The organism is Amycolatopsis sp. NPDC051061 (assembly GCF_040682935.1).
Lineage (GTDB): Bacteria > Actinomycetota > Actinomycetes > Mycobacteriales > Pseudonocardiaceae > Amycolatopsis.
Window position 1 is genome coordinate 167,451 of record NZ_JBFBBZ010000004.1, and the last position, 55,439, is coordinate 222,889.

The following is a 55,439-nucleotide window of genomic DNA, read 5'->3' on the forward strand; positions in this document are numbered from 1 at the left end:
CAGTGCCGGATGCCGAAACGGTCTGAGGGCACCTACCACGGGACCTTGCTACCCGGAGACGGCCGGGCGCAAACGCTTCCGACGGAGGAAGTTCACTCCACCCAGCGGCCGACGACCGAGATCAGCCAGAAGCCGATCAGGGTGGCGAGGCCGAACAGCAGCACCCAGTTGACCAGCGGACGCCGCTCGGACACCCCACGGGCCCGCCAGAGCGCGTAACCCGCGACGACGAAGAGCGGCAGCGGGATGAGCGGCAACGGCGACAGCCGGGCCACCACGGCCACGACGCACGTGCCGGCGCACACGGCCAGAACGCCCATCAGCACCCGGTTCAGCCACGGGTACCGGTCGAGCACGGACGCGATGACGCGTTCGCTCAGCTCGCGGAACCCGAGGACCGGCCCGGCGGGCACCGGCGCCGGTTCGGGTGGCGGCGGTGCCTGCACGCCACCGGCGGGGGCGGCGCCCCCGCCGGTAACCGGCATAGAGTCAGCAGTCATTCAGCTTTCCTGTCGGGTCTCCGGGCCGGGTGGCCCGGAGACGCCCGGCCTCAGGCCGACTTCTCGCCGCGCTCGCTGCGCGTGCGCCGCGTCGGCTGCCGGGCGACGATCGTCGGGTTCACGTTCTCCCGCACGGTCTGCTCGGTGATCACGACCTTCGCCACGTCGTCGCGGCTCGGGATGTCGTACATGACCGGCTGCAGCACTTCTTCCATGATGGCGCGCAGCCCGCGGGCACCGGTCCCGCGCAGGACCGCCTGGTCGGCGATCGCTTCGAGCGCGGTCTTGGTGAACTCGAGCTCGACGTTGTCCATCTCGAAGAGCTTCTTGTACTGCTTCACCAGGGCGTTGCGCGGCTGGGTGAGGATGCTGACCAGCGATTCCTTGTCCAGGTGGTTGACCGTCGCCACGACCGGGAGCCGGCCGATGAACTCCGGGATCAGCCCGAACTTGATCAGGTCCTCGGGCATGGTGTCGGAGAAGATGTCGCTCTCCTCGATCTCGGACTTCGTGCGGATCTCCGCGCCGAAGCCGAGGCCACGCTTGCCGACCCGCTCGTTGATGATCTTCTCCAGCCCGGCGAACGCGCCGGCCACGATGAACAGCACGTTCGTCGTGTCGATCTGGATGAACTCCTGGTGCGGGTGCTTGCGGCCGCCCTGCGGCGGGACCGAAGCGGTGGTGCCCTCGAGGATCTTCAGCAGCGCCTGCTGGACACCCTCGCCGGAGACGTCCCGCGTGATCGACGGGTTTTCGCTCTTCCGGGCGATCTTGTCGACCTCGTCGATGTAGATGATCCCGGTCTCGGCCCGCTTGACGTCGTAGTCCGCCGCCTGGATGAGCTTGAGCAGGATGTTCTCGACGTCCTCGCCGACGTACCCGGCCTCGGTCAGCGCCGTGGCGTCCGCGATCGCGAACGGCACGTTGAGCAGCTTCGCCAGGGTCTGCGCGAGGTAGGTCTTGCCGCACCCGGTGGGGCCGAGCATCAGGATGTTCGACTTGGCGAGCTCGACCGACTCCTCCTTGGAGTCCTTCGGCCCGGCCTTGTCGTCCGCCTGGATCCGCTTGTAGTGGTTGTAGACCGCCACCGCCAGCGTCCGCTTGGCATCTTCCTGACCGATGATGTACTGCTCGAGGAACTCGTGGATGTCGGCGGGCTTGGGCAGCTCGTCGAGCTTGACGTCGCCGGCCTCGGCCAGCTCCTCCTCGATGATCTCATTGCAGAGGTCGATGCACTCATCGCAGATGTAGACCCCGGGGCCGGCAATGAGCTTCTTCACCTGCTTCTGGCTCTTCCCGCAGAAAGAACACTTCAGCAGGTCTCCGCCGTCACCGATCCGTGCCATGGCCTGTGACCTCGTCCCCTCCGGCGCGGGTTGCCGCGCCTGACGTGTGTTGCGACGGTGCGACCCCCGGTCACTCACGACCGAGCGGAGCCTCACACATTGCCACTGACGGTACCCGTCCGATGCCGTGGGCGGGAACACCCACAGGCGCCGGGAGCACGTCAGAGGACGACCCTAAACCAGAGCGCCGGTGTATGTCGTCTTCTCGACACACACCGGCCTGGCGGATCTAGAGAGCCGACGCCTTACGGTACGGCAGCACCTCGTCGATGATGCCGTACGACTTGGCCTCGTCGGCGGTCAGGATCTTGTCCCGCTCGATGTCCTTGCGGATCTGGTCCGGGTCCTTGCCCGTGTGCTTGCCCAGGATGACCTCCATCTGGCGCCGCACCCGCTGGATCTCGTTCGCCTGGATCTCCAGGTCGGAGACCTGGCCGTAGGTGCCCTCGGTGGCGGGCTGGTGGATCAGCACCCGCGAGTTCGGGAGCGCGTACCGCTTGCCGGGGGTACCGGCCGACAGCAGCACCGCGGCCGCGGAGGCGGCCTGGCCCAGGCAGTACGTCTGGATGTCCGGGCGGACGAACTGCATGGTGTCGTAGATCGCCATCAGCGAGGTGAACGAGCCACCCGGCGAGTTGATGTAGATCAGGATGTCGCGGTCCGGGTCCTCGTGCTCGAGGTGCAGCAGCTGGGCCATCACGTCGTTGGCCGACGCGTCGTCCACCTGCACGCCGAGGAAGATGACGCGCTCCTCGTACAGCTTGTTGTACGGGTTCGACTCCTTGACGCCGTAGCTGGTGCGCTCGACGTACGACGGGAGGATGTACCGCGACTGGGGAGTGTTCGGAGCCCGGAAGTCACCCGGGAGCCTGAAGTTGCTCATGATCGAGTCTCCTGTGTGCTTCGCGCTCAGTTCGAGCCGGGACGGGCGATGTCGCGGGTGAGGACGTGGTCCACGAACCCGTAGTCCTTCGCCTCCTGGGCGGTGAACCAGCGGTCGCGGTCGCCGTCCGCGATGATCTGCTCGACCGTCTGCCCGGTCTGGTCGGCCGTGATCTTGGCCAGTTCCTGCTTCCACTTGTTGAACAGGTCGGCCTGGATCGCGATGTCCGACGCCGTGCCACCGACACCGGCGGACGGCTGGTGCATGAGGATCCGCGCGTGCGGCAGCGAGTAGCGCTTGCCCGGCGTGCCGGAGGAGAGCAGGAACTGCCCCATCGAGGCCGCCATGCCCATCGCGTACGTCGCGACGTCCGGGCGGATCAGCTGCATGGTGTCGTAGATGGCGAACCCGGCGGTGACCGAGCCGCCCGGCGAGTTGATGTAGAAGCGGATGTCGGACTCGGCGTCGTCGGCGTCGAGCAGCAACAGCTGCGCGGTGATCCGGTTGGCGATCTCGTCGTTGACCTCGGAACCGAGGACGACGATGCGCTCCTGGAGCAACCGCTCGAACACCGAGTCGGTGAGGGTGAGCCCTGCGGTGCCGGTCCGCGCCTCGGGCATGTGCTGCGTCACGTCTGCCTGCCTTTTCGCCGGCGGCGGCCCGGTACTGACGGCCGCCGCTGTCGTTTCAGATGCTTGAGATCTTGTATCCGACCCTAACGAACTTGGGCGGTGCAGAATGCCTGACACCGCCCAAGTTCGCTCACAGCTTCACTCCGCCGGAGTCTTCGCCGCCTCGTCGGTGACCTGCGTCTCCTGGGTTGCCTCGTCGCCGGCCGGCTCGTCGCTGCCGAACAGCTCCGAGAGGTCGACCTCGGCGCCCGAGCCGTCGGTGACGACCGCCTTCCGGACCACGGAGGCGAGCGCCTTGCCGCGGCGGACGTCGGCGTAGATCGCGGTCAGCTGGCCGGACTGCTGGGCCCGCTGGACGTACTCGTCCGGGCTGATCCCGAAGCGCTGGGCCTGGTAGATGATCCGCTCGGTGAGCTCGCCGTCGTTGACCGAAACCTCTTCCTTGTCGGCGATGGTGTCCAGCAGCAGCTGCGTGCGGACGGCCTTCTCCGACTCGGTGCGGGTCTCGGCGTCGAACTCCTCCAGCGTGCGGCCGTCGGCCTCGAGCGCCTGCGCGAACTGGGCCTCGTCGTGGTCGAACGGGTGGATCGCGTCGTGCTTGCGGTTCTCGATCTCGGAGTCGAGGACCTTCTCCGGGATCGGCACCTCGGTGCGCTCCAGGAGCTCCTCGAGCACCTTGTCGCGGGCCTGGACGCCCTGCTGCATCTTCTTGACGCGGCCGAGGCGCTCGCGGAGGTCGCCCTTGAGTTCCTCGATCGTGTCGAACTCGCTCGCCATCTGGGCGAACTCGTCGTCGGCCTCGGGCAGCTCGCGCTGCTTGACCGACTGGACGGTCACGGTCACCTCGGCGTCCCGGCCGGCGTGGTCGCCGGCGACGAGCTGGGTGGTGAACGTCTTGGTTTCGCCGGCGTTCGCGCCGCGGATGGCCTCGTCGATGCCGTCCACGAGCTGGCCGGAGCCGATCTCGTAGGACAGCCCGGTGGTGGCGGCCTCCTCGACGGCCTCGCCGTCGACGGTCGCGGCCAGGTCGATCGAGACGAAGTCGCCGGTCTCGGCCGGGCGCTCGACGCCGGTCAACGTGCCGAAGCGGGCGCGCAGCTCGTCGAGCTGCTCGTCGACCTCCGCGTCGGTCAGCTCGACGTCGTCGACGGTGATCGCGAAGCCTTCGAGCTCCGGGAGCTCGATCTCGGGGCGCACGTCGACCTCGGCGGTGAACTCGAGGACGTCGCGGTCTTCGAGCTTGGTCACGTCGAACTCGGGGTTCCCGAGCGTGCGGACCTCGTTCTCGCGAACGGCCTCGATGTACTTCGCCGGGATGGCCTCGTTGACGACCTCGTCGAGCACCGGGCCGCGCCCGATCCGGCTTTCCAGGACGCGAGCGGGCGCCTTGCCGGGCCGGAAGCCCGGGATGCGCACCTGCTGGGCGATCTTGCGGTAGGCGCGGTCGAAGTTCGGCTTGAGCTCGTCGAACGGCACCTCGACATTGATCTTGACTCGCGTCGGGCTGAGCTGCTCGACGGTGCTCTTCAAGGTCTTCTCCTCGAGCGGTAACGATTGTTTGGACAATCCTGCGGAAATGGCGCCGGTCACCTGCAGACCGGGACGTCCGAGTCTAGGCCAGTGGCCCGCGCCGCCGGGGCCGGGGCCACCTGCGACGTCAGGAGCCGAGCATCCGGCCGATCACCCAGCGCATCTGGCCGCTCGCGTGCTCGGCCGAGCCGCTGGGCTGCACCAGGTGGGACAGCAGCAGCCGCATGAACGCCTCGACCGCCACCGCCCACTCCGACGGCGTCAGCGAGACCTCCGGGTAGCTGCGCGCGAACACCGCCGCCACGGCCTCGACCGCCCGGCCGAGCACCGCCTCGGGCCGGGAGGTCAGCAGCGGGAGGAAGTCGTCGCGGCCGCCCTGGGGCCCGCCGAGCGCGATCTCCAGCAGCGGGTTGGCGTGGGCGGCTTCGAGGCTGTGCCGGAACGCCGCGGTGACGCCGTCCACCGGACGGCCCGGGTGGGCGGCGACGTCCGCGGTGACCCGCTCGACGAAGCGGTCGGTCTCGCACAGCATCAGGGCCTCGGCGAGTTCCGCCTTGGAGCCCAGTTCGTTGTAGACGGTTTGCCTGCTCACGCCGACCTGCGCGGCCAGTTTGCCCATCGTCACGGCGGCCCAGCCGTCGGCGCGGATGACGTCGGCCGCCGCGGCCAGCAGCTTCTCCCGGGTGCGCGCCGGGACCGGGTGGGTGACGGCCTTCACACCGAAAGCTTACCCATGGGTTCGGTTCCGCTGGCCGACACCTTTTTTCGAAGCCTGCTACAACGTTTACAAACCCGGAGGAGTTGTCTACGGTGACTCCCGCCTGACCAGGAGCTTCTCGACCGAGGAGACCGCTCGATGTCCGTCGCCGTCACCGAGCCGCACGGTTCCGCCACAGTGGCGGCGCCCGCGACCGGGCCGGCCACCGCCCGCGCGGTGCCCTCGCCCCGGATCGCGCTGCCCGCCGTCTCGGTGCCGGCCCTGCTGCTGTTCGCCGGCGGTGCCGCGCTGTGGGGCACCGCCACCTGGCTGCTGCTCGCCGGGCTCGTGCCGGCGGTCGTGACCGTGGTGCTGAACACCGTCGTCACCTTTGCGATGTACACGGTGGTGCACGAGTCGGCGCACCACTCCGCCGGAAAACTGACGTGGGTCAACGAGGTGCTCGGCCGGCTGGCCGTCCCGTTCGTCGCGGCGTACTCGGCGTTCCCGTCGCTGCGGTACGTCCACGGTGAACACCACCGCCACACCAACGGACCGGCCCGGGAGGACCCGGACGCCTGGACGTCGCGGGGCCCGCGCTGGCAGCTGCCGCTGCGCTGGCTGACCCTGGACGTGGCCTACGCGCGCTGCTACTTCGCCCGGCTGCGGGGCCGGCCCCCGCAGGAGCTGGCCGAGGCGCTGGTGGTGCTGTCCGCGGCCCTCTCGGCCGGGGTCGCGCTGGTCGCGACCGGCCACGGCGCCGAGCTGCTGCTGGTGTACCTGCTGCCGCAGCGGCTGGGAGTGGGCCTGCTCGCCTGGTCGTTCGGCTGGCTGCCGCACCACGGCCTGCCCGCCGCCTGCACGCGCGGCCGGTTCGGCACCACCCGCGTGCGCATCGGCCTCGAGCGGCTGCTGACCCCCGTGCTGATGGCGCAGAACCTGCACCTGGTGCACCACCTGCACCCGGCGGTCCCGTTCCACCGGTACCGGCGGGTGTGGCTCGAGAACCGCGAGGCCTACCTGGCTCACGACGTCCCGATCAGCACCGCCTGGGGCCGGGACCTGACCGCGGAGGAGTACCGCGTGGCGGTGGGACTGGACGCCGAACCCGACGTCGCCGTGCCCGCGCCGGCCGCGCCCCCGCTCGGGCCGAGCCGGTTCCACCGGCTCCGGGTGCGCGAGATCAGCCCGCTGACCGCGGACGCCGTCGCGATCACCTTCTACGTCCCGCCGCAGCTCGCGAGCGAGTTCCGGTTCCTCCCCGGCCAGCACGTGGCGGTCCGCGCGGTGCTCGACGGGCAGCCGGTGCGGCGGACGTACTCGATCTGCGCGCCGGCGGCGTCGGGTGACCTGCGGATCGCGGTGAAGCGGCGGCCGGGCGGGGCGTTCTCCGGGTTCGCGACCACGACGCTGGCCGTGGGCGACTTCCTCGACGTGCTGCCACCGTCGGGAGGGTTCACGCTCACACCAGATCCTTCGCGCACCGCGCACTACGTCGCGCTGGCCGCGGGCAGCGGCATCACGCCGGTGCTGTCCATGGTGGTCAGCGCGCTGTCCGCCGAGCCGCACAGCCGCGCGACGCTGTTGTACGTCAACACTTCGGGCGCGACGACGCTCTTCGCGCGCGAGCTCAGCGCGCTCACCGAAGGGTTCGGCGGGCGGCTGCACGTCGTCCACTACCGGACCGACGAGCGCGACCCGGACCTGCACGCGCACCGGCCCCGGCACTTCGACACGCTCGGGGAAGCCCTCGCCATTTCACACGAGCGCTACCAGCGCGGCCGGCTCGACGGGACGCGGCTGCGCGCGCTGCTGCAGAACCGCCTGCACCCGGCGAAGGTCGACGAGTGGTTCCTGTGCGGGCCGCGCGGCCTGATGGACCTGATCCGCCGGACGCTCGCCGACGCGGACGTCCCGGACGAGAACGTCCACTTCGAACTCTTCCGCGGCGCGGCGCCCCTGCGCGACCCGGCGGGGCCGCCGGCCCGGGTGGCGGTGACGCTGGGCGGGACGACGACGTACGTTACGGCGGAAGCCGGCGAAACGGTGCTGGACGCGGCGTTGCGGGCCGGGTTCGAGGTGCCGTACTCGTGCACGGGCGGCGCGTGCGGCACCTGCCGGGCGACGCTGCTGCACGGCCAGGTCGACATGGACGTCCGGTACGCGCTGACGGTCGACGACGTGGCGTCGGCCCGCATCCTGACGTGCCGCGCCCGCGCGACGACCCCGGAGGTCGCGGTCGACTACGACCGCCGCTGATCCTTTCCCAACCGGCCCGAGCGCCCCAGTGTGGCCTTCGGTGCGTTGAACGCACCGAAGGGCCCCTTGGGTGCGTTCAACGCAACCAAGGCCACATTGGGGCGCTGGGGAACCCGCGGTCAGCCGGTCTGGGTCGGGGCTCCGGACGGCGGGGTTCCCTGACCGCCGCCCGGTATCTGACCCTGACCCGAGCCGGCCGCGCCGTCGGTGACCGAAGTCGCCGTCGCCGTGTCGCCCGACTCCGTCGCCACCACCGTCACCGTGTCGCCGGTCGCGAGGCCCGTCGCCTGCGCCGACGTGATCGTGTACGTCTTCGAGAACCCGTCCTCGCTCTTCGCGGTCAGCGACGTCGCGCTCAGCGCCGTCACCTCCCCGGTCTGGGTGATTTTCGTGACGTAGCCGCCGTTCCCGTCCGAGGACACGTACTCGCCGTGCAGCGCCGAGCCCAAGCCGCCCGCGCCGCCCTGCATGCCGCCCGGACCGCCTTGCATCCCGCCCGGCCCGGTGGCGGTGTCGGTCGACGCCGAGGACGACGAAGCGGCCCAGACCGCCGCTCCCCCGCCGGCCACGATCGCCACCGCGACGGCGCCCGCCGCGATCTTCTTGCCTGGCGTCCAGCCCGGCCGCGGCGGCGCGCCCGGTGCCGGTGCCGCGCCCCACGTCTGGTCCGGAGTGGACGGTGCCTGCGGTGTGGTCATGGTGGTGCTCCTTAACGAGATCCTTCGGTGCGATCCACGGTGGAGCCGCTCGCTGTGTGCGGACTGTGCCTGCCGTCAGCCGTTCCTGTGACCGGAGGAGGCGGACATCCGCGACCGGCCAGTCACCGCACAGCCGCCTCACAGGCAGCACACAACCCGCACACACGGCGCGGACGGACGCTGAACCCATGGCCGCGCGAACCGTCCCGTCGCACCCCCGCCGGGGGCGCCTTTCGCTGCGCGCGAAACTGACCGGCTCGATGGTCGTGCTGCTCACCGTGGTGTGCCTGATCGTCGGCGTGGTCAGCGAGTTCGCGCTCGACCTGTTCCTCACCCGCCAGGTCGACCAGCAGCTCTCCGCCGCGGCGACGCGCTCGCTCGTCTTCGCGAGCAACGCCCGCCCCGCGGACGCGGGCCCGCAGCCCGACGACCAGGCCGGCGAACACCCGCTCGGGCAGAACGTCGGCACGGTGAGCGGCACCTTCGACGGGCAGCGGCTCGTCCACGACGACAGCATCTCCGAACACGGTTCGCGCCTGAACCTCACCGCGGCCCAGCAGGCCGTGCTGCTCTCGGTGCCCACCGACGGCAAGCCGCACACGATGTCCTTCGGCGACCTCGGCGAGTACCGCCTGATGGCGCTGCCGGTTCCCGGGACGTCCGACGTCGTGGTCACCGGCCTGCCGTTGAAGCCGGTCACCGACACGCTGCTGACCGTCGGGTTGATCCTGTTCGGCGTCGCCGCCGCGGGCGTGCTCGGCGCGGCCTTCCTCGGCGCGTTCGCGGTCCGCCGGACGCTGCGGCCGCTCGAGCGCGTCGCGGCCACCGCCGGGCGCGTCACCGAGCTGCCGCTCGACCGCGGCCAGGTGGCGCTGTCCATCCGAGTGCCGGAGTCCGACACCGACCCGCGGACCGAGGTCGGCCAGGTCGGCTCGGCGCTGAACCTGATGCTCGGCCACGTCGCGCAGGCCCTGGAAGCCCGGCACGGCAGCGAACTGCGCGCCCGCCAGTTCGTCGCGGACGCCAGCCACGAGCTGCGGACGCCGCTGGCCGCGATCCGCGGGTACGCCGAGCTGGCCGCCCGCGGCAGCGCGCTGGTGCCGCCGGACGTCGCGCATTCGATGAGCCGCATCCAGTCCGAAGCCGTCCGGATGAGCGCGCTCGTCGAGGACCTCCTGCTGCTGGCCCGGCTCGACGCGGGCCGCCCGCTCGACGTGCGCGACATCGACCTCACCCGGCTGGTCGCCGACGCCGTCGGGGACGCCAGGGTCGCCGGGCGCGAGCACCGGTGGCTCCTCGAGCTGCCGCCGGATCCGGTGCTCGTGTTCGGCGACGTCCAACGGCTGCACCAGGTGCTGGCGAACCTGCTGGCCAACGCCCGCACGCACACCCCGCCCGGCACGACGGTGACGACCTCGCTCGCTCGCACCAAGGACACCCACAGCGCCGTGCTCACGGTGACCGACAACGGTCCCGGCATCGCACCGGACCTGCTCCCGGACGTCTTCGAGCGGTTCGCCCGCGGCGACTCGTCGCGCTCCCGGACCGCCGGCAGCACCGGGCTCGGGCTGGCGATCGCGTGCGCCGTCGTCGTCGCCCACCACGGCACGATCGAGGTGCACAGCCGCCCCGGCCGGACGGAGTTCGCGGTGCGCCTGCCCGTGGCCGTGCCCGCACAGCGAGTGCACAGCGTCGGCACAAGCCGGCCCCAGCTGGAGACCGGAAGCTGAGCTCATGACCGCTGTGACATCCGGGGCTTCGCCCCGGGCCGGGGGCTCCGCCACCCGCAACCCCCGAAAAGCCGCACTCGCGTCGCGCGAAACCGTCGTGACACCGTCCCTGCCCGCCCCTTCCACCTGGCACCGGCCGGCGCTGGCTGTCCTGCTGCTCGGGACCGCCGTGCTCTACCTGTGGGGCCTCGGCGCGTCGGGCTGGGCCAACGCCTTCTACTCGGCGGCCGCGCAGGCCGGGTCGGCGAGTTGGAAGGCGCTGTTCTTCGGTTCCAGCGACGCCGCGAACGCGATCACCGTGGACAAAACCCCGGCCGCGCTGTGGGTGATGAGCCTGTCGGCGCGGGTGTTCGGCGTCAACGCGTGGAGCATCCTGGTGCCGCAGGCGCTGATGGGCGTCGGCTCGGTCTGGCTGCTCCACGCGGCGGTCAGGCGGACCTCCGGCCCGGCCGCCGGGCTCGTCGCCGGTCTGGTGCTGGCCCTGACGCCCGCGGCGGCGCTGATGTTCCGCTTCAACAACCCCGACGCGCTGCTCGTGCTGCTGCTGGTCGCGGGCGCGTACTGCGTGGTCCGCGCGTGCGAGAAGGCGAGCCCGCGCTGGCTCGCGCTGGCCGGCGTCGCGGTCGGGTTCGGCTTCCTGGCCAAAATGCTGCAGGCGTTCCTGGTGCTGCCGGCGTTCGCTCTCGCCTACCTCGTCGCCGCGCCGGTGTCGCTGGGCAAGCGGCTGCTGCACCTGCTGGGCGCGCTGGCCGCGACGATCGTCGCGGCGGGCTGGTACCTGGTGGTCGTCGCGTTGTGGCCGGCGGCTTCGCGCCCCTTCATCGGCGGGTCGCAGTCGAACTCACTGTGGGAGCTGGTGTTCGGCTACAACGGCTTCGGCCGGATCACCGGCGACGAGGTCGGCAGCGTCGGCGGCGGCGCGGGTCGTGGCTGGGGTTCGACGGGCTTGACCCGGCTGTTCGGCAGCGAGATGGCGGGCGGGATCGCGTGGCTGATCCCTGCGGCGCTGCTGGCGCTTCTCGCGGGCCTGTGGTTCACCCGCCGCGCGCCCCGCACCGACCGTTCGCGCGCGGCCCTGCTGCTGTGGGGCGGCTGGCTGCTGGTGACGGCGCTGGTGTTCAGCTACATGGGCGGGATCATCCACCCGTACTACACGGTGGCGCTGGCCCCGGCGGTGGGCGCTTTGGTCGGCACGGCGGCGGTCCAGCTGTGGCGGCTCCGATCGAACCCCGCGGCGGCGGGCGTCTTGAGCGGCGGCGTGGCTTTGACGGCGGTGACGACGTACCTGCTGCTGTCGGGCTCGTCGTGGCAGCCGTGGCTGGCTCCGTTCGTGCTCGTCGGCGGTCTGCTGGCGACAGTGGGCGTGTTCTTCGCGGCGCACCTGACCCGCTGGGCGGCGTCCGCCGTGGCCGCGTCCGCCTTGGTCGTGGCGCTGGCCGGCACCGGCGCATACACCGTGGCAACGGCGGCGACCACCCATAGCGGGGCGATCCCGTCGGCGGGTCCGTCATCGGGCTTCGGTGGCGGTCCGGGCGGTGGCCGCGGCGGCTTCGGTGGCGGTCGTGGCGGCGGCCCGGGATCCCTGCTCTCGACGACGCTGCCTGGCGCTTCTTTGACAGCGTTGCTGCAGCAGGACGCGTCCCGCTACACCTGGACGGCTGCCACCGTGCTGTCCAACGCAGCGGCGGGATACCAGCTGGCCAGTGGCGCACCGGTGATGGCGGTGGGCGGCTTCAACGGGACGGACCCGTATCCGACGCTGGACCAGTTCAAGCAGTACGTGGCGAACGGACAGATCCACTACTTCCTCGGCGACGGGATGACGATGCAGGGTTCCACCGGTTCGGACGCCGCCGAGGAGATCGCGGAGTGGGTGGCGGCGACGTACCAGTCGACGACCGTGGACGGCGTGACCGTTTTCGATCTCACGGCGGCGGCCTGAGTACCGATTCTGGACTCCGGCACTATGGAGGTACCGGGAGAAACGGAGTCTCCGCAGATGACCGAGCCCCACGTGTGGCGGGCCCGATCCGCAGACCTGCCGCTGTTCGCGGCGGCCCTCGGCGACGGCGGATTCCTCATCGATCGTTGGACGCGCCAGCAGAAGGACCAGGGCGTGCTTTTCTTCGCATGGCTCGGCAACCGTCCCGCCGGCGCGGTCTACCTGTGGCTGGAGGCGGCCGAAGAGCCCCCGATCCGCTGGCATCTGCCGGACGTCGCCCTGCTCACCCACCTGCAGATTCACCCGGAGCTGCGCAACTGCGGCGTCGGCCCGGCCCTGGTGGAGGCGGTGGAGGAGCACCTCATCGAGCACGGCCACGAGCGGGTCGCCCTTGCGGTCCGCACGGACAACCCGGCCGCAGCTCGGCTGTACGACCGGCTGGGCTTCGAGGACTGGGGCCACGGCGAGGTCATTTGCTACGCGCAGGCGATCTTGCCGGACGGCGGGGTGCTGGAAGTACCGGAGCGCTGCTACGTCCTCGTGAAGGACCTGGCCGCAGCACCGCCGGCACCGAGAGGCGAGTCGAGCTTGGCCGGCGGGTTTTCTGAACGCCGGCGATAGCTGCCTGCGGGTCTCGCGCAAGGCGCGGCCGCAGGTCAGGCGTATATTTCTCGAGTTTGCGCCAACTGAAGCCCTGCCGAATCCGGCCCGAATCCTCCGGCCCGAATCCCATGTGCTTGGATTCACACGCTGGACACTGCGGACACCCTCTGACCGCCTGGGCCAGGACCGGACAATCACCAGGCGAGGAGTCCCCTTTCCGATGATGCAGCTCGACGTGCGGGTGCGGCGGATCAAGCGCCGCAATATCAAGAAGCTCGTCAAGGCGTTCGGAGAGGAGCGTCTGCTCCGCGATCGGCTCGGCCGCCAGCAGAATGACAAGGGTGTGCTGTTCGCTGCCTGGCTGGGTCGCGAAGTCGTCGGAATGATGTACTTGTGGCTGGAGCAGGCCGAGGAAAAAGCCATCTTCGATAACCTCGGGAATGTCCCGCTGCTCATGCAACTGGAGGTTCTCCCGGACAAGCGCAGCTGCGGTATCGGCCGACAGCTGATCGCCGCAGCCGAAGACGAACTGCGTAGTCGCGGCAACCACAAGCAGGTCGCGCTGGCCGTCCGCACCGACAACAAACGTGCTATCCGGATGTACGAGCAAATCGACTTCGCGCACTGGAAGCACGGCATCGTCGTGTGCAACGCACACGGGACTTACGAGCCCGAAGAATGCTTTGTAATGGTTAAAGATCTGACACCGGATATGGTCGAGAAGCCCCGTCAGGTCCTCGAGGAGAGCGATCAGCGGGCGTCGTCTGTGTGGGCTGCCTTGACGCTGCGCAAGCCCGGCCGCGACGACGTCAACGACCAGCGGGAGCCAGTCGGCGCCGCCCGCCCGAACTGATCTTCGCGCCAGCGCTGATCCGGCCGTCGACACCCGGCTGGGCGAGGTGGCCGATGCCCAATGTGGTGAGTGCGTCGTCGATGCCCAAGCCCCCGCGGTGGTCGCGCCGCAGTTCGCGAAGGTGCTTGTGCCAGCGGACGCAGTCCTCCTGCCAAGCCCGCAGGTACCCCACACACAGTTCCGGCGTGATCAGGTGGCTGCGCCCGATAGCGGCCTTGAGCGCGGCGACCATTCTGGCCTTCTGGGGCGGCTCGATATCCGTGGCCTGCACACCCTCGATGGTCATCCCGATCATGTGCCGTCGCTCGGGCAGGAAGGCGCGCCAGTACTTCTCGTCGGCATCGGCGAGGCCGAGTCCGATGTCCAAGAGGCCGAACACGCCCTCGGCAAGGGTGTCCCCCAGCTCTTCGCCGCGCGCTCGCCGCGGATCGTTGTACGGGTCGTAGTCGTACTGGAAAGCCGTGCCGGTTACCGCCGACGGCCGCAGCCGCCGCCCGTCGAGGAGGAAGAACCAGTCCTCGTTGTAGATATTGGGGAAGAACGAACTGAACGCGGGTTCCCCGACGGCCATAGCACCGCCGCCGATGAAGGTGTCCTGGTCGCCGCCGGCGTCGCGGAAGGCGTGGCAGACCACCGAGTTGTCCGGCATCCCCGCGTTCGCCAATCCGACGACCGGGTAGTCATCGAGAAGACCGGCCGCGGCGGTGAGGTCGCCGGGATCGGGGAGCACGATGTCGTCGTCGAGGAAGAGGATGCGCTGCCAGCCGGCGAGACTCGCGACGAGCAGGCCGAGGTTCCGCTTCAGGCTGGTGTCGACGGGCCGGTGGAACCGGGTGAAGTGGAACTGGAGGAGTTTGTCCGTGGCGAACGGGGGCACGACTCGCTCGGGCAGCAAATCCACATCGACAGCCGTCACCCGGACACCAGCTCGTTTGGCCGTCAGCGCCGCAGTCGAAACGTCCGCGCGCAGGCTGCACAGCAGCAAGAGGTGCGCGTCCTGGTGTTTTGCCGCCGTGATGGCCTGCTCCAAGTAGGCGGCAGGCCGGCCGTTGGGCACGATGATCGCGTCCAGCGGTGCCCGCGGCGCGTCGTCCGGAACGATCGCGGTGAGCAGATCACGGTGTGACTGGTGCTGTCGTGCGTTCACGCGGAAGCCTCGGGCCACTCGTGCAACCGGTTCTCCTCAAGGGTCCAGTCCGGGGTCAGACCCTGCCCACCGACGACAGGCACCCGGCTGATGATGCTGAAGGATTCCATGTCGCCGAAACGCTGTCGGACGTACTCACTGTTCCGGTCCCGGAATCGGGGGTCCGTCAGTGCCCTTACTGCGCCCAGCGTGCCACGACCGTACATACCGTTGCATACGGTCACGGTGCGCTTTCGGTTGAACGGAGATACGCCCCGATAGAAGTGGGCGACATCCTCGAGCAAGTGACCCGCGTCGTCGAGCGTGGGCTCGATCAGTTCCGACCCGCCGTGCTGCCGCACCTGGAAGGCCCCGTGCTCCATCCCGACGGTGCGGCCGACCTGCGCTACGGGCAGGTCCACGCGTTCGATGACATCTTTGGTCACGGAGTTCCAGTCGACACCGCCGAGCAGGACGAGGTGACTCGTGTAGTCGTCCGCGGTGAGTTCGTCGGCGGTGTGGAAGTTGACCGGGTTCTCGGGATTGCGCGCCCGGATGTGCCCGAACAGTTCAACCAGCGCGTCCGGGTCCGCGTACGTGTAGAGCGACACGAAGTCGGCGCTCTCCGGGTCCGCATAGCTGAGGTGCTGGCGATACTTCTCCGGAAGAAGGGCGCAGACGATGGTGATCCACTGATCCGGCGCGTCGAAGGTCCAGAAGTCGGCCGCTTCGGATCCGGCCGGGGCGAGTTCGTTGCGTTCCCTCAGCCACAGCAGCTCGTCCAGCAGTGCCTTGCGCCGGTCCTGCTCGTCGTCCGTCAGTTCTTCGAGTGGGAGGACTCGCAAGGACCGACCGTCCCACGAACGCCGGGTCGCGAAAACCGTCGCATAAGCTTCCAGTCGCCGGACCGGTGGGCGGGTCGGCTTGTCGGCGTTCTCCCACGAGGAGATCAGCGAGATGCTGAGCCCGCCGAGCGCTTGGGCCAGCTGAGCCTGGGTCAGTCCGGCATCTGGCCAATGCTCCGCGCGCAGCCCCTTGAGCCGGCGGGCGAGCGCGTGTGGCGCGACTGCAGACACGGCCACCGCCACCTTTCAGGAAATTTCAGTACCGCTGGCGAGTGCTCAGATAGTACTCCCGGGGCTTTGAATCATGATCGGCGACCTGCCGGAGCCGGAGCCGAAACGTTACGCTGCCCCAAACTTGCTAGCACCAAACGGGTAACGCCGATTCAGCTCGGTTGTTCCAAGGTACTCCACCCCCTACAGTGAAGTTGACTGAACTTCAGTTCTAACCTGAAGGCAGGGAGCGGGACATGAGTACTCCAGCTGACCTACCGCGGCACCGGGCCATCGTGGCGGTCGACATCGAAGGGTCGACGACGCGGACGAACTCGGTGCGTTCCCAGCTCCGCTCAGTCCTCTTCGAGCTGCTCGACGAAGCTCTCGCGGCCGGCGGCATCGGCAAGAAGCACCGGGATCCCTTCGTCGATCGCGGCGACGGGGCGCTGTGCCTGATCCGGCCCTTCGACCAGTTGCCGAAGACGCTGCTGCTCGCGACCTTCGTCCCGGCGCTCACCGATCTGCTGGAAAAGCACGCCCGCACCTTGCCCGGCCTCGCCTTCCGGCTGCGCGTCGCCGTGCACGCCGGTGAGGTGCACCGGGACAGCCGCGGGCCGTACGGCGAGGACGTCGATATCGCCTGCCGTCTCGTCGATGCCCCGGAACTCAAGCGGCGGCTGCGCGAGACGACCGCGCCGCTCGCGCTCGCCGTGTCGCAGGAGATCCACCGCGCGGTCGTGCGGCACGGCTATCCCGGCATCGACGACGCCGCCTTCACCCAGGCCGTCCACATCAGGCTCGGCCAAGAACGGCTTCGCGGCCGGCTCTACGCGCCCGAAGCCCGTGCACCACAGGAGGACATCACCGCGTAGGACCGGAAACGAGGTGGGGACGTGGAACCGACGGGATTCTGGGCCGACCTGGGCCCGGCCGATCGGCGGGTGCTGGCGGAATCCGCCACGCGGCGCACCTACCCGCGCGGCGGGACCCTCTGCCGGGAAGGCGAGCGCTCCAGCGTTGTCCTGGTGCTGCTCGCCGGGCACGTGCGGATCGTGCACGGGACGCCGGACGGGCGCGAGGTCGTCGTCGGGGTGCGCGGCACGGGGGACGTCATCGGTGAGCTGGCCGCGATCGACGCGCAGCCGCGCTCGGCGACCGTCGAAGCGCTCGACGACGTGGACGTGCTCGAAGTCCCCGGTGACCGCTTCGCCTCGCTGTGCCGGACGCGGTCGCGGATCTCGTGGGCCCTGCTGCTCGTGCTGTCGACGCGGCTGCGGTCGGTCGGCCGGCAGTGGCTGGAGCTCGGGGGCGGCGCCGCGGCGCGGCGGGTGGCCGCGCAGCTGATGCAGCTCGCGATCCAGCACGGCACGCCGCGGGGTCAGGACATCGAGATCGCGGTCCCGGCGACGCAGGCCGAGCTGGCGATGACCGCGGCGATCTCCCGCGAGTCCTGGGCGCGCGCGACGCGCGATCTGCGCCGCCAGGGCGTGATCAGCACCGGCAGAAGACAGGTGACGATCCACCGCCTGGCCGAACTTCGGCGATTGGCGAGCTGAATCCCGCCTTCTGTGTCAGCTGACACAGACCGCGCGGCGAGCCGGAGGTTTCCTGGATCCACGGGCAGAGGAGGGCATTCATGGACCCCAACACCACCGCACCGCGCCGGAGCCGCTGGCGCCGGGGCGTCTACGCGGCCGGGCTCGTCATCCCGTTCACCGCCACGCAGGTCTGGGCACTGCTGGTGCTGCTGCGGCTCGCGCCGCTCGACGGGCTCGTCGGCCAGGCCTTCGTGCTGGTCCTGCTGGGGTCGGTCGTCGCGATCTGGGCGGGATGGCGCTGGACCTGGCAGCTCGGCCGGGACCGCGACCGCCGGCCCGAACCTGCCCCGAAGACCCGGATCCCGACATGACGTCCGGGCCGGCGATCCTCGCGGCCCTCGTGGCCGGCATCGCCGCCGGACGTATGTCACGACACTTCGGCGGCCTTCTGCGCCGCCGGCTGACCGGAAGGAACACGGAAATGACCAGCAGGCAAGCGTCGTTCCCCGCGCGGCTCTACCACTGGCGGTGGGAGATCCTGGCGGTGACGCTGCTCCCCTACGGCCTGGTGACGTTCGCGCTGTGGGCCGGCCCACTGTGGACGTCGGCGGTCTTCGCCACCGCATTCGGCTGGGCGGTGCTGCGGCGCCACCAGCTGCGGACCCGGCTCCGGGCGGTCCGGCTGCAGCACCGCCTGCGCGCGGCGTTCCCGCTGCTGCGCCTGCCCGGCGGCCGCCGCCCGGCGATCCTGTGGTGCCGCCCCCGCGGCGGCGACGTCGTGGTGTCGCTGTTCGGCCGCGAGGCGTTCGAGCACCTGCACCGGAATCGCGCGGTCCTCGCGGCGGCGTGCGCGGTCCCGGAGGTGTACGTCGACCGCCACCCGAGGTACGCGAGCCTCGTGACGCTGACGATCAGCCCGACCGAGGCCCCGCGTGAGCGGTCGGTGCTGCCGAGCAACGTCGTCCCGTTGCGGGCGCACAGCTAGACACCCAGCACCTCGGTGACCAAAGTGGACAGTTCACCGCCGTGCCACGAGCTGGCCGAGAACCGCTCCTGGGCGATCCCTTGCCACGGAGCGGTTCCCGCGATCAGCTGCTCGTCCGCGGTGAGCGTCCCGATCTCCTGCGCCGCGATGCCTTCCGCGTACAGCGTCTTCTCGACCAGACCGGCGTCTTCGGCCACCACGACCAGACCCCAGTCACCCCAGGTCTGGGCGAGGTCGAACGCCGGCACCCCGCACTGGGCGGCCACTTCGGCGACGGGCCCGTCGAGCGCGAACTCCCCGGTGACCACCGCGCCGAGACCGTTCGCTTCGCACAGCGTGCGGACCGTGGCGAACAGCCCGTCGGAGACGTCCATCGCCGCCCGCGCGTGCCCGGCCTTGGCCAGCACCTGGCCCGCCTTCAGCTGGGCCATCGGGCGGCAAGCGCGCCGCCAGATCTCGTTCCGGGTCTTGGCCGGGACCTGCGCCCGCCCGGTCTCCAGCAGCGCCGCGGCCCAAAGGTAACCGGGGGAACCGACCAGCAGAAGGCGGTCTCCGGCCTTCGCGCCGGACCGCCGCAGCCTGCTTCCCGGAGCACACTGCCCGATGGCCGTCGCGGTCAGCTGGACGACGGAGCCGTCCCGGATGTCCCCGCCCGCGACCTTCGTGCCGTGGGCGGCGCAGCAGGCGTCGACGCCGTCGAGCAGGCGCTCGAACGCCCGCACGGTGGTCGTCTTGGGCAGCGTGTAGTTGACGACGAGCCCGAGTGGTTCGGCTCCGGCCGCGGCCAGGTCGGACAGGTTGATCGTGGCCAGCAGCCAGCCCGCGTTGAAGAAGTCGGGTTCGCGCAGGAGGTCGACGACGGGGGTGGGGCAGCTGTCGGTCGTCGCGACGAGCTCGCTCGGCCTGTCCACCGTCGCCAGGAACGCGCTGTCGTCGCCGAAACCTTCGGTGCCGCCGTACCTCGGCCGCAGGACGTGGTCCTGGATACCCCGCTCACCCAGGTCGCCGAGGCAAAGCTCAGTCGTGCCGGACATGATCCGCCAATCGGGACGCGACGACCGCGTGGTCGCTCGAATAGTTGTGCGGCATGGCCCCGTAGGGCCGCTCGCTCCCGGTCGAAGCGAACAGCATCAAGTTGCAGATCCGGGCGCCTGGATACACCAGCACCGGGTGCCGGAGGTGGTTGACGATCTCCAGCGTGAGCACGGCGCCCGTTTCCCGGCCGAAGCCGGGGCTGACCTGCCCGCACAGCACGACGCCGATCCCGAGCCGCGCGTAGTCGCTGATCCCGTCGACGAGACCCGCCAGGTTCTCGGAAAGGCCGATCTTCTCCAGGGTCGGCGCGAGGACGACCTCGCCGGGCTCGACGGCCAGCCGTCCGCGGCCGTCCGGTTCCTTCGGGACCAGCTCGGGGTGGGTCGACCGGTCCGCGACGTCGACCGGCCCGTGCGTCACCAGGGAGAACGCCTCGTGCCCGAGCCGCAGGCTGAGCGCCGCCGGCCGCACGAGCGCGGCGTCGAACGGATCCACCCGCAGCGCGCCGGTCGCGTGGGCGCGCCGGATCGCCCGGTCGGTGAGCACCCCGCGCTGCTGCCGCTTCACGAGGGCCATGGTGCGACCTCGCTGTCCAGGCTCGCCAGTACGGCGGTCACGAGCTCCTGGAAGTCTTCTTCGGTGAGGTCGAAGTTCGGCTGGTCGTCGCTTTCCCCCGGCTCGCAGTAGACAACGGTGGTGGGCGTCCGGCGGGGGCCCTGGACCACGACCGTCGCGGTCAGCCCGGCGTCGACCGGCCGGACCGTGTGGACGATCGAGGTGTCGCACGTGTAGACGTCGCCGGTCTGGACGTGCGGCACCGCCCGGCGTTTGAGCCGCACTTCGCCGTCGGAGACCAGGGCGGCCGGATTCGCCGGGTCGGCGCCGTACCGGAACCGCCGGAAGGGCTTGCCCCGCTCGGTGGTCTCGGTGAACTCGACCATGTGCATGCCGGTGCCGGCCAGCACGTGGGAGGCGAACTCCCAGCGGTGGCTGTGCGGGTTGGACTCGCCGCGGGACACCGTTTCGCTCTCCGGCCAGACGTGGAGCCGGACGCGGAACTCGGGTTCGACGCCCGTGTGGAGGACGATCTTCGCGAAGCCGTTGGGATGCCAGTACGAGCGTTTCGCGATCTCCGCGACGGCGGGCGCGTCGGCGGCCAGGTCGCGCAGCCAGGCCCCGAACGCGCCGCGGTGGGCGCGGAGGTGCTCGGCCGCGGCCTGGAGCTGGTTTGAGCCGGGCCGGGAACCGTTGCCGCGCAAGGCTTCCGCGAGTTGCCCCGGGAACGGGTGGTCGCCGTTGACCACCGGGGGTGTCGTGCTCATCGTGCGGGCTTCTCTATTCTGCGGCTGATGAAGGGAGGAACTGCGACGCCGGGAAAGCCAGCGCGATCGTGCGCAAAGCCGTCACGGCGTCCAGGGTCATCCAAATGGGAAGATCGCCACTCCCCCAGGCCCACAGGCCGCGCGAGGGTTCGTAGCGTTCCCACAAGGAATTGAGCGCGCGGCTCAGCCTGGCCACTGGCACTTGTGGCGCCTCGGCCAACGCCTGGAGAACCCAGGCGGAGGTGAAGTGCTTGATCGTTATCCGCACATCCGGACGCCCGCCGGGCTGTGGCAGGGCCAGATCTTCCGACACGCCGTCGTCGGGGTGGACCCGCTCGACGAGCCACCGGGTGCCGACTTCGACGGCGTCGGAGACTTCGTCGCTGCCGTGCCCGGAGCGAAGTACCTCGCGCAGGGCCACCACCGCCCGCGCCGTGTGCGCGGTCGACGGTTCCGGCGCGACCAGTCCCTCCTCCTTCTTCTCGCCCCAGAGCGGGACGCCGTCGAAGTCGAGCCGGGCCGCGAGGAGATCGTCCGTAAGGCGCCGGGTCAGCGGCGCGTCCGACGCGAGCCGGACCGAAGTCCGCAGCGCGGCCGACAACAGGAACGGCCGCGTCCGGCTGCGGTCGTCGAGCGAGTGCTCGAGGTGCGCCAGCCCCTCCTCGGCCGAGAGGATGGTGCTGGCCTGGAACAGCGCGCCCACGACCGCCGCCGTGACCTCGGGGCGGCGGCCGCCCGACCGGCCTTGCCAGCCGAACTCCGAACGCTTCGCGTAGAGATCGTCGACGAGCGCATGTAGGCCGATGTAGGGCTCGCCTACCACGTCCATCGCGCTGATCCCGTAGGCGGTGGCGAGCGTCGTGTGCGCGCCCCGCTTCTGGAGGTTGTGCCGCCAGCCGACCGGGCGGCCGTTCCCGTCGCGGATCAGCTCCTCGGCGAGACTGGTCCCGGCCCGGCGGAAGACCTCCAGCAGTGAGCCCCCGGTGGTCAGGTTCCCGGCGGTCACCGGCCCGGGCGAGCGGGCCGCCTCAGCCATCCCCACCAGGGCGTTTGCCGCGCGGAAGTGATCATCGAGCAACCGCGCGTTCTCCGCCGACGGCAGGTAGCGGCCGGTCTCCCACTGCGTCAGGTTCGCGCGGCTCACGCCCACGATCCGGGCCACGTCCGCCTGGGTCTGCCCGGCGGCCTTCCGCAGCCGGCGAAGTTCGGCCCCCACGGCCTCGGCCGTTACCACATCAGTACCTATCGACCGTGCCCCGGTCGACGTAGAATGTAGGTAAGCCTGCGACATCAGTCTTACCTACACCAGTAGGCATAGGTAGGGAGGTGACAGAATGTGGACACAGAGCGCACTCTATCCCACCGGCGACTCTTTCTTGGTGCGGACTGGGGTCGACTCGCCCGAACGGGTTGAAACCCCTGCTCGCGGGCCCCCTGTTCGCCGTAGCGGACGCAACCACGCGCAGCTGGGGCATTACGCAAAGTGCCCGGCGGCCTCCCCGAGCCGCCCGTGGGCGCCCTTGCCGGGCCGCCCGTCCGAGTCCGAGCGGTGTTGCCGGGGGTGTCACGATGCCAGACCACAACCTACCTACGTCCCGCGAGCCCGGTTGGTTCGACCGGCTGGTGCTCCGCCTCGGCGAGTGGCTGTTCGCCGCCGACGAAGACGCCCGCGCCACCGCGCGCGGCTGGGAAGTCCGGCGCGGGGCCCGAGGCACCCGCGTCTACCGCGACCCCCGCTGGGACACCGTGCACGCCTGCGGTTCCTGCGGCGGCCACGGCCTCACCCTCACCGACGGCGTGGCCTGCCCGGCCTGCGCCGGCACCGGAGTCGTTCGCTCGGCGCCCGCGGTCGCGGCCGCCGACGGCGGGAAAGGAGCACGGTCATGACCCGCGACCACCACCACGCGACCGAACTGGCCCGGCAGCTGACCCACGTCAAGCGGCCCAACCCCCTCCTGTGGCTCTACCACTGGCGTTACGAGGCCCTCGGCGTGACGCTCCTGCCCTACGTCCTGATCAACGTCGCCCTTCAGCTCGGGCTGGTCTGGTCCCTGGTCGCCCTGGTGGTGGCGTTCAACTGGGTCTTCTACTGGCGCGCGGCCCGCCGCCACGTGCGCGGCCGGCTGCGCGCGATCGTCGTGCAGCACCGGCTTCGCACGGGTTTCGCCGGCGCGCGGATCTGCACGGTGGACGGCCGCCGCCCGGCGATCCTGTGGACCCGCCCGGTCGACGGCGATGTCATGGTCTGGCTGTTCTGCCCGGCGGGCATCGGGTTCGAGCAGATCCACGCGGGCCGCGCGGTGCTGGCGACGGCGTGCTTCGCGAGCGAGATCTACGTCGACCGCCACCCGAAGTACGCGGCGCTGATCACGCTGACCGTGTGCACCACCGCGGCCCGGCCCGAGCCCGGCCGGGCGGTGTCGCCGGGCGAGGTCGTCCCGCTGCGGGCGCACAGCTGAGCCCCGGGTCCGGCGTCCACCTGGTGGGCGCCGGATCCGGCGCACAGCAACCGCACAGGGCGATCACACGATCACCAAAGCGGGGCCCGCGACTGTATGAGGCATGACAGCCACCGCCTCCGCCGCACGGCCCGGGACCGTCCCGGTCGACCTGGCCGGTCCGCAGCCCGTCCTCGACGTCGTCATCCCGGTCTACAACGAAGAGACCGACCTCGAACCGTGCATCCGCCGGCTGCACGCGCACCTGGCCGAACACGTCTCCTACCCCTACCGGATCACGATCGCCGACAACGCGAGCACCGATGCGACGCTGCGGGTGGCCGAAAGACTCGCCCGGGAGTTCCCCGAGGTCGCCGTCCACCACCTCGACGAGAAGGGCCGCGGCCGCGCGCTCAACGCCGTCTGGCGGGCCTCCGACGCCGCCGTCCTCGCCTACATGGACGTCGACCTCTCCACCGATCTCGCCGCGCTCGGGCCGCTCGTGGCCCCGCTCCTCTCGGGGCACTCCGATCTCGCCATCGGCAGCAGGCTCGCCCGGGGAGCGCGAGTCGTGCGGGGGCCGAAGCGCGAGTTCATCTCCCGCGCCTACAACCTGATCCTGCGCTCGGCGCTCGCCGCGAAGTTCAGCGACGCGCAGTGCGGCTTCAAGGCCATCCGCGCCGACGTCGCCCGCGAGCTGCTGCCGCACGTCGAGGACACCGGCTGGTTCTTCGACACCGAACTCCTCGTCCTCGCGCAGCGGGCCGGCCTGCGGATCCACGAGGTGCCCGTCGACTGGGTCGACGACCCGAACTCGTCGGTCAACATCGTCAAGACGGCGACCGCGGACCTCAAGGGCATCGCGCGCGTCACCAAGGCCACCTTCACCGGCGAGATCCCGATCAGCAGGCTGCGCGAGCAGCTCGGCCGGCAGCCGATCGGCGTCGAGGCGCCGGGCGTTCCGCCGCGGCTGGTGACGCAGCTCGTGCGGTTCGCCGCCATCGGCGTCAGCAGCACCCTCGCCTACCTCGTGCTGTTCCTGCTGCTGCGGACGGCCGTCGGCGCGCAGCCGGCGAACTTCGCCGCCCTGCTGGTCACGGCGATCGGGAACACCGCGCTGAACCGCCGGCTGACGTTCGGCATCCGCGGCCGCACCGGCGCCGGACGCCACCAGTTCGAAGGGCTGATCGTGTTCGGCCTCGGCCTCGCCCTGACGAGCGGCTCGCTGGCCCTGCTCAACGGTTCCACCACCCCCGGCCTGGTCCTGGAGATCACCGTGCTCGTGCTGGCGAACCTCGCCGCGACGGTGCTCCGGTTCCTGCTCCTGCGCGGCTGGGTGTTCAACCCGCGCCGCCAGGCCGCTACCCAGAAGGAGTACTGATGACCGCCGTCCTGTCCGACACCGTGACGCAGGAACCGCGTCACCGCAAGGAATCGGTGGCGCACGCCCCACCGCGCTGGGTCCGCCCGAGCGTGTTCGGGCTGCTGGCCGCGACCGCCGTGCTCTACTTCTGGAACCTCACCGCGTCCGGCTACGGCAACTCCTTCTACGCCGCCGCCGTGCAGTCCGGGACGCAGGACTGGAAGGCCTGGCTGTTCGGGTCGCTCGACTCGGGCAACGTGCTCACCGTCGACAAGCCGCCCGCCGCGCTGTGGGCCGGCACGCTCTTCGCGCGGATCTTCGGGTTCTCCAGCTTCACCGTGCTGGCCCCGCAGGCGCTGATGGGCGTCGCGTCCGTCGGCATCCTGTACCTGGCGGTGAAACGGACTTCGGGCCCGATCGCCGGGCTCATGGCCGGCGCGATGCTGGCCCTGACCCCGGTCGCGGCACTGATGTTCCGCTTCAACAACCCGGACGCGCTGCTCGTGCTGCTCATGGTCGCGGGCGCCTACTTCGTCGTGCGGGCCACGGAAAAGGCCAGCCCGAAGTGGCTCGCGCTGGCCGGCGTCGCGATCGGCTTCGGCTTCCTGACGAAGATGATGCAGGCGTTCCTGGTGCTGCCCGCGTTCGGGCTGGTGTACCTGATCGCGGCGCCGACGTCGCTCGGCAAGCGGCTGCTGCACCTCGGCGGCGCGGTCGCGGCGCTGGTCGTCTCGGCCGGCTGGTACATCGCGCTGGTCGACCTCTGGCCGACGGCGTCACGGCCCTACATCGGCGGGTCCGAAGGGGACAGTCTGCTCGAACTCGCCTTGGGCTACAACGGTTTGTCGCGCATCTTCGGCGGTGGTGACGGCAGCGGGCCCGGCGCCGGCGGTGGCATGGGCGGTGGCAACACCGGCTTCGGCGGCTCTTCGGGCCTCTTCCGGATGTTCGGGTCGAGCTTCGGCACGGAGATCTCGTGGCTGCTGCCCGCCGCGCTGATCGGGCTGGTCGCCGGGCTGTGGTTCACCCGCCGCGCGCCGCGCACCGACCGGACGCGCCTCGCGCTGGTCCTCTGGGGCGGCTGGCTGGTCGTGACGGCGGTCGTGTTCAGCTACATGAGCGGCATCGTGCACCCGTACTACTCGGTCGCGCTCGCCCCGGCCATCGCCGCGCTGGTCGCGATCTCGGGCCGCGCCCTCTGGCAGGGCCGGGACCACCTCGGTCCGCGGGCGACGCTGGCCGGGATGGTCGTGGCGACGGCGGTCTGGTCGTTCATCCTGCTCGACCGCACGCCGGACTGGTTTCCGGCGCTGCGCTGGATCGTGGCGGTGCTCGGTGTGCTGGCCGGCACGGTGCTGGTGATGGGCGTGCCCACCTTCCGCAAGGCGGCCACGGTCGTCGCGGCGGCGGTGGTCCTGACGCTCGGTGTCTCCACCGCGGCCTACGGCGTCGAGACGGCGTCGATCGCGCACAGCGGCTCGATCCCGACCTCGGGACCGACGTCGAACGCGATGGGCGGCGGCATGGGCGGCGGTGAGGGCTCGTCGTCGAGCGCGGTCGGCGAACTGCTGGCGAAGACGACGACGAAGTGGGCCGCGGCGACGACGGGCTCGCAGAACGCCGCATCCCTGGAACTGGCCAGCGGCAAGGCGGTGATCGGCATCGGCGGCTGGAGCGGCTCCGACCCGGCACCGACGCTGGACGAGTTCAAGGCGTACGTGGCGGCCGGCGAGATCAAGTACTACATCGACGGCGGCCGCGGCGGCGGCCCGGGCGGCGGCTCTTCGGAGATCACCGCGTGGGTGACGGCGAACTTCACCGCCACCACGGTCGACGGCCAGACGGTCTACGACCTGCAGAAGTGACGCTCAGGGCCCGGGCTTCTTCGGAAGCCCGGGCCTTTTCACGCGATCCCCCGGGCTTCGCGGACGAACGTGTCGCGGTGGGAGCCGCGGAAGACGGTCGTCTCGACGAGGGCCTCGAAGTGCCGGTACCCGCCGAGGGCTTCGGCCTGGTCGAACGCCTCGGCCGCGGCGGCGGTCCCGTGGCTCCCGCACCCCGCGACGACCACGACCTCGGCGGTCTCCGGGGCGAACGGGTTCGCGGCGCGGACGACCAGCCCGTAGTCGACGCGCGGCTCCCCCGCGTCGTCGTAGCGGGGCGAGGCCGCGAAGCCGGACTTGCGGTCGTAGACGGAGGAGCCGTTCTCGGCGAACCCGAGCGAGAGCACGCCGTCCAACCGTTCGAGGACGCTTCCGGTCAGGGAATTACCGCCGATCAGGACGAGGTCCGACCGGATTTCTTCCTCCGTGAGCGACTCGGCCTCGACGAGCCGCACGGCCGACCCGAGCTGGGCCTGCAGCTCCACCGCGGCGAGCAGATCGCCTTCGTCCACCATGCCGCCGGGGAAGCGCAGGCCGAACACCATGAGCGGCCGGGAGTCGTGCGGCATCGCGCCCATGACCGGCTCCTTCGGATCGTTTCTCCGAAGTCGTCGCAGGTCAGCGGGTCGTTACGGCCGGGTCCGCAGGTGGTGGCCGACGTCGCCGACGAGGTCGACCGTGGCCCGGCGCTCGGTGAATCGCCACCCGTGCGCGGTGCGCGTGAACCGATCCGCGTACCGGCCCGCCGCGATCGTCTGCAGCGGCAACCCCGGCGCGGCCTGCAGCACGGTGAAGTAGGCCCGCCCGGACGCCGTGTCGCCGGACACCTCCAGCGCGATGTTCGTCGTGACGTGCTTGGTCCGCGGGGTCCCGTCGTCGTAGACGATCACCGTGTCACGCAGCATCCGCGTGACCTCGGCGCCGCGGAAGGCCCCGCCGCTGCCCACGAACGCCCCGTCCGCGAACAGCACGCCGACGCCGTCGAAGTCCCCCGCGTCGACCAGCGCGGCGTACGAAGCGATCAGGTTCTCGAGCGCGCGGTAATCGTCCACGGGAGACGATCGTACAGAGAAAGTATGGAAACATTCCGTACTGTGGCGGCGACGGCGGCAGGGGGCCGCCGACGGGGGTGAAATCCATGACGCTCGATCGCCGGAACCTGCTCAAAATCGGCGCGGGGGCGGTCGTCGCGGTCGCGAGCACCACGCTCATGACCGGCACGGCCGGAGCCGCGACGACGACGGCCCTGCCGCCCGTGCCGGGCATGCTGGGCGACCGGAAGGCCAACGAACTCTGGTACCAGCTCGACGAAATCGCGCTGTACCACCCGTCCCAGGAGGTTCAGGACGCCTACGCGGTGCTCTTCCCGTTCATCCAGCAGAACGCGCCGGAAGGCCTGCCCGCGAAGTGGCGGGCGCTGAGCCTCGAACCGGGCTACCCGCGCAACTACGCGGAGTTCGTCAAGCCGCTCGAGCAGCCGCTGAAAACGCTGTCGGCGCTGCAGCTGGGCAACTTCGACCGCTTCTACCGGGGCGACGAAGAGGGCCTGATCCGGGCCTTCGCCGCCTTCGGGCAGGGGATCCTGTTCGACCCGCGGCGGGCCGACGTCGAGTCCGAAGTGCACACCATGGACGGCGATCCGCCGTCGGGCTACCACTTCTGGCACGCCATCCAGCGCGCGCAGATGGTGCTGGACATCGACCGCCGCCGCTGGGCGCGGATCACCCCGATGCTCGGCTTCGCCTGGGCGCTGCAGTCGATCGCGAAGCCCGACCACCGGCACGTCAACCCGGGCCTGCCGCGCGAGCAGGTCCGCGCGCAGGCCCGGTACTGGCTGCCGCGCTCGACCGCCGAGCTCGACCGGGACTTCCGCTCGTCGCCCTACCCGGACAGCACCCGCTGATAAGCCGCCTGCAGCCCCGGGCCCGGCGCGATCCCGAGCCGTTCGTCGAGGATCCGCCGGCCCCGGTGGTACACGGCCACCGCGTCCGCCGGCCGCCCGCTCGCGTAGAGCGCGGCCATGAGCAGCGCCCGCGCGCGTTCCCGCAGCGGGTGGTCGAGCACGAGGCCGGTGGCGTCCGGCACCGCCCGCAGGTGGTCGCCGGTCGCCACCTCCGCTTCGATCCGGCTCTCGAGGACGGCGAGCCGGAGCTCCTCGAACCGCGCCGACTCCCCCGCGCGAAGCGGTTCGGCGATGCCGGCGAGGACCGGGCCGCGCCACAGGTCGAGCGCGGCGCCGAACAACTCCGCCGCGCGCCCGGCCGCACCCGCGCGCAGCTCGTCGTGGCCGGAAGCGGCCAGCCGCTCGAACTCCTCCGCGTCGACCGCGGCGCCGTCCGGCGCCAGCAGGTACCCGCCACCCGACCGGACGAGCCGCGCGGGCCGCCCGAGTCCCTTGCGCAGACGGGAAACGTACGTGCACAGCTGCGCGTCGACCGTCGCCGGCCGGACGCCTTCCCACAGCAGCGCGATGAGCCGCTCATCGGGAACCACGCGCCCGCGGGCCAGCAGCAGCGCCGCCAGCAGCGTCCGCGGCTTCCGCCCGCCGAGCACGGCCGGGCGGCCGTCCGCGCGGATCACCGCCAGCGGACCGAGAATCCGGAACTCCATGCCCCACCCCGTTCCCAAGGTACCCGGACCGACACCGCCGGCACAGGAAAGTCTCAGACGGCCCACAGGTAACCGGCGGATCATGGAGGACAGAGGGGACGAGGAGGCCGCGATGAGCACGACACGACCGGAGTACCCGCGCTGGCACACCGCGAGCGCCCAGGGGCCGCGCTCGCTCAACGCCGACGCCGTCGGGGCGTACGCCGCGGCCGGTGGCCCCGGCATCGTGTTCGCCCTCGCCGACGGCGTCGGAGACGATCCCGCCGCCGCGCGGGCCGCCCGCACCGCGGCCGCGGCCGCCGCCCGCACCCCCGTCCACAAAGGACCGGTCGAAGCCGTTCTCGCGGCGCAGCAAGCGGTTCGCGAGCAGACGCTCGGGGACGCGGTGCTCGTCGTCGCCATGCCGGCCGAGCACGGCGGGTACCGCATCGCCTGGGTCGGCGACGCCCGCGCGTACGCCTGGGACGGCACCACGCTCGGCCGCCTGACCACCGACCACACGCTCGCCGAGTACTTCCGCGCCCGCCACCAGCCGGTGACCCCGCGGATGGAGCACGTGGTCACCACGAGCGTCCGCACGACCAAGCCGGAGGAGATCGGCACGGCGGAGACGTCGAGCGCGGGCCTGCTGCTGACCAGCGACGGCGTCCACAAGCCCCTCACCGGCAGCGGGATCCGCGCGGTGCTGGCCCGGCCGGGCACCGGCGCGGCCGACCTCGTCGACGCGGCGCTCGCCCGCGGCGGCTCGGACAACGCGACCGCCCTCTACGTCGAACCCCTGGAGGCCGCCAGCACGACGGTGCGATTTCCCGTCGCCGCGTGAGCCCGGGATCATGGACAAAAATCGGCCAATCGGGGAGCACCGGTAGCCGATCCGTCACGGAGCGTTTATCCTGGTGACCTGACGTGTTCGTGGTCCACTGGGGGAGTACACACCGATGGTCGAAACGGATCATTCCGGTTCCGTCCTGCTGACCCGCCGCCTGCTCTGGAACGGCGTGACCGGCAAGCCGCCGCGGCCGCAACCGGTGGTCCTCCTGCTCGGCCCGGTCGGCGCCGGCAAGTCGCACGCGCTGTCCGAGATCACCGACCACCTCGGCTGGGGCGTCGTGCACGCCCGGTTCGACTTCGCCGGTGACGAGCCGGCTCCCGTCGACGTCCTGATCAGGCTGGCCTACAACCTCTCCCGGAAGTGGCGGCACCGCGCGCGGCCGCGGTTCCTGCGCCTCGCCGTCGCCCTGATCGCCGTCAACGCGGAGCTCACCACCACCGACCGCGGACGAGATCGGGAGACGCTGCGCGGCCGGCTCCGGGAGTTCAAGCGCAGCCGCTGGTCCGGCCGCTTCGATCCCTGGCTGCGCATCTTCACGAAGGCCGCCGTGCCGCCGCCGTTCGGCGCCGCGTTCGCCGACGAGGTCCCGGGGCTGCTCCAGACCGTCCGCCCGCGGCTGGGCCACATCCTGCGCTCGCTGACCGAGTTCGACCGGTTCACCTCCGGTGACGCGCTCGACGCGCTGGTCGACCTCAACTGGCTGGCGCGCGGGGACGAGCCCGACCCCGACGCCGTCACCGCGTGGCTGACCGAAGCCTTCCTCGCCGACGTCCGCGAGAACCACCGCCGGATGTCCGCCCCGGAGCGGCACAGCCCGTGTGATTGCGTCAACCCGGACAAGCAGTCCCACGTGCACAACTGGGTGGTGCTGCTCGACGACGTCGACCACCCCGGCGGCCTCGCGTTCCTCAAGGCACTGGCGCAGGCTCGCGAGGCTTACCGGCACAAGCACAGCGACCGCGGCACCGGCGATCCGCTGCTGGTCGTGGCGACGAGCGGGAAGTGGGACGGCGAGTGGGAGCGCGAGCTGGCCCGCGCCTGGCGGCCACCGTGGCAGCCGGGCGGGACGGCGGCCCGCATCGTGCCGAGCTGCCGCGACGCCTCCTACGACGACTGGGCCGAGCACCCGGACAGCGCCCGCCCGCCCACCTACTACCCCGTGCTGCTCGAGCCCTTGACCCTCCGCGAGGTCGCGACGCTGCTGGGCAAGGACGTCCCCCGTGCGACGGCCGAGTTCGTCCACCGCGCCAGCGGCGGCCTGCCGAAGGCGGCGAAGCAGCTGGCCGCGGCCCTGCGTGACACCCCGGTCCGCCAAGGTGCCCGTGACGTCCTCGGCACGTCCGGCCCCGACCCGTGGCGCCGCTGGCTCACCGACCTCCGGCTGTCCACCGTGGACACCGACGCGCTGGTCACGGCGGCGCCGTTCGCCACCGCGCCCTGGCTGGTCCCGCTGCCCGAGCACGGCCTGGTCGGCCAGCCGCACGTCGGCCCGATCCTCACCGAGCTGCGCGCGTCGCTGTGGGTGAACGCGCCGGGCGACGGCGGCGGCACCCCCGACCACGTCACCCTGCACCCCTGGCTGGCCGGCAACCTGGTGTCCGCGCTGGCCCGGCGCAACGGCGGCGCAGGCCCGACGTACACGGCCCAGTTCACCGCGCTGCGCGGCGCGCCGGGCGCCGACGACGTCCGGCTCGCCTACTGCCTGCTCGCCCTCGGCGACTTCCCGGCCGTGGTGGACCTCTTCGAACGGGACTTCCCGAAGCTCCCGCACCAGGAGTGGATCGACCGGCTGACGGTCGTCGTCCACGCCCCGGACGCGCAGCCGCTCGACGAGAACTACGAGCGGCTCTACGGCAAGCTCGTCGGTGCCGACATCGAGCAGAACCCCGGCGACCGCACGGAAATCCGCAACAACCTCGCCCGGCTGGTCGCCGCGAGCTGGCTCAGCGCGAACCCCTTCGCGGTGCGTGGCCCGGCCCAGAACAAGAACATCAGCGCCGCGCTGACCAACCTGTCGTCGATCTCGCAGCGCTCGGACACCCAAGCGCTCGACACCACCGCCAAGCTCGCCTCCGACGGCCTCTGGCCCTGACGGACGGAACGCCGATGCCCCGCACCGCGCTGCTCGACCGCTTCGCTCCGCGAACCCGCACCGCCGAACCCCCCGTCCGGCCCCGGAGCCTGCTCCACCGGCACTGGATCGTGGTCACCGTCGTAGTGGTGCTCCTGGTGGGCGGGTACCTCGTCTGGAACCCGCCGTGGCAGCAGTGCGGCGCCGGGCTGACGGAGGAGAACGACGTCTGCGTCGGCCTCTCCCTCGACTCCGGGCCGCTGCGCGACGACGATCCGCTCGCCGACCTCGAAGCGCTGATCGCCGACCGGAACGCGCAGGCGGGCGCGGCCTACAAGACCGTCGTGGTGCTCGAGAACCTGACGCCGGACCCGGCCGTCGACAGCACGCCGATCGACTTCATCCGCCACGAGGTTCAGGGCGCGATCGCCGCCGCGTGGCCGCGGCCGGACACCACCGGCGTCAAGCTGCTGCTGGCGAACTTCGGCAGCAGCGCCGAGCACTGGCGCGCGGCGGTCGACCAGATCGTCGCGAACGCCGAAAGCCACCACATCGCCGCCGTCACCGGCGTCGGCATCAGCCTGCAGAACACCCGCGACGCGATCGCCGAGCTGTCCCGCCAGGGCATCGTCACGATCGGCGCGACGGTGACCGCCGACGACCTGAACGTCGACACCGACGGCAAGCGGATCAAGAACTTCTTCCGCGTCGGGCCGACGAACAGCGACGAGGCGCACGCCGCGGTCAACTACATCGCGAAGCTCCCGAAGCGGCGCACGATGCTCGTCACAGACATCAACGAAGCCGACACCTACGCGGGCACGCTGGCCAAGGCGTTCACCGAGCAGCAGCTGGTGCCGATCCAGTTCTCGAAGAAGTACGACTCCCTCGAGGGGCAGCTCACCGGCACGAGCCGCGACGAGTACCTCCAGAAACTGTTCCGCGGCATGCATTCCGACATCTGCAACGCCCAGCCGGACGTCATCTACTTCGCCGGCCGCGGGGTCGATTTGAGGTCGTTCGTCTACGCGCTGTCGAACGACGGCGCGTGCCAGCAGCTCCGTTCGGTCACGGTGATTTCCGGCGACGACGCGGCGACGCTCGTCGGCACGAAACTCCCGCTGTCCGGCGACATCGCCGTCACACCGCTGTACACGGCGCTGGCCTACCCGGACCAGTGGAAGATGTTCACGGGCAACGACGCCGCGCTGACCTACCAGCAGAACTACACGGACTTCATCAACGCGTTCACCGGCACGCACGAGTTCGAGGCGGCGGCCCTGGCCGACGGCTCGGCGATGATCGAGCACGACGCCGTGGCGACGGCGGTCAAGGCGGCCGAGGACGACCCGTCGGCCAGCCCGCGGTCGGTGACGAACTTCGTCGCGAACATCGACTGCAACTCGGCCGTGGCCGGCGCCACCGGCTTCATCGCGTTCCGGCAGGACAGCGGCAACCAGATCGACAAGGTGCTGCCGATCCTGCGGATCGAGGCCGACGGCGCGGCGAGCCCGGTCGACCTCGTGTGGTCGCAGGGCCGGCCGCTGGACACGTCGCCGTCATGCACTTCGTGACCGCTTGAGCTGCCGGTACTCGCGCAGGACCAGGACGATGATGACGACGTCGAGCGCGGCGAAGAACGGCAGCGCGATCGAGTGGGTGTGGATCGCCCGGAAGATCTCGTAGACGACGAACGCGGCGAGGACGAGCGCCGCGACCGGGTACGCCCGGACGATCTTTTTCGCGAGCGCCCAAACCAGCCCGAGCTTGATCAGGCCGTGGGCGAGCAGGTACGCGACGGCGAACGTCTTCGTGTCGCCGTGGAGGAAGTTCTCCGTCGCCGACTCCAGGTGCCGCGCGAGGGTGCCGGACGGGTCGCCCAGCAGGTCGCGCGTGATGACCGCGTGGGTGAACCCGCTGACGGTCGAGGCCGGGATGAACGCGAGGATCAACGCCCCGACGACCTGCAGCGCGCCGTCGAGCCCCTTGATCGCGATCGCGATCCGGAAGAACCGTTCGGTCGCGGTCGTGTTCGTCTCGGTCATCTCGCCTCCTCTCGCTCCCACTCTGCCGCAACCACACTGCGTCCGCACCCGGAGACACCAGACGCCCGAACAGGGGACATTTCCTGGCCAAGTCCCTGAATTCACACCCGATTTGTTGCCAATGCAGCAAGATCATCTCTATGCTGTAATTTCCGTTCGCCGGCTAAAGAAGGGGAGCGTGTGATGCCACGTCTGTGGGAAGCCGATCCGAACGCGTCGTTCAAACGTCGTCTGGGGAAGTCCGCGATCGAACTCGACCGGACGAACAACGACCCCAGCTGCCCGGATATCTGGGAACTTTCGAACGGGGACGTGGCGATCATCGGCCGCGACCTTACGTCGGGATATGCGGCGCGGTTGCCCGACGGGGTCAGCATCGGCGCGGACGAGCGACTGGTCGTCATTCCGGGCATCATGATGCGCAACGCCAAGGGGGACATCCCCGATGCATAGACGTCTCGTCACCCTGCCCGGTGATCGGTTGACGCCGGACGAGTACTTCGCCGACCACGCCGAGAACTTCTGGCGCACCGACGACAGCGGGTGCTGGAAGCTCGAGCGGCAACAGCACTTCGTCGAGTCCGGCGACGCCAGCTGGGACGCCTTCACCGCGGGCGATTGGCCCAAGGCGCTGCGGCTCCTGGAGGAGCGCAGGCAGAAAGTCGCCGACTACGAAACCCGCATCGCCCGGCACGGGTTCGAAGTTCGGCGGGTCCGGGTCGTGGAAGAACCGATCAGCCCCTATCTGTACTGGGAGCTCAACTCCCTGCACGTGCGGTTCCAGGTGGGCGGTAAGATCCGCGTCGTGTCCGGTCACACCGTCGACGAGATCGAACAAGAAGAAGTTCTTCCTGAACTTTTCATCCTCGGCAAGAAGGTCATTTATCAAGTCTTGTACACCGAGCGCGGTGAACTCGAAGGTGCGGTCAAATCCGCGGACCCTGGGCTGATCAGCCGATGGACGGCCACCACCCGCCGGCTCTACGACGAGGGCGAAGGGCTGGGCACGTTTTTCGCCAGGAAGCTCGCCGGGCGGCAGCCACCCCCGGCGTGGTGAGCCGGCCGATGTCCGGTGACGAGCCGTCCGGTCCGGTCCCCCGCCAGCTCCCCGCCGACGTCCGCGGTTTCGTCAACCGGCTTCGGGACCTCGCCCGGCTCGACGAGATCATCGACGACAGCACCGCTCCCGGCGCCACGATCGCCGTGGTGGGCACGGCGGGAGTCGGCAAGACTTCGCTCGCCGTGCACTGGGCGCACCGGATCCGTGCCCGGTTCCCGGACGGGCAGCTCTACGTCAACCTCCACGGGTACGACCCGGGGCCGCCGATCACGCCGCACGAGGTGCTCGAGCGGTTCCTGCACGCGCTGAGCGTGCCGGTGGCGGCGGTTCCCGCCGACCTCGAGTCCCGAGCCGCCTTGTTCCGATCGCTCCTGTTCGGCCGCCGGATGCTCGTGGTGCTGGACAACGCCGCGACGGTCGGGCAGGTCCGGCCGCTGCTGCCCGGCAACAGCGAGTGCCTGGTGCTCGTAACCAGCCGGAGCAGCTTGTCCGGGCTCGTGGCCAGGGACGGCGCGCGCCGGCTGAGCCTGCGCGTGCTCTCCGAGGACGAAGCGACCGAGCTGATCCAGCGCATCACCTCCGGCTACCGCGATCAGGACGACACCGCGGAGCTCGCCGAGCTGGCCGGACTGTGCGCCCGTCTCCCTCTCGCCCTGCGCATCGCCGCCGAACGCGCGATCAACCGGCCGTGGACACCCTTGCGCGACCTCATCACCGAACTGCGGGACGAATCGGCACTGTGGGACGCGCTGACCGCCGATGACGACGACGAGTCCGACGCCGTCCGCACCGTTTTCGCCTGGTCTTACCGAGCGCTGACGCCGGAGGCGAGTCGCATGTTCCGGCTCCTCGGGCTGCACCCCGGCCCGGAGTTCTCGCTCGCCGCCGCGGCGGCGCTCGCCGGCCGGTCCCGGGCCAAGGTCCGGCGCGTCGTCGACGACCTGGTCGGCGCGCACCTGCTCGAGCAGCCGCGAGCGGACCGGTACCAGTTCCACGACCTGCTGCGGATGTACGCGAATGACCAGGCGCGGGCCGAGGAGACCGCCGACGCCGCCTTCGAGGCCGCGCATCGCGTGCTGTCGTGGTACCTGCACGGCGCGCTCGCCGCGCGAGACCGTCTCGGCGGCGACGCCCTGTCCTGGACGGCGGCCCCGGCCGCGGCGGACAGCGACCCGCCGGCGTTCCCGGACCGCACGGCCGCCCTCACGTGGTACGGACAGGAGCGGGAAAACCTGGTCCGGGCCGTCCGCGCGGCCGACGACCTCGACTTCTCCGACATCACCTGGCAGCTTTCGGCGGCGCTTTACCCGATTTACGCCGAACACAACCATTTCGGCGACTGGATCGAAACCAGCACCACCGCACTCCGGGTGGCCCGGCGGCTCGGAAACCGCGCGGCCGAAGCGGAACTGCTGGAGAGCTTGGGCAAGGCACACACCCAGCACTTCGACCGGGAGCTGGGGATCGAACTGCAGTCGGCTGCGCTTCGCCTGCGTCGTGAGCTCGACGACTCACTTGGCGAGTTGAAGTCGGCCAACGCACTGGGGCTGGCCCGGTTCCGCGCACGCGACCTGATCGCGGCCAGTGACCTGTTCGCCCGGGTCACCACGCTCGCCGGCGTTCTCGGTGAGCCGTACTGGCTGGCGGTCGCGACCAACAACACTGCCAACGTCGATCTCGAACTCGAATCCTTCGAGCGGGCGCAGCGCCTGCTGAACGAGGCGTTGGCCGGGTTCCGCCGGCTCGGACTGCGCAGTGGCGAAGGCGACGCCCTGCGCGGGCTCAGCCGCACGAACAGGGAACTCGGCCGGCCCGCCGAAGCGTACGAGTACATCCGGGCCGCCGTGGGCATCGCACGGGAAGACGGGAACCCCGCACGAGAAGCGTTCTGGCTGTTGGAAGAAGGCCGCGTCCAGATCGATCTCGACCGGCCGGCGGAAGCCCTGGAGACGCTCCGGCGCTCCGCGACGCTGCAGCGGCAGCTGGGTGACCGTGCGCGTGAGGCCGAGACCTGGGACGTCACCGGCATCGCTTACCGGATGATGGGGCGAGCCGAAGAAGGCGTGCAGTTCTGCCGCCGAGCCGTCTCCGTGTTCCGCGAGCTGAACGAGACCTGGTTGCTTGCCCTCGCACTCGACCACCTCGGCGCCGCGCTGGACGATTCGGGCAGTGCCGGGGAAGCCGCGGAGGGACGCCGAGAGGCGCTTGCGCTGTTCGGGTCCTTCGCCGATCCTCGCGCGCGGCGCCACTACGCGCGGCTGGCGGCGATTCTCACGGGCTGAGGCGGTTCAGACACCTTTCGCACCGTTCGTGCCGCGCTGTCCGGCCGGTGGGGTCGGTGCCGTAGAACGGGAAGCACGCCGCGCCGCAGACGGCCAGGAAGATCGGCCCGCACCGGAGGGGGTGCGGGCCGACCTGGTGGGCGACGGCCAGCGCGCGCCGCCGTGCGCCCGCTTCGGGGAGCCAGCCGTGGTCCGGGAGGGTGGCGCGGACCTCGGCGTCCAGCTCGTCGGCGCGGGTGACCAGGTCCGCGCCCAGGTCGGCGAGACGTTCCCCCAGGTCGCGGAGGATGTCAGGCCGGGGTGTCTCGTCGTCGAGCGTGCGAGCGAGCCACGCCAGGTCGAGCGCCAGCGACGTGTGGAGGTCGCGGATGCGGTCGAGCAGCCGGTGGTCCCGGTCGGTCTCGGTCAGCACCGCGCCAGCCACGCGGCCCGGCATTCGGCGCAGGTCGGGTCGAACCAGTGCCCGCCGAGCTGCGGAACGTCGCACACCGCGACGGTCACCTCCGCTCCACACAAGCCGACGAACGTTTCTTCCGGACGCGGCGGGAAAGCCCCGTCGAGCGCATGTCGCTTTCCCTCCGCTTGTTGCCACCTCAACATGACGTCCATTCAATCTGTCCGATCCGGTTGACACCAACACACCGAGAGGGTGATGGACGGGTTTCGTATCATCGGCCCATGAAAGCGACTTCTTCCACGCCACGCGCTCGCGCGTTGGCCGCCGGGCTGCGCGAAGTACGCGAAGCGCACGGAGTGGGGTTGCGCCAGCTGGCGCGCATACTCGGCTTCGCGCCGCAAGTGCTGTCGTTGTGGGAGAAGGGGTTGAGGTTGCCGTCGGTGGCGGACGTGGCGCTCATCCTCGGCTTCTTCAAGGTGCGCGGCGAAAAGCAGAAACACCTTTTGGAATTGGCCAGGACGGCCCGCGATCCCGACTGGGTCAGCACCGGCTCCCCGGAAATTCCCGGGCCATTGAGCGGCCTGCTCGAATGCGAGCGGTCCGCCACCGCGGTGACCAACTGGGCACTCGGGATCATTCCCGGACTGCTCCAGACCGCGGATTACGCCCGCACTCTGCTGAGCAATTCGAACCTCACGCTGGCGCAGGCCGATGCGCGACTGGCGGTCCGGCTCGGCCGGCAGAAGATCCTCACCCGGGCCGACCCGATCCGGCTGCGCGCGGTCATCTACGAGACCGCGGTCCTCGAGCCGGTCGGCGACGAGGACATCATGTCCGACCAGTTCGACCACCTGCTGGCGATGTCCCGGCTGCCGAACGTTTCGCTACGGATCCTGCGCGCGGGCGAGGGCTACCACCCCGGGCTGCTGGGCAGCTTCCTCATCTACGACTACGAGGACCTGCCGCCGATCGCGTTCCTCGAAAACTACAGTGGGAGCGTCTTCCTCTCCGAGCGCGAACACATCGCCGCCTACCGCGAACTCGCTAAGATGGTGTCCGGCAATGCCCTCAGCGAAGAAGCCTCCCGCGAGCTGATCGCGGAGGCGACCCGATAGCCGGAGGCCTCATGACGTGGCGCAAGTCCTCGCACAGTGGCAATGAAGGCGATTGCGTCGAGGTGGCGATCGAGCGCACCGTCGGCGTGCGGGACAGCAAGGCACCCGCCGCCGGTCAGCTCACCGTCTCACGTCGGGCCTGGTCAGCGGCCCTTCGCCGGCTCCGCTGAGGTCTCCGCCTTCACCACGTCCTCCGCGAAGGCGACCGCTGCCTTGGCCGCGTCGTCGCCGAAGATCGGGCCGTTCGCGTACAGGCCGTCGATGATCACCAACACCCGGTCGGCCAGCCGCTCGGAGTCGGGCGCCGACGTCTCCGCCGCCAGTTCCCGCAGCTGCGTCCGCGCCCGTACCAGGTGGGCCACCGCCACGCGGTGGGCCGGGTGCCGCCGCTCCGGAAACTCCACCAGCGTCGCTCGCAGCGCGCACCCCCGCGAGCCGGGCCGGGTCACCCGCGTCCCGACCTCGCGGACCAGGTCCACCAGCCGTCGCTCCGGAGCGGCCGCCCGGACGCCGTCGACCAGGGCGTCCCACTCGGCGGCGCAGCGGCCCAGGTACGCCACGACCAGGTCGTCCTTGCTCGCGAAGTGGGTGTAGAGCAGGTTCTTGCCGCAGTCGCACTCGTCGATGATCCGCTGCAGCCCGACGGCGTGCACCCCGTGCCGGTCGAACAGCCGGGTGGCGGTTCCGAGGATGCGCTCACGGGCGTCCGGCGTCGGCATGCGGGGATGGTAGTGGCCTCCCCCGGATTCGGGGGAGGCCACCGCGCCATCACATCGCCGGCGGCGCCGACTTCGTCCCCCAGCTCGTGGGGGTGTCGCTCAGGCGGAACTGGATCTTGCCCGCGCGGAGCAGGTCCGCGTGGGAGATCCAGCTGCGGTCGTAGCCGCGGTGTCCGACCTGGACGTCCTTTGTGTACTGCAGCTTCGCCGCGCTCGCGCCGGGCGCCTCGATCTCGATCTTGCGGCCGCCGGCCGGGTGGATCTCGACCTTCTCGAACATCGGCGTGCTGAGCAGGTACGTCCCGGAGCCGGGCTGGGCTTCGAAGACGCCGGTCATACCGAAGACGAGCCACGACGAGATGGTGCCGAGGTCGTCGTTGCCGGGCATGCCGTAGGGCGTGTCGGTGAAGAGCGTCCGCGCCGCGCGCAGCACGGCCGACGTCTTCCACGGCGCGCCGGTCCAGGTGTACATCCAGGGCGCGTGCAGGTCGGGCTCGTTGTTCGGGTTGAAGGCGAAGTTGTTGTGGTAGTCGTACGCGCCGTGGACCCAGGAGTCCGCGGCGGCCTTCGCCGGATCGCTCAGCAGCAGCGGCATGTCGAAGAAGGTGTCGAGCCGCTTTTCCGCCTGCGCCGGGCCGCCCATCAGGCCGAACAGTTTCGCGGTGTCCTGCTGGGCCAGCCACTGGTACTGCCAGGGCGTGCCCTCGTGGAAGCCGGTGGACTTGGCCGGGTCGGGGTCGCCGACGCCGGTGCCGTCCGCGGCCTTCGTGCGCGGGAAGCCGGTGAAGCCGTGGGACTCGACGCTGGTGTCCCACAGTTTTGTGAAGTTCCCACAGCGGGCCTGGAGGGTCTTGGCCTTGTCCCGGTACCCGAGCCCTTGCGCCATGGTGGACAGCGCACAGTCGGCGAGGGCGTACTCGAGGGTCGCCGAACCGGCCTGGCGGGTGTCGCCGTAGGTGTAGCCGGGCAGGTCCTGGTAGCCGATCCAGCCGTTCTCGACGTAGGACGGGTTGCCGTCGCGGCCGCGGAAGACGGACTGATCCGTGGGTACCTCGTTGGCGTTGCGCCACAGCGCGTCGAAGAGCTGTCGTGCGGTGCGATCGTCGAGGATGCCGCGGCGGTAGTTGTCGACGACCCAGGGCGTGACGGGGTCGCCGCTCATCACGTTCGTCTCGCCGCCGGCGAGCGCCCAGCGCGGCACCCAGCCGCCGTCCTGGTAGATCTTGAGGACGGACTTGGTCATGTCCGCGGCCTTGTCCGGGTGCAGCAGCGCGACCAGCTGGTTCTGCGAGCGGTAGGTGTCCCAGAGCGAGAACATCTGGTAGTACGTGTCCCGGCTTCGGTGCACTTTGTCGTCGAAGCCGCGGTAGGAACCGTCCACATCGGACCCGACGGACGGGTGCAGCAGCGACCGGTACAGCGCGCTGTAGTAGGTCCGCTGGTCGGCGGTCGTCCCCCCGGCGACGCGCATGCGGTTCAGCTCGTCCTTCCAGGTGTCGTGGGCCTGGCTTTTCGCTTTGTCGAACGACCTGGGCTGCTCGGTCCCGCGGTTGAGCCGGGCGCCGTCGATCGAGGTGTAGGAGAGCCCGACGGAGGCGCCGACCTGGCTCTTGTCGGTGCCGAAGGTGAGCCAGGCACCGGTGCGCTGGCTGCCGAGCGTGGCGTCGCGCTGGTTCGGGGTGAGCTTGTTGTCGGTCCAGGTGCCGAAGCCGGTGAACTTGCGGTCGAACTTGGCCGAGAAGAAGACCTTGTAGCGCTCTTTCTGGGTCTCCCAGCAGAAGTTTCCGCCTTGCAGCCAGCCTTCGACGGTGTCGTCCCCGACGACGTGGACGTCGCCGGCGTAGGTGTAGCCGTTGCTCTCGCCGACCTCGATGAGGACGTTCTCGCTCGCGTTGTCAGGAAAGGTGTAGCGGTGCTGGCCGGTGCGCTGGGTGGCGGTCAGCTCGGCTTCGATGCCGTTGTCGAGCTTGACGCCGTAGTAGCCGGGTTGGCGGGTTTCGTTGGCGTGGCTGAACTTGGCGCCGTACTGCGCGGGGTCGCTGCTGGTGACGGCGCCGCTGGTGGGCATGAACCGGAAGTTGCCCATCGTCTGGCAGCCGACGCCGGAGAGGTGGGTGTGGCTGAAGCCGAGGGTGGTGTCCTGCGCGTAGTCGTAGGACGCGTACTTCTTGAGCTGGGTGTCCGGGCTGAGCTGCACCATCCCGAAGGGGGTGGTGGCGCCCGGGAAGGTGGTGCCGTCCCCGTTGTTCCCGATCGAGGTGTCGACGAGGGTGGTGGGGTCATCGGCGAATTTCGGCCCGTTGCGGGCTTCGGCTGGGGTCGCGAGGGCCATCGTGGTGGCTCCCGCGAGCAGGGTGGCAAGGACGCGCGTCCGCGTTCTCATCCGGCTCCTCCTGACAACGTTGTCACATATCCGGGGTGATCTTTTCCGTTGTCCGGTGGACAAATCAAGCCCCCAAGGTCGCCAGCGGCCCAATGTGGCCTTGGTTGCGTTCAACGCACCCAAGGCGGCCTTCGGTGCGTCTGACGCAACCAAGGCCGCTTTGGGGCGCTCGGGGCTCAAGGCCGGCAGGTGACCAATGGCTTCGGGCGGGCGGCAGCCGCGGCGTACGTATCGCGGAGCTCACTGATCACCTTGGCGGGTTCGGTCCGGAGGCGGCTCGGCAGTGTCTGCAGGTAGACGACTCCGGCAGCCGAGTACCGCGCGTTACGCGCCAGGGTTGCCGCATAGTGGTCGCCTCCCTCGTGATAGCTGCGCGAGTCGATCTCCCACGCGAACGCGACGTCTTCGCACCAAGCGTCCGGCTTCGAAATGAAGACGCCTTGCCGATCGAAGACACCCACGTTCCATTCGGCGGGAGGCAAGCCGGAATACTTCCAGATTTCCCACGCATCCGCTTCGGCGACCGACTCGGCACCGCCGAGGAGTGCCTGCAACGCTCTGCGCGGAATGGCAGAGCCTCGCTGACTACCCCTGTTCAGCTCACGATCGAGTTGCTCGGCGGTGCACCTCCGTCGCTGTACAGCTTCCGCGAGCATCGCCTGCACAGTGTCGAAATCGCGGATTCTCCGCGCTCCGTCCAGCACCGCGCGGTACACGGGTGCGATCGGCATGTCACCTCGAACCACGGCTATCGGCAGTCTGGTGGTGCGCTCCACAACGGCGAACCCGGCACTGGTCACCTCGCGTTCGTGCGGTACGAGCAGGTGAACGTCGCCCGGCTCCGGCACCTGCTGCAAACCGTGGCGACGCAACGCCCACAGACCGGTGATCATGGCGCGCTCACCCCCGCGCAGGAGGCCTGCTTTCAGCCTCTGCTCGTCGGTCGGTTCCGCTGCCCGCAGCAGGATCACGCCGGGCAGCAGCCGTCGCCATGGCCCGCCGGGCAGGCATCGCCGATAGACACTGCTGCGAGGCATCCCGATCTCTTCGAGCTCGGATACGCGTACGACGTCCGGACCGTGTGGGTGGCCCGTGACGAGTGGATGTCTGGTCCAAGTTCCTCGAAACATACGTCGAGGATGATCACGACGTCCGACAAAACTTGACGTGGCAAAGCGCGAACGGTCCGTTGGCTACGTTTTCGACCGAAATCCACCTTTCGCAGGACCCCCGGCCAGTTGACCATGCTCAGATCTGGTGGGTGACGTGCCCACCGAGGATCGTCGCCGTCACCGGGAGCGCCCGCAGGTCCCTCGCGGATAACGTCGACGGGTCCGCCGCCGTCACCATCAAGTCCGCCACATCCCCCACCGAAACTCTCCGCCGCCCTCCCGAAGACGCCGCCAGGGCGTCCGGCAGCGAAATTGCCTGCTCCGGGTGCCAAGCCGGCCGGTCGTCGTCGGTGCGGGAGACCGCTGACGCGATTCCGTCCCACGGGTCCAGCGGGGCCACCGGCGCGTCCGACCCGAACTCCAGCCGAGCGCCCGACTCCAGCAACGACCGATACGGGAACGCCCGCGACGTCCGCCCGTGCCAATGCCGGTCGGCGACGTCACGATCATCCGGCTGATGCGCCGGCTGGACCGCCGCGATCACGCCCAGCGAAGCGAAACGCGAGACATCAGCTGAAGAAAGCAACTGCGCGTGCTCGATCCGCCCGGGACAGCCGACCGAACCGAAAGCGTCCAACGCGATCGTGTTCGCCTGGTCGCCGATCGCGTGCACCGCCGGGAGCAAGCCGTGCGAGAAAGCCCTCTCCATCAAGGGAACCAAAGAAGACGGCGGCAACTCCAGCAGTCCCGGCGAGTCGCCACCCGGGTAAGGATCGTGGCAATAAGCCGTCCGGGTGTTCAGCGAGCCGTCCACGAAGAGCTTGAACGGGCCCACCGTCAGCAACCCGTCCGAATCCGGCAGCACGTCGCCCGTGCGGTGGCCGCGCTCGATCGTCTGGTCCAGCAGGAACCGAGCGATCACGCACGAAATCCGGACGGCCGGGGCACCACGACGTGTCCAGTCCGCCACCGTGTCCGCGTACTCGTAGTCGACGATCTGCGTCACGCCCCGCGCCGCCGCCGCGGACACCGCTTCCGCCACCCACGCGTCCTGGACGTCGATCGCCGCCGTCGGGAGCTGGGCCGTCGCGCTCATGCAGTCGTTCTCCAGCAGCACGCCCGTCGGGTGGTCGCCGCGGCCGATCAGCTTCAGCGCCGCCGGGCTCAGCCACAGGGTGTGCAGGTCCGCGCTGAACAACGCCACCGCCCGCCCCGGCAGCGCCCGCTGCAGCAGGTCCTTGTGCGGCCGGTCCGGCCAGAGCGCGTCGCGGAACCCCGCGCCCACGACCAGTTCCTCCGACTGTGACGGCGTCGCCAGCAGGTGCGCCAGCAGCAGCTCGACCGCCTCCCCCGCCGAGCGCGCCGCGTCGAGGGGGATCCGGCGGCGGGACGTCGCCCACTGCACCAGGTGGACGTGCGCGTCGACCAGCCCCGGCAGCAGCGTGCCGCCGTGCCCGTCGACGACCCGCGCCGCGAACCCGGCCGAACCCGGCTCGGTGATCGCCGTGACGCGGCCGTCGTTGACCCGGACGTCCGCGAGCTCCCCGCCGAGCCCCGGCCGCACGCGGCGCAGGAGTAGATCATCCATGCGGACCACCCTGCCAGCCGGGCCCGTCCGGGTGAAGCACAGAGTGAGATGGGAATGAGATGGGTATTGGCTACCGTTGTAGGAGATGGCAGCCGTCGCCCGCCGAAGGGTCAGGGCCGGTCCATGGGCGCCGCCCTCATAAGCCGCGCAGGGTTCGACTCCCTCGGTTGCCACGCGAGTCTCGGGGCGAGGCCGGTGCGCGGAACGCGCGCACCGGGCCTCGCCCCGCGGCGTGCCCCGGGGGTCGAACCCCCGGACGCCCGCGGTGGTCACGTCTCGCTGTCAGCCCACTGGCATGTCACGCCTTCGCAACGCCGCCAGGCCACCCGCACCGGCCACCAAGGCGATCGCCACCAGCCAGATCACCGGCGCCACCGAGAACGTCCCGCCCGGCAGTCGCGCCAGGTGCGCGAACGGCGAGATCCCCAGCACCACGTCGTTCCACTGCAACGCCGTCCCCACCAGCGACAACAGCAGGAACGCGCCCAGCAGGCCCCAGGCCGCCGCGGCGAAACGCGGCAGGAAGCCGACCAGCAAGGCCGCCAAGCCGGCCAGCACCCACACCGCCGGCAACTGCGCCAGCGCCGCCGGGACCAGTGAAGTGCCGTACGCCGCGCCGGTGGCGAGACCGGTCACCGCCAGCAAGAACGCCGAGCCCAGCAGCGCGAACGTCAGGTGCGCGAGCGCCCAGCCGACCCGGCCGACCGCCGTCGCCAGCAGCGGTTCCGCCCGCCCGGCCGCCTCTTCCGCACGCAGCTTCAGCGTCGCCTGCACCGCGTAACCCGCCGCCGCCAAGCCGAACAACGTCATCGTCCCGGCCAGGAACGCGTCCGTTACCGCGCCTCCGCCGCCGAGGCGCGAAAACACGTCCGCGACGGCCTTGTTGTCGCGGATCGTCTCCGCGACGTTCTTGCCGACCCCGCCCATCAGCAGCCCGACCAGCGCCAGGCAGACGGTCCAGACCAGCAGCGTCCCCCGCTGCAGCCGCCAGGCCAGCGCCAGCGGCGACCGCAGCGACGCCTTCGCCGTCGCCCGCCCCAGCCGGGCCGGGAACAGCGCCGCGCCGAGGTCACGCCGCGCGGACAACGCGACCGCCAAGACCACGAGCAAGCCGCTCGCGACGACAGCCAAGAAGAGCACCCACCACTGCTCCCCCGCGAACGGCCGCATCCGATGCGCCCAGCCGATCGGCGACAGCCACGCCACCCAGCCCGCCGAACCGCTGCTGTCCCCCGCCGCCCGCAGCAGGAACGCCAGGACCAGCACGCCGATCCCGATCCCGCGCGCGCCGCTCGCACCCCACGTGAGCTGCGCGGCGACCGCACCGACACCGGCGAACACCCAGCCCATCAACGAAAACCCGAGCCCCAGCGCGAACGCTCCCGCCGCCGGAACGCCCTGAGCGGCGACGCCGAGCCCGACCAGCAGCCCGTACCCGAGACAGGCGACGCAGGTCGCGATCACCGCGGCCGCCAGCCCGGCGTGCCGCCCGACGACGGTCGCGCCGGTCAGCTCCCGGCGCCCCGCCTCCTCCTCGGTCCGGGTGTGCCGGACGACCGTCAGCAGCGCGATCAACCCGACGACGACCGGGACGAACCCGCACTGCCACGCGAGCAGCTCGCCCACCGACGACCCGTACAGCGGGCCGTTGCGGACGACGAACGTCGCGCTCGAAGCGTTCAGGTCGTAGAAGTGCTGCCGCGACGCCGCATCCGGGTAGGCCGCCTTGATCGACGACAGGTAGCCCATCGGCGCGATCGCCAGGCAGACGATCCACAGCGGCATCAGCAGCCGGTCGCGGCGCAGCACCAGCCGCAGCAACGACCAGGTCCCGGTCATCGCGCCGCTCCGACCGGCTCGTCGTGGCGGTAGTGGCGCAGGAACAGCTCTTCGAGCGTCGGCGGCCGGCTCACCAGGCTCTTCAGCCCGGCTTCGGCGAGGTGCCGCATCAGGTCGTCGAGCGAAGACTGGTCGACCGACAGGTGGACGTGCGAGCCGTACGTGCTCAGGTCGTGCACCCCCGGCAGCGCCGACAGACCGTCCGGCACCCGCGCGAGCGAAGCGTCGATCGTGATCCGGCCCAGGTGCCGCAGCTCGTCCAGGGTGCCCGACTCGACGGTGCGCCCGGACCGGATGATCGTGACGCGGTCGCAGAGCGCTTCGACCTCGGACAGGATGTGCGAGGACAGCAGCACGGTCCGGTCGCCGCGCTCCCGCTCCTCCTCGATGACCTGCCGGAACACTTCCTCCATCAGCGGGTCGAGCCCGGACGTCGGCTCGTCGAGCACCAGCAGCTCCACATCGGACGCGAGCGCCGCGACGAGCGCGACCTTCTGCCGGTTGCCCTTCGAGTACGTCCGGCCCTTCTTGCGCGGGTCGAGGTCGAAGCGCTCGACGAGCTCGGCGCGGCGGGCGGTGTCGAGGCCCCCGCGCAGCCGGCCGAGCAGGTCGATGACCTCGCCGCCGGTGAGGTTGGGCCAGAGCGTGACGTCGCCCGGGACGTACGCGAGCCGCTTGTGCAGTTCGGTGGCGTCGGTCCAGGGGTTCCCGCCGAGCAGGGTGGCGCGGCCGCCGTCGGCCCGCATCAGCCCCAGCAGGACGCGGATCGTGGTGGTCTTGCCGGCGCCGTTCGGCCCGAGGAAGCCGTGCACCTCGCCGGTGTGGACGGTCAGGTCGAGCCCGTCGAGGGCTTTCGCGGAACCGAACGCCTTGGTGAGGCCGTCGGCGGTGATCGCTTCGGCCATCGTCATTCCTTTCGTTCGTAGGCGGCCAGCGCTTCGCGGGCCTTTTCGAGGACTTCGGCGTTGGCGAGCGGGTTCATGAACAGGTGCCCGGCGGCCATCGACATCCGCAGCATCGCCTCGTGCGTGCCCGGCTCCTCGCCGAGCGCGCGGGCGATGTGGTCCTGCAGGATCATCAGCCCGCCGGTCATCGCGGCGAGCGCGGCGGCGACGCCCCGCGGGTCGGGCATGTCCATGCCCTGCTCGCGGAAGTAGCGCTCGGTGCCGTCGACGATCTCGGTGAACTGCGCCTCGGCGGCCGCGGAGCCGTCGAGCATGGCCCGGCCCATGTACCGGCGGAAGAGCAGCTGGCGGGCGTCGAACGTCGGGAGGAACCCCGGGTTCGCGACGCCCTTCGCCAGCACCTCCTCCTTGAACTTCAGCAGCTCGTCGAAGACGTAGGTGTCGCACGCCTCGCGCAGGCCGTCCTTGGAGCCGAAGTGGTGGCGGATCAGGCCGCCGGACACCCCCGCGGCCTCGGCGATGTCGAGGATCGACGTCTTCTCCATGCCGCGTTCGGTGAACAGCTTGATCGCCGCGTCGCGGATCCGGGCCCTCGCCGTGAAGTCTTCCGTGGTCATGAGCGGTCCTATACGTGCGTGTAGTCGACTACACGACAATGTAGCCGCCTATACGGCCATATAGCAAGGGTGGACGTCTTACGGCCACGCGTCACATCCGGTGGCCTCCTAACCGGGCATCCGATTAGGCCATTCGGCTCGCAACCAATTGCGGTTGATGGGCTAACCGCCTGATTGCTGACGAAGATCTCACGTTGTGTACTTCTCGGACGTCTACTTGTCGGACGCATCTCTTCGTGAAGGGTCGTTTCAGTGACACAGCACAGACCGCGCTGGAGACGGCGGGCCGGGATCACCGTCCTCGCCACCGCACTCGGCGCATCCGTCCTCGGCATCGCCGTCCCCGTGGCGTCCGCCCAGCAGGCCCCGCCGACCGCCGGCGCCGCCGACGGCAAGACCCTCGACGAGCACGACCGCGCCCTCGTCGCCGAGGCCGAGAAGGCCGGAAAGCCCGACGTCACGCTGCTGATCGCGGCGGAGAAGGGCCAGACCGGCGCCGCCGTGAACGAGCTCAAGGCGCTCGGCGGCGTCGTCCAGGCCACCGACACCAAGCTCGACTACGTCAAGGTCAGCATCCCGACCGGCAAGGCCGAGAAGGCCGCGAAGCTCAAGTCGGTCAACGCCGTCGACGTCGACGGCCTCGTCTACCGCGACGACCCGAAGCCCGACGGCGCGCAGGACCCGTCGCCGCAGCCCGCGCCGGGCAAGAACACCCCGCGCGTCAATCCGTACCTGCCCACCGGCGACACCTACGCGGCGCAGTTCGGCCAGGTCCTGCCCAACTGGGACGGCAAGGACGCCACGGTCGCCGTGCTGGACTCCGGCGTCGACCTCGACACCCCCGCGCTGGCCAAGACCAGCCACGGCGAGCGCAAGATCGTCGACTGGTACAACGCCAACGCCACCAACTCCGGTGACGGCACCTGGGTCACGCAGTCCACCCAGACCTACACCGGCACCTTCACTTCCAACGGCAAGAGCTGGACGGCCCCGGCGACCGGTGGCCCGTACACGTTCGGCCTCTTCACCGAGACCGCCGGCGACCTGGGCGCCGCGGACAGCGAGACCGGCGGTGACGTCAACCGCGACGGCGACCGCGCCGACTCCTGGGGCGTGCTGCAGGACAGCGTGACCAAAGAGGTCCGCGTCGACCTCAACGGCAACGGCGACTTCGCCGACGAGAAGCCGATGACCGACTACAACAAGAAGTACGACGTCGGCTTCTTCGGCACCGACAACCCGGCGACCGACATCGCCGAGCGGATGGCCTTCGTGGTCCAGACCGACAAGCCGGGCTTCGTCGGCATCGGCATCGCCGGCGCCGAGCACGGCTCGCACGTCGCGGGCATCGCCACCGGCAACGACCTGTTCGGCGGCAAGATGGACGGCGCGGCCCCGGGCGCGAAGGTCCTGGCGGTCAAGGTCTGCCTCACCGGCAGCGCCTGCACCTCGTCCGGCCTGATCGACGGCGTCGTCTACGCGGCCAGCCACGGCGCCGACGTCATCAACATCTCGATCGGCGGCCTGCCGGCCCTCAACGACGGCAACAACGCCCGCGCGGAGCTCTACAACCGCACGATCGCCGAGTACAACGTCCAGATCTTCATCTCGGCCGGCAACAGCGGCGCCGGGGCGAACACCGTCGGCGACCCGTCGGTGGCCACGGACGCGATCTCGGTCGGCTCGTACATCACCAAGGAGACCTGGCTCGCGGACTACGGCTCGAAGACGCAGAACGCCGAGTCCATGCACCCGTTCTCCTCGCGCGGCCCGCGTGAGGACGGCGGCTTCAAGCCGGACATCGTCGCGCCCGGCGCGGCGATCTCGACCACCCCGCGCTGGGAGGCGCCGGGCCCGGTGGCCGGCACGTACACCCTGCCCGCGGGTTACGCGATGCTGCAGGGCACGTCGATGGCGGCGCCGCAGGCGACCGGCGCGGCGGCCTTGCTGGTGAGCGCGTACAAGGCGACGCACAAGGGCCAGCGGCCGCCGGTCGCGCAGCTGCGCGCGGCCATCAAGTCGACCGCGCGGTTCGTGCCGGGCATCGGCGCGTACGCCCAGGGCGCGGGCCTGTTCAACGTCCCCGCCGCGTTCGTCGCGCTGTCGCTCAACCCGAAGCCGGACGCCGTCTCGACGTCGGTCGAGGTGCACACCGTGCAGTCGGGCCTGCTGGCCACTCCGAACACCGGCGTGGGCATCCACGACCGCGAGGGCGTGACCACGGGCAAGGCCTACACCCGCACGTACACGATCACCCGCACGACGGGCTCGGCGAAGCCGGTGCCGTACTTCGCGCGGTGGACCGGCAATGACGGGACGTTCGCCTCGGCATCGACGGTGGTGTTGCCGCTGAACACGCCGGTGAAGTTCGACGTCAAGGTGAACCCGAAGAACGCGGGCGTCCACTCGGCGCTGCTGTACCTGGACAACCCGCTGACCATCGGCATCGACGTGCAGACGCTCAACACGGTCTTCGCGCCGCAGGAGTTCACCGCGGCCGAGGGTTACCAGGTCGACGTCTCCGGCAAGATCGCCCGCAACCAGGCGACCAGCTACTTCGTGCGGGTGCCGCAGGGTGCCAGCGCGCTGAAGGTGGACTTGGACGCGGGCGCCGGCGCCCCGGGCAAGGGCCAGGTGCGCTTCCTGCGCTACGACCCGACCGGCGTGCCGGCCGAGGCGAGCACGTCGACGACGTACTGCTACCTGCCCGACGCGGGTGCGGGCTGCCCGGGTGGCACGCCGACCAGCCGGACCATCGCCAACCCGCTCCCGGGCGTGTGGGAGATCGTCGTCGAAGCGCGCCGGACGTCCGATGTGGACAATGCGGCGTACAAGCTGTCGGCTTCGGTGCTGGGCACGACCATCGCGCCCAACCCCGACACGATCGCTTCGGCCACGCTCGGCCAGCCGGTCGCGCGTTCGTACACCGTGACGAACACGCTCGGCGCGTTCACCGGCAAGCTGAACGGCGCCACGCTGGGCAGCGCGAAGATCTCGCGGCCGACGATCGCCGACGGGGCGCAGCAGCAGTACCAGATCCCGGTGGCGCCGGGTTCGACGTCGCTGACGGCCACCATCGGCAAGACGTCCGATGTGGGCGCGGACCTGGACCTGGCGGTCTACAACTGCACGACCGGGTCGTGCGTGCTGGCGGGCCAGAGCGCGGACGGCGACTCCGAGGAGTCGGTGACCATCGCCAACCCGGCGGCGGGCGTCTGGATCGCGCTGGTCGACGGGTACGCCGTGCCGAGCGGCTCGACGCAGTTCGACTACCTCGACGTGTTCACCAACCCGGCGTTCGGTTCGGTCGCGGTGACCGACGCGAACGCGGTGCGGGCGTCCGGTAGCTCGTGGACCGTGCCGGCGACCGTGACGGCCACGGCCGCCCCGGGGCCGGGCCGGGTCCTGCGCGGTCAGCTGACCGTGCAGACCGACACGGGTGTCACGGTCGGCTCCTCGCTGGTGCTGGTCAACTCCGTGAGCTAATCCCGCTCAACGGAAACCGCCCCGGGTCGCACCGGGGCGGTTTTCGTTTTCCCGGCGGGTTTCCTGGTGGGTTTCCGACGCAAGTTTGCGCATGTCCGGTGAACTCTTGCCCTCGTTCGGGAAGCGTCCGTATGGTCTGGAACACTCCGCACCCACCGAAGGGCTCCGCATGCGACGGATTTCGACGTTGTTCGCCGCTCTTCTCCTGCTGGCCGCGACTTTGCCGGGTATCGCGCACGCCGCGGCGGCGCTCTCGACCCGCACCCACCTGTTCTACTATCCGTGGTACGGCAACAGTTCCGGCGCTTACCGGCACTGGCAGCAAGGCGGGCACACACCACCGGACGACATCGGCGCGAACTTCTACCCGGTGCTGGGCCCATACGACTCCGGCGACTTCGGCGGGGCCGTCGAGCAGCACATGCGGTGGATCGAGCAGTCCGGTGCCGGGGTGATCGTCTACAGCTGGTGGGGCCAGGGGTCCTATGAGGACGGTCTGGCGGCCGGCGTGCTGGAAGCCGCGGCCCGGCACGGCATCGAGGTCGCGTGGCACCTCGAGCCCTACAGCGGGCGGACGGCGGAGTCGACGGTCTCGGACATCGGCTACCTCCAAGGGCGCTACGGCTCGAGCCCGGCCTTCTACCGCGAGGGCGGCCGCGGGGCGTTCTACGTGTTCGAAAGCCTGCGCATCACCGACTGGACGCCCCTCGATCAGGTGCGGTCGTCGGCGATCGTGCTGGCACAGACGACCGACACTAGCAAGGTCGCCCACTTCGGCGGGATGTACACCTACGACGCGATCGCCGGGGCGACGGCGCCGGGCTGGCGCGAAGCGGGCGCGTACTGCGAGGCGAACGGTCTGGTGTGGGCACCGTCGGTCGGGCCGGGGTACGTCGACGACCGCGCGGTGCCGGGCAACACGACACCGACGTTGTCCCGAGACAACGGCGCGACCTACGACCGCGAGTGGCAGAACGCGCTGTCCACGCAGGCGGACTGGGTTTCGGTGACGTCGTTCAACGAGTGGCACGAGGGGTCGGTCATCGAACCGGCTCGCTCGGCGCCGCCTTCGCCGGTGTACGAGACTTTCGCCGGCGCATATGGGGCTTCGGGCGCGGCTTCGGAGACCGCTTACCTCGACCGGACGCGTTACTGGACTTCCCGGCTCGCCGGGCCTTCGGTGAGTTTGGCGGCGGGCAACGCCGCTTCCGCGTGGGGGATGGTGTCCGGTCCCGTGCGATGAACGACTCGTTCATCGCGCCCGACGACCTGAACGAGTCGTTCATGACATCGGGTCGCGCCGCCTACGCCTCCTGAACCCGCGTCAGGAACGGCGCCGGATCGGCCAGCACCCGGTGCACCACCCGGCCGGCCGCGCCCAACGTCGCGGCGTCGCCGCCCAGACGTGACGCCGACAGCACCGGCGGCGCGCCCCGGAGCCCGCCGAGCCGCGCCGACAGCACCTCCGACACCGGCCCGGACAGCCACGGGTACAGCTGCGTGAACACCCCGCCCAGCACGATGCGGTCGAGGTCGAGGAGGTTCACCGCCGACGTCAGCGCGATACCGAGGGCGCGTCCGGCCGCCGCGCACGCCGCCAGCGCCGCCCGGTCGCCTCGGGTGAGCGCGGTCAGGATCGCGGGCACGGACGACGCTTTTCCCGCGGCCAGCAACGCCTCCTGCCCGGCGAACGTCTCCAAGCACCCGCTCCCACCACACCGGCACGGCGGTCCGTCCGGCGCCACGACGACGTGGCCCAGCTCGCCGGCCAGCCCGCGCGCGCCCGAAAACAGCGCGCCGTTCACCACCAGGCCCGCGCCGATGCCGACTTCGCCCGACACGTAGAGGAAGTCGCGCTCGCCGTCGCCGTACCAGAGCTCGCCCAGGGCCGCGAGGTTCGCCTCGTTGTCCAGCTCGACCGGAATCGGCAGCCGCAGGAGTTCGGCCGGGCGGACGTCCTGCCAGCCGAGGTGGGGAGCACTGAACAGCACGCCGTCGCCGACCGGGCCGGACACCGCCAGCACCGCGCCCGCGACCTCCAGCCCGAGCCGGTGCGTTTCGGTCAGCGCCTGCGACGCGAGCGCCTGCAGCTCGGACAGGACCTTCTTCGGCCGTGAGCCGCGGTTGTCGCGCTCGCGGCGCGCGGCGAAGCGGACCCCGCCGGTGAGATCGAGCACGCGCACCGCGAGGTAGTCGACGTTGATCTCGAGCCCCAGCGACGCCACGCGCGCCCCGCTCAGCACGACGTCCACCCCCGGCCGGCCGCGTTCGCCCGCCCGCGCGGGTCCGGTCTCGGCCAGCAAGCCGGCGTCGATGAGATCGCCGACGAGCTTCGAAACCGTGGACTTCGTCAGGCCGGTGCGCTCGGCGAGCGCGGCGCGAGTCAGCGGGCCGCCGCGGCTGACCGCGCCCAGCACCACCTCGAGGTTGCGGGCGCGCATCGAGTCGTGCCGCACGGCCTGGGTCATCGCGTCCCTCCTGCGAAGCACTCTAACCGGCCTCTTGACGCCCGGGACCGCCGCGGCGCATATTTAGTCTACAACGCGAACTAAATGAAGGGACAGTCATGAGCGACTACGCTCCCCAACCGGCCGACAAGTTCACCTTCGGCCTCTGGACCGTGGGCTGGCCCGCGAACGACCCGTTCGGGGTCGGGACGCGGCCGCCGCTGGACCCGGTGGAGAGCGTGCACCGGCTGGCCGAGCTGGGCGCCTACGGCGTGACGTTCCACGACGACGACCTGCTGGCCACCGAGCCCGACCGCGACAAGGCGATCGAGGCGTTCCGCAAGGCGCTCGCCGAGACCGGGCTCAAGGTGCCGATGGCGACGACGAACCTGTTCACCCACCCGGTGTTCAAGGACGGCGGCCTGACCAGCAACGACCGCGACGTCCGGCGGTACGCGCTGCGGAAGGTGCGCCGCAACGTCGACCTGGCGGCCGAGCTGGGCGCGGAGACCTACGTCGTCTGGGGCGGCCGCGAAGGCGCCGAGTCCGACGCCGCGAAGGACGTTCGGGCGGCGCTGGCCCGCTACAAGGAGGGCCTCGACCTGCTCGCCGACTACGTCGTCGAGAAGGGCTACTCGCTGCGGTTCGCCCTCGAACCCAAGCCGAACGAGCCGCGCGGCGACATCCTGCTGCCGACCATCGGGCACGCGCTGGGCTTCATCTCGCAGCTGGAGCGGTCCGAGATGTTCGGGCTCAACCCGGAGGTCGGGCACGAGCAGATGGCCGGGCTCAACTTCGTGCACGGCATCTCGCAGGCGCTGTGGCAGGGCAAGCTGTTCCACATCGACCTCAACGGCCAGCACGGCCCGAAGTACGACCAGGACCTGATCTTCGGCCACGGCGACGTGAAGAGCGCGTTCTTCCTCGTCGACCTGCTGGAGAACGGCGGCTACGAGGGCCCGCGGCACTTCGACTACAAGCCGCTGCGCACCGAGGACCCGTCGGACGTGTGGGTGTCCGCGGCAGCGAACATGCGGACGTACCTGATCCTCAAGGAGAAGGCGGCGGCGTTCCGCGCCGACCCGGAGGTCGCGGAGGCACTGGCGGCCTCGCGCGTCCCGGACCTCTCGACGCCGACGCTGGCGCCGGGCGAGTCGTTCGACGACCTGCTGAAGGACGACTTCGACCTCGACGCGGCGGCGACCCGCGGCTACCACTTCACGCGCCTCAACCAGCTGGCCCTGGAGCACCTCCTCGGCGTCCGGTAGCGCCCCCGGTGGCGAGGCCGGGAGCCCCCGGCCTCGCTACCCTGGGGTGATGCTGAGCGACGCGCGGATCGAAGCCCGCATCCCGACGCAGGACCTGGACCGAGCCCGCCGGTGGTACTCGGAGAAACTCGGGCTCGAGCCGGCCGAAGAGCGCGAAGGCGGCCTGCGCTACGAAGGCGCGTCAGGCGTCTTCTGCCTGTTCGCCTCCGCTGGCGCGTCCGACGGCTCCTTCACGCAGATGG

The 55,439-nt window shown here is 70.5% G+C and carries 54 protein-coding genes (2 of these 54 cut by a window edge); 26 read left to right on the forward strand and 28 right to left on the reverse strand.

Going from position 1 to position 55,439, the window contains the following annotated elements:
- From AB0N03_RS07270 to AB0N03_RS07300, 7 genes are all read right to left on the reverse strand, one after another.
- Window positions 1-39, reverse strand: partial view of an anti-sigma factor RsbA family regulatory protein gene (locus tag AB0N03_RS07270; protein ID WP_364366745.1) — the start only. It extends 882 nt beyond the left edge of the window; only the first 39 of its 921 coding nucleotides appear in the window; it begins with the start codon at window positions 37-39; the stop codon falls past the left edge of the window.
- 53 nt (window positions 40-92) lie between these two features.
- Complete coding sequence (locus AB0N03_RS07275; protein ID WP_364366747.1) at window positions 93-500, reverse strand: hypothetical protein; 408 nt, start codon at window positions 498-500, stop codon at window positions 93-95.
- Between the two features lie 50 nt (window positions 501-550).
- The gene (gene clpX, locus AB0N03_RS07280; RefSeq protein WP_364366750.1) at window positions 551-1,846 is read right to left on the reverse strand and encodes an ATP-dependent Clp protease ATP-binding subunit ClpX; all 1,296 of its coding nucleotides are present in this window, start codon (window positions 1,844-1,846) and stop codon (window positions 551-553) included.
- A 229-nt stretch (window positions 1,847-2,075) separates the two neighbouring features.
- Window positions 2,076-2,729, reverse strand: a complete 654-nt coding sequence (locus AB0N03_RS07285) for an ATP-dependent Clp protease proteolytic subunit (protein ID WP_364366753.1) — start codon at window positions 2,727-2,729, stop codon at window positions 2,076-2,078.
- 26 nt (window positions 2,730-2,755) lie between these two features.
- Window positions 2,756-3,361 (reverse strand): ATP-dependent Clp protease proteolytic subunit, encoded by a 606-nt coding sequence (locus tag AB0N03_RS07290; RefSeq protein WP_364366756.1) that lies wholly within the window; start codon window positions 3,359-3,361, stop codon window positions 2,756-2,758.
- A gap of 138 nt (window positions 3,362-3,499) precedes the next feature.
- Window positions 3,500-4,891, reverse strand: coding sequence for a trigger factor (gene tig, locus AB0N03_RS07295; RefSeq protein ID WP_364366759.1), 1,392 nt, complete (start codon window positions 4,889-4,891; stop codon window positions 3,500-3,502).
- Window positions 4,892-5,018: 127 nt separating this feature from the next.
- The gene (locus AB0N03_RS07300; RefSeq protein WP_364366762.1) at window positions 5,019-5,609 is read right to left on the reverse strand and encodes a TetR family transcriptional regulator; all 591 of its coding nucleotides are present in this window, start codon (window positions 5,607-5,609) and stop codon (window positions 5,019-5,021) included.
- 138 nt (window positions 5,610-5,747) lie between these two features.
- On the opposite strand from AB0N03_RS07300, the gene AB0N03_RS07305 reads away from it, so the two are divergent.
- Complete coding sequence (locus tag AB0N03_RS07305; protein WP_364366765.1) at window positions 5,748-7,847, forward strand: fatty acid desaturase; 2,100 nt, start codon at window positions 5,748-5,750, stop codon at window positions 7,845-7,847.
- 119 nt (window positions 7,848-7,966) lie between these two features.
- Here the strand turns inward: AB0N03_RS07305 and AB0N03_RS07310 are convergent, their stop codons facing one another.
- Entirely contained in the window at window positions 7,967-8,545 is a 579-nt protein-coding gene (locus AB0N03_RS07310) for a hypothetical protein (protein ID WP_364366768.1), read from the reverse strand.
- Window positions 8,546-8,733: 188 nt separating this feature from the next.
- On the opposite strand from AB0N03_RS07310, the gene AB0N03_RS07315 reads away from it, so the two are divergent.
- The 4 genes from AB0N03_RS07315 (at window position 8,734) to AB0N03_RS07330 (ending at window position 13,673) form a co-directional block, all read left to right on the forward strand.
- Window positions 8,734-10,275, forward strand: a complete 1,542-nt coding sequence (locus AB0N03_RS07315; RefSeq protein ID WP_364366771.1) for an ATP-binding protein — start codon at window positions 8,734-8,736, stop codon at window positions 10,273-10,275.
- Window positions 10,276-10,279: 4 nt separating this feature from the next.
- Window positions 10,280-12,217, forward strand: a complete 1,938-nt coding sequence (locus AB0N03_RS07320) for a glycosyltransferase family 39 protein (RefSeq protein ID WP_364366774.1) — start codon at window positions 10,280-10,282, stop codon at window positions 12,215-12,217.
- Window positions 12,218-12,274: 57 nt separating this feature from the next.
- Window positions 12,275-12,838, forward strand: a complete 564-nt coding sequence (locus AB0N03_RS07325) for a GNAT family N-acetyltransferase (protein WP_364366776.1) — start codon at window positions 12,275-12,277, stop codon at window positions 12,836-12,838.
- A 202-nt stretch (window positions 12,839-13,040) separates the two neighbouring features.
- Complete coding sequence (locus AB0N03_RS07330) at window positions 13,041-13,673, forward strand: GNAT family N-acetyltransferase (protein ID WP_364366779.1); 633 nt, start codon at window positions 13,041-13,043, stop codon at window positions 13,671-13,673.
- On the opposite strand, the gene AB0N03_RS07335 is transcribed toward AB0N03_RS07330, so the two are convergent.
- Window positions 13,630-14,820, reverse strand: a complete 1,191-nt coding sequence (locus AB0N03_RS07335; protein WP_364366781.1) for a hypothetical protein — start codon at window positions 14,818-14,820, stop codon at window positions 13,630-13,632. The two genes, AB0N03_RS07330 and AB0N03_RS07335, sit on opposite strands and share 44 nt — an antisense overlap.
- Entirely contained in the window at window positions 14,817-15,875 is a 1,059-nt protein-coding gene (locus AB0N03_RS07340) for a helix-turn-helix transcriptional regulator (protein ID WP_364366784.1), read from the reverse strand. Before AB0N03_RS07340 ends, AB0N03_RS07335 begins: the two co-directional genes overlap by 4 nt.
- A 236-nt stretch (window positions 15,876-16,111) precedes the next feature.
- Here AB0N03_RS07340 and AB0N03_RS07345 point away from each other — a divergent pair, with 236 nt between their 5' ends.
- The 4 genes from AB0N03_RS07345 (at window position 16,112) to AB0N03_RS07360 (ending at window position 18,380) form a co-directional block, all read left to right on the forward strand.
- Window positions 16,112-16,729 carry a hypothetical protein gene (locus AB0N03_RS07345; RefSeq protein WP_364366787.1) on the forward strand — a complete coding sequence of 206 codons (618 nt, stop codon included), beginning with the start codon at window positions 16,112-16,114 and terminating at the stop codon, window positions 16,727-16,729.
- 21 nt (window positions 16,730-16,750) lie between these two features.
- The gene (locus tag AB0N03_RS07350; protein WP_364366789.1) at window positions 16,751-17,413 is read left to right on the forward strand and encodes a Crp/Fnr family transcriptional regulator; all 663 of its coding nucleotides are present in this window, start codon (window positions 16,751-16,753) and stop codon (window positions 17,411-17,413) included.
- 80 nt (window positions 17,414-17,493) lie between these two features.
- Window positions 17,494-17,766, forward strand: a complete 273-nt coding sequence (locus AB0N03_RS07355; protein ID WP_364366792.1) for a hypothetical protein — start codon at window positions 17,494-17,496, stop codon at window positions 17,764-17,766.
- A 110-nt stretch (window positions 17,767-17,876) separates the two neighbouring features.
- Window positions 17,877-18,380, forward strand: a complete 504-nt coding sequence (locus AB0N03_RS07360) for a hypothetical protein (RefSeq protein WP_364366795.1) — start codon at window positions 17,877-17,879, stop codon at window positions 18,378-18,380.
- Here AB0N03_RS07360 and AB0N03_RS07365 read toward each other — a convergent pair.
- Genes AB0N03_RS07365 through AB0N03_RS07380 form a run of 4 tightly spaced genes read right to left on the reverse strand, consistent with a single transcriptional unit; the run spans window position 18,377 to window position 21,971 of the window.
- A complete protein-coding gene (locus tag AB0N03_RS07365) occupies window positions 18,377-19,414 on the reverse strand; it encodes a thiamine-phosphate kinase (RefSeq protein ID WP_364366798.1) in 1,038 nt (345 codons plus the stop codon). The two genes, AB0N03_RS07360 and AB0N03_RS07365, sit on opposite strands and share 4 nt — an antisense overlap.
- On the reverse strand, window positions 19,398-19,991 hold the full coding sequence (dcd, locus tag AB0N03_RS07370; protein WP_364366801.1) for a dCTP deaminase: 594 nt from the start codon (window positions 19,989-19,991) through the stop codon (window positions 19,398-19,400). Before dcd ends, AB0N03_RS07365 begins: the two co-directional genes overlap by 17 nt.
- On the reverse strand, window positions 19,979-20,737 hold the full coding sequence (locus tag AB0N03_RS07375; RefSeq protein ID WP_364366804.1) for a hypothetical protein: 759 nt from the start codon (window positions 20,735-20,737) through the stop codon (window positions 19,979-19,981). Before AB0N03_RS07375 ends, dcd begins: the two co-directional genes overlap by 13 nt.
- 13 nt (window positions 20,738-20,750) lie before the next feature.
- Entirely contained in the window at window positions 20,751-21,971 is a 1,221-nt protein-coding gene (locus tag AB0N03_RS07380; protein ID WP_364366807.1) for a helix-turn-helix transcriptional regulator, read from the reverse strand.
- A 335-nt stretch (window positions 21,972-22,306) separates the two neighbouring features.
- Here AB0N03_RS07380 and AB0N03_RS07385 point away from each other — a divergent pair, with 335 nt between their 5' ends.
- The 4 genes from AB0N03_RS07385 to AB0N03_RS07400 all read left to right on the forward strand — a co-directional run bounded on the left by AB0N03_RS07385 (window position 22,307) and on the right by AB0N03_RS07400 (window position 26,403).
- Window positions 22,307-22,624 carry a hypothetical protein gene (locus AB0N03_RS07385; RefSeq protein WP_364366810.1) on the forward strand — a complete coding sequence of 106 codons (318 nt, stop codon included), beginning with the start codon at window positions 22,307-22,309 and terminating at the stop codon, window positions 22,622-22,624.
- Window positions 22,621-23,196, forward strand: coding sequence for a hypothetical protein (locus tag AB0N03_RS07390; protein WP_364366813.1), 576 nt, complete (start codon window positions 22,621-22,623; stop codon window positions 23,194-23,196). The genes AB0N03_RS07385 and AB0N03_RS07390 overlap by 4 nt, the downstream gene beginning before the upstream one ends.
- Before the next feature lie 103 nt (window positions 23,197-23,299).
- Window positions 23,300-24,556: a bifunctional glycosyltransferase family 2/GtrA family protein gene (locus AB0N03_RS07395; protein WP_364366816.1), complete on the forward strand. Its 1,257-nt coding sequence runs from the start codon at window positions 23,300-23,302 to the stop codon at window positions 24,554-24,556.
- Entirely contained in the window at window positions 24,556-26,403 is a 1,848-nt protein-coding gene (locus tag AB0N03_RS07400; protein WP_364366819.1) for a glycosyltransferase family 39 protein, read from the forward strand. Before AB0N03_RS07395 ends, AB0N03_RS07400 begins: the two co-directional genes overlap by 1 nt.
- A 38-nt stretch (window positions 26,404-26,441) precedes the next feature.
- Here AB0N03_RS07400 and AB0N03_RS07405 read toward each other — a convergent pair whose 3' ends face one another.
- On the reverse strand, window positions 26,442-26,999 hold the full coding sequence (locus AB0N03_RS07405) for a hypothetical protein (protein ID WP_364366821.1): 558 nt from the start codon (window positions 26,997-26,999) through the stop codon (window positions 26,442-26,444).
- A 51-nt stretch (window positions 27,000-27,050) separates the two neighbouring features.
- Window positions 27,051-27,473, reverse strand: a complete 423-nt coding sequence (locus tag AB0N03_RS07410) for a nuclear transport factor 2 family protein (protein ID WP_364366824.1) — start codon at window positions 27,471-27,473, stop codon at window positions 27,051-27,053.
- An 86-nt stretch (window positions 27,474-27,559) separates the two neighbouring features.
- Between AB0N03_RS07410 and AB0N03_RS07415 the strand changes: the two genes are divergently transcribed.
- Window positions 27,560-28,324 (forward strand): hypothetical protein, encoded by a 765-nt coding sequence (locus AB0N03_RS07415; RefSeq protein WP_364366827.1) that lies wholly within the window; start codon window positions 27,560-27,562, stop codon window positions 28,322-28,324.
- On the opposite strand, the gene AB0N03_RS07420 is transcribed toward AB0N03_RS07415, so the two are convergent.
- Window positions 28,303-29,031, reverse strand: a complete 729-nt coding sequence (locus AB0N03_RS07420; RefSeq protein WP_364366829.1) for an AfsR/SARP family transcriptional regulator — start codon at window positions 29,029-29,031, stop codon at window positions 28,303-28,305. The genes AB0N03_RS07415 and AB0N03_RS07420 overlap by 22 nt on opposite strands.
- Before the next feature lie 112 nt (window positions 29,032-29,143).
- Here AB0N03_RS07420 and AB0N03_RS07425 point away from each other — a divergent pair, with 112 nt between their 5' ends.
- From AB0N03_RS07425 to AB0N03_RS07435, 3 genes are all read left to right on the forward strand, one after another.
- Window positions 29,144-29,854, forward strand: a complete 711-nt coding sequence (locus tag AB0N03_RS07425) for a serine/threonine protein phosphatase (protein ID WP_364366832.1) — start codon at window positions 29,144-29,146, stop codon at window positions 29,852-29,854.
- Window positions 29,855-29,969: 115 nt separating this feature from the next.
- On the forward strand, window positions 29,970-31,955 hold the full coding sequence (locus AB0N03_RS07430; protein WP_364366834.1) for a hypothetical protein: 1,986 nt from the start codon (window positions 29,970-29,972) through the stop codon (window positions 31,953-31,955).
- 14 nt (window positions 31,956-31,969) lie between these two features.
- Window positions 31,970-33,508 (forward strand): amino acid ABC transporter substrate-binding protein, encoded by a 1,539-nt coding sequence (locus tag AB0N03_RS07435; protein WP_364366837.1) that lies wholly within the window; start codon window positions 31,970-31,972, stop codon window positions 33,506-33,508.
- On the opposite strand, the gene AB0N03_RS07440 is transcribed toward AB0N03_RS07435, so the two are convergent.
- Window positions 33,494-33,979: a DUF2127 domain-containing protein gene (locus AB0N03_RS07440; protein ID WP_364366840.1), complete on the reverse strand. Its 486-nt coding sequence runs from the start codon at window positions 33,977-33,979 to the stop codon at window positions 33,494-33,496. The genes AB0N03_RS07435 and AB0N03_RS07440 overlap by 15 nt on opposite strands.
- Before the next feature lie 183 nt (window positions 33,980-34,162).
- On the opposite strand from AB0N03_RS07440, the gene AB0N03_RS07445 reads away from it, so the two are divergent.
- From AB0N03_RS07445 to AB0N03_RS07455, 3 genes are read left to right on the forward strand one after another with little or no spacing between them, the layout of a single operon-like run.
- Window positions 34,163-34,432: a hypothetical protein gene (locus AB0N03_RS07445; RefSeq protein WP_364366843.1), complete on the forward strand. Its 270-nt coding sequence runs from the start codon at window positions 34,163-34,165 to the stop codon at window positions 34,430-34,432.
- Window positions 34,425-35,036 (forward strand): DUF6879 family protein, encoded by a 612-nt coding sequence (locus AB0N03_RS07450; RefSeq protein WP_364366846.1) that lies wholly within the window; start codon window positions 34,425-34,427, stop codon window positions 35,034-35,036. The genes AB0N03_RS07445 and AB0N03_RS07450 overlap by 8 nt, the downstream gene beginning before the upstream one ends.
- Window positions 35,037-35,044: 8 nt before the next feature.
- Window positions 35,045-37,321: an NB-ARC domain-containing protein gene (locus AB0N03_RS07455; RefSeq protein WP_364366849.1), complete on the forward strand. Its 2,277-nt coding sequence runs from the start codon at window positions 35,045-35,047 to the stop codon at window positions 37,319-37,321.
- On the opposite strand, the gene AB0N03_RS07460 is transcribed toward AB0N03_RS07455, so the two are convergent.
- Both AB0N03_RS07460 and AB0N03_RS07465 read right to left on the reverse strand, forming a co-directional pair.
- The gene (locus tag AB0N03_RS07460) at window positions 37,311-37,733 is read right to left on the reverse strand and encodes a hypothetical protein (protein WP_364366852.1); all 423 of its coding nucleotides are present in this window, start codon (window positions 37,731-37,733) and stop codon (window positions 37,311-37,313) included. The two genes, AB0N03_RS07455 and AB0N03_RS07460, sit on opposite strands and share 11 nt — an antisense overlap.
- The gene (locus AB0N03_RS07465) at window positions 37,727-37,930 is read right to left on the reverse strand and encodes a zinc finger protein (protein ID WP_364366855.1); all 204 of its coding nucleotides are present in this window, start codon (window positions 37,928-37,930) and stop codon (window positions 37,727-37,729) included. Before AB0N03_RS07465 ends, AB0N03_RS07460 begins: the two co-directional genes overlap by 7 nt.
- Window positions 37,931-38,035: 105 nt before the next feature.
- On the opposite strand from AB0N03_RS07465, the gene AB0N03_RS07470 reads away from it, so the two are divergent.
- Entirely contained in the window at window positions 38,036-38,833 is a 798-nt protein-coding gene (locus tag AB0N03_RS07470) for a helix-turn-helix transcriptional regulator (RefSeq protein ID WP_364366858.1), read from the forward strand.
- 11 nt (window positions 38,834-38,844) lie between these two features.
- Window positions 38,845-39,003, forward strand: a complete 159-nt coding sequence (locus AB0N03_RS07475) for a DUF397 domain-containing protein (protein WP_364366861.1) — start codon at window positions 38,845-38,847, stop codon at window positions 39,001-39,003.
- Here AB0N03_RS07475 and AB0N03_RS07480 read toward each other — a convergent pair.
- The 7 genes from AB0N03_RS07480 to AB0N03_RS07510 form a co-directional block, all read right to left on the reverse strand.
- Entirely contained in the window at window positions 38,977-39,552 is a 576-nt protein-coding gene (locus AB0N03_RS07480; RefSeq protein ID WP_364366864.1) for a TetR/AcrR family transcriptional regulator, read from the reverse strand. The genes AB0N03_RS07475 and AB0N03_RS07480 overlap by 27 nt on opposite strands.
- Window positions 39,553-39,601: 49 nt before the next feature.
- On the reverse strand, window positions 39,602-41,935 hold the full coding sequence (locus AB0N03_RS07485) for a GH92 family glycosyl hydrolase (protein WP_364366867.1): 2,334 nt from the start codon (window positions 41,933-41,935) through the stop codon (window positions 39,602-39,604).
- 176 nt (window positions 41,936-42,111) lie between these two features.
- Window positions 42,112-42,972: a hypothetical protein gene (locus AB0N03_RS07490; RefSeq protein WP_364366870.1), complete on the reverse strand. Its 861-nt coding sequence runs from the start codon at window positions 42,970-42,972 to the stop codon at window positions 42,112-42,114.
- Window positions 42,973-43,183: 211 nt separating this feature from the next.
- The gene (locus AB0N03_RS07495) at window positions 43,184-44,635 is read right to left on the reverse strand and encodes an amidohydrolase family protein (protein WP_364366873.1); all 1,452 of its coding nucleotides are present in this window, start codon (window positions 44,633-44,635) and stop codon (window positions 43,184-43,186) included.
- 282 nt (window positions 44,636-44,917) lie between these two features.
- On the reverse strand, window positions 44,918-46,474 hold the full coding sequence (locus AB0N03_RS07500) for an ABC transporter permease (protein WP_364366875.1): 1,557 nt from the start codon (window positions 46,472-46,474) through the stop codon (window positions 44,918-44,920).
- Window positions 46,471-47,379 (reverse strand): ABC transporter ATP-binding protein, encoded by a 909-nt coding sequence (locus AB0N03_RS07505; RefSeq protein ID WP_364366878.1) that lies wholly within the window; start codon window positions 47,377-47,379, stop codon window positions 46,471-46,473. Before AB0N03_RS07505 ends, AB0N03_RS07500 begins: the two co-directional genes overlap by 4 nt.
- 2 nt (window positions 47,380-47,381) lie before the next feature.
- Window positions 47,382-47,996 (reverse strand): TetR family transcriptional regulator, encoded by a 615-nt coding sequence (locus tag AB0N03_RS07510; RefSeq protein WP_364366881.1) that lies wholly within the window; start codon window positions 47,994-47,996, stop codon window positions 47,382-47,384.
- Between the two features lie 252 nt (window positions 47,997-48,248).
- On the opposite strand from AB0N03_RS07510, the gene AB0N03_RS07515 reads away from it, so the two are divergent.
- Entirely contained in the window at window positions 48,249-51,482 is a 3,234-nt protein-coding gene (locus AB0N03_RS07515; protein WP_364366884.1) for a S8 family serine peptidase, read from the forward strand.
- Window positions 51,483-51,651: 169 nt separating this feature from the next.
- Window positions 51,652-52,725: a glycoside hydrolase family 99 protein gene (locus AB0N03_RS07520; protein WP_364366887.1), complete on the forward strand. Its 1,074-nt coding sequence runs from the start codon at window positions 51,652-51,654 to the stop codon at window positions 52,723-52,725.
- Between the two features lie 61 nt (window positions 52,726-52,786).
- Here AB0N03_RS07520 and AB0N03_RS07525 read toward each other — a convergent pair whose 3' ends face one another.
- Window positions 52,787-53,950 (reverse strand): ROK family transcriptional regulator, encoded by a 1,164-nt coding sequence (locus tag AB0N03_RS07525; RefSeq protein WP_364366890.1) that lies wholly within the window; start codon window positions 53,948-53,950, stop codon window positions 52,787-52,789.
- A 98-nt stretch (window positions 53,951-54,048) separates the two neighbouring features.
- Here AB0N03_RS07525 and xylA point away from each other — a divergent pair, with 98 nt between their 5' ends.
- Both xylA and AB0N03_RS07535 read left to right on the forward strand, forming a co-directional pair.
- Window positions 54,049-55,197 (forward strand): xylose isomerase, encoded by a 1,149-nt coding sequence (gene xylA / locus AB0N03_RS07530; RefSeq protein WP_364366892.1) that lies wholly within the window; start codon window positions 54,049-54,051, stop codon window positions 55,195-55,197.
- 49 nt (window positions 55,198-55,246) lie between these two features.
- A protein-coding gene (locus AB0N03_RS07535) for a VOC family protein (protein WP_364366895.1) crosses the window boundary here: on the forward strand, window positions 55,247-55,439 show its start. The gene runs 197 nt beyond the window's last position; the window shows 193 of its 390 coding nt (coding positions 1-193); it begins with the start codon at window positions 55,247-55,249; the stop codon falls past the right edge of the window.

Bases quoted from the DNA above. Each gene is read 5' to 3' on its own strand.
- AB0N03_RS07345 (WP_364366787.1), top strand. From the start codon at position 16,112: ATGAGTACTCCAGCTGACCTACCGCGGCACCGGGCCATCGTGGCGGTC.
- AB0N03_RS07475 (WP_364366861.1), top strand. From the start codon at position 38,845: ATGACGTGGCGCAAGTCCTCGCACAGTGGCAATGAAGGCGATTGCGTC.
- AB0N03_RS07495 (WP_364366873.1), bottom strand. From the start codon at position 44,635: ATGGATGATCTACTCCTGCGCCGCGTGCGGCCGGGGCTCGGCGGGGAG.
- AB0N03_RS07405 (WP_364366821.1), bottom strand. From the start codon at position 26,999: ATGGGCGCGATGCCGCACGACTCCCGGCCGCTCATGGTGTTCGGCCTG.
- AB0N03_RS07510 (WP_364366881.1), bottom strand. From the start codon at position 47,996: ATGACCACGGAAGACTTCACGGCGAGGGCCCGGATCCGCGACGCGGCG.
- AB0N03_RS07400 (WP_364366819.1), top strand. From the start codon at position 24,556: ATGACCGCCGTCCTGTCCGACACCGTGACGCAGGAACCGCGTCACCGC.
- AB0N03_RS07365 (WP_364366798.1), bottom strand. From the start codon at position 19,414: ATGTCCGGCACGACTGAGCTTTGCCTCGGCGACCTGGGTGAGCGGGGT.
- AB0N03_RS07490 (WP_364366870.1), bottom strand. From the start codon at position 42,972: ATGCCTCGCAGCAGTGTCTATCGGCGATGCCTGCCCGGCGGGCCATGG.
- AB0N03_RS07445 (WP_364366843.1), top strand. From the start codon at position 34,163: ATGCCACGTCTGTGGGAAGCCGATCCGAACGCGTCGTTCAAACGTCGT.
- AB0N03_RS07285 (WP_364366753.1), bottom strand. From the start codon at position 2,729: ATGAGCAACTTCAGGCTCCCGGGTGACTTCCGGGCTCCGAACACTCCC.
- AB0N03_RS07525 (WP_364366890.1), bottom strand. From the start codon at position 53,950: ATGACCCAGGCCGTGCGGCACGACTCGATGCGCGCCCGCAACCTCGAG.
- clpX (WP_364366750.1), bottom strand. From the start codon at position 1,846: ATGGCACGGATCGGTGACGGCGGAGACCTGCTGAAGTGTTCTTTCTGC.
- AB0N03_RS07455 (WP_364366849.1), top strand. From the start codon at position 35,045: ATGTCCGGTGACGAGCCGTCCGGTCCGGTCCCCCGCCAGCTCCCCGCC.
- AB0N03_RS07325 (WP_364366776.1), top strand. From the start codon at position 12,275: ATGACCGAGCCCCACGTGTGGCGGGCCCGATCCGCAGACCTGCCGCTG.
- AB0N03_RS07415 (WP_364366827.1), top strand. From the start codon at position 27,560: ATGACGCTCGATCGCCGGAACCTGCTCAAAATCGGCGCGGGGGCGGTC.
- dcd (WP_364366801.1), bottom strand. From the start codon at position 19,991: ATGGCCCTCGTGAAGCGGCAGCAGCGCGGGGTGCTCACCGACCGGGCG.
- AB0N03_RS07425 (WP_364366832.1), top strand. From the start codon at position 29,144: ATGAGCACGACACGACCGGAGTACCCGCGCTGGCACACCGCGAGCGCC.
- AB0N03_RS07310 (WP_364366768.1), bottom strand. From the start codon at position 8,545: ATGACCACACCGCAGGCACCGTCCACTCCGGACCAGACGTGGGGCGCG.
- AB0N03_RS07430 (WP_364366834.1), top strand. From the start codon at position 29,970: ATGGTCGAAACGGATCATTCCGGTTCCGTCCTGCTGACCCGCCGCCTG.
- AB0N03_RS07520 (WP_364366887.1), top strand. From the start codon at position 51,652: ATGCGACGGATTTCGACGTTGTTCGCCGCTCTTCTCCTGCTGGCCGCG.
- AB0N03_RS07465 (WP_364366855.1), bottom strand. From the start codon at position 37,930: ATGGACGTCATGTTGAGGTGGCAACAAGCGGAGGGAAAGCGACATGCG.
- AB0N03_RS07390 (WP_364366813.1), top strand. From the start codon at position 22,621: ATGACCCGCGACCACCACCACGCGACCGAACTGGCCCGGCAGCTGACC.
- AB0N03_RS07320 (WP_364366774.1), top strand. From the start codon at position 10,280: ATGACCGCTGTGACATCCGGGGCTTCGCCCCGGGCCGGGGGCTCCGCC.
- AB0N03_RS07420 (WP_364366829.1), bottom strand. From the start codon at position 29,031: ATGGAGTTCCGGATTCTCGGTCCGCTGGCGGTGATCCGCGCGGACGGC.
- xylA (WP_364366892.1), top strand. From the start codon at position 54,049: ATGAGCGACTACGCTCCCCAACCGGCCGACAAGTTCACCTTCGGCCTC.
- AB0N03_RS07375 (WP_364366804.1), bottom strand. From the start codon at position 20,737: ATGAGCACGACACCCCCGGTGGTCAACGGCGACCACCCGTTCCCGGGG.
- AB0N03_RS07315 (WP_364366771.1), top strand. From the start codon at position 8,734: ATGGCCGCGCGAACCGTCCCGTCGCACCCCCGCCGGGGGCGCCTTTCG.
- AB0N03_RS07440 (WP_364366840.1), bottom strand. From the start codon at position 33,979: ATGACCGAGACGAACACGACCGCGACCGAACGGTTCTTCCGGATCGCG.
- AB0N03_RS07485 (WP_364366867.1), bottom strand. From the start codon at position 41,935: ATGAGAACGCGGACGCGCGTCCTTGCCACCCTGCTCGCGGGAGCCACC.
- AB0N03_RS07505 (WP_364366878.1), bottom strand. From the start codon at position 47,379: ATGGCCGAAGCGATCACCGCCGACGGCCTCACCAAGGCGTTCGGTTCC.
- AB0N03_RS07480 (WP_364366864.1), bottom strand. From the start codon at position 39,552: ATGCCGACGCCGGACGCCCGTGAGCGCATCCTCGGAACCGCCACCCGG.
- AB0N03_RS07360 (WP_364366795.1), top strand. From the start codon at position 17,877: ATGACCAGCAGGCAAGCGTCGTTCCCCGCGCGGCTCTACCACTGGCGG.
- AB0N03_RS07450 (WP_364366846.1), top strand. From the start codon at position 34,425: ATGCATAGACGTCTCGTCACCCTGCCCGGTGATCGGTTGACGCCGGAC.
- AB0N03_RS07330 (WP_364366779.1), top strand. From the start codon at position 13,041: ATGATGCAGCTCGACGTGCGGGTGCGGCGGATCAAGCGCCGCAATATC.
- AB0N03_RS07500 (WP_364366875.1), bottom strand. From the start codon at position 46,474: ATGACCGGGACCTGGTCGTTGCTGCGGCTGGTGCTGCGCCGCGACCGG.
- AB0N03_RS07355 (WP_364366792.1), top strand. From the start codon at position 17,494: ATGGACCCCAACACCACCGCACCGCGCCGGAGCCGCTGGCGCCGGGGC.
- AB0N03_RS07385 (WP_364366810.1), top strand. From the start codon at position 22,307: ATGCCAGACCACAACCTACCTACGTCCCGCGAGCCCGGTTGGTTCGAC.
- AB0N03_RS07275 (WP_364366747.1), bottom strand. From the start codon at position 500: ATGACTGCTGACTCTATGCCGGTTACCGGCGGGGGCGCCGCCCCCGCC.
- AB0N03_RS07435 (WP_364366837.1), top strand. From the start codon at position 31,970: ATGCCCCGCACCGCGCTGCTCGACCGCTTCGCTCCGCGAACCCGCACC.
- AB0N03_RS07395 (WP_364366816.1), top strand. From the start codon at position 23,300: ATGACAGCCACCGCCTCCGCCGCACGGCCCGGGACCGTCCCGGTCGAC.
- AB0N03_RS07305 (WP_364366765.1), top strand. From the start codon at position 5,748: ATGTCCGTCGCCGTCACCGAGCCGCACGGTTCCGCCACAGTGGCGGCG.